Raw genomic sequence first — 48,969 nt, 5'->3', positions numbered from 1 at the left:
CCATGACTGCTCCTCAAAAAGGCAGTCTTGAATCAGAACCAACCGGGTTTGGGAATCCCTTTTGTCAACACGGCCTAACCAGACTGACCTCCGACACACGCTTGGCGCGATTTAGGAGTCTAACGGCAAGTGTGTGGGTAGCCGTAGAAAAAATCAGAAACGCAGAATCTGAGCCAACAAAATTCGGTATTGGACTCATTTTCATATTTTTGCAGAGGTTTATGATCGAATCGTCGGTAAAATTTACTCGAATGTCGTGTGCAAATCTGTTTCTAATTTTTCGAACAATTGTGCATTCGGCTGCTTCTAAGTCGGATATCAATCCAAGGGCTTGCGAGAGGAGAATTTTGGAATAAAAATCTCCGATGGGCGCGTTGCTTTCCTCTAAAAGCTTTTTTTTAGATTTTCCTCCAATCAGAAATGCGTCGATGGCCTCATGGAGTAGCTTTTCTATGAAAGTGCCAGCGATCAATACTGCCCCTCTTGCTGATTCTGCATTCAGAGCATCAAGGTAATGAAGAAATTCTGCAAGATCTGGTCGCGCCTCCAATAATTCCGGCCGGGCATTAGTGCTCCGTGGGTTTTTCGAGATCGCCATTGCTATCACTCCCCATCATACCCAATCACCTGCGCCGCAGCCCCGCTCATCACAAAGCCGATGGGCCGTGTCGCCTCTTCGGTCAGGTGGCCGATCAGGCCCGCCGTGCGGCACAGCAGGCCGATGCCTTTCAGTGCCGCCACCGGCCAACCCAAATCCAGCATGATCGCCGGGATCGGCCCGTTGACGTTGACCGGCAGGCTCCGCCCGATCGTCTCCGGCAGCGCGGCTTGCAGCGCGCGCATCATCGCCACATGTTCGCCGCTCACCCCGCGTTCGTCGGCCAGTTTGAGCAGCAGATTGGCGCGCGGGTCGCCTGCCGAGTGTTGCGGGTGGCCGAAGCCGGGGATGGCCTTGGTGGTCTGCCGCAGCTCGGTGATCTGGCGCACCGCCACGGTGTTGAGGTCATCGCCCGAAGCCCGCTGGTCCGCCACGCATTTGGCGTAGAAGCGTCCTGCCACCTCCGCGCTGCCCAGCACCACGCTGCCGCAGCCCAGCAGCCCCGCCGCCACCGCGCCCTGCACCGCTTCGGGCGCAGCGGCCAGCGTCATGCGCGCAGCCACCACCGAAGGCACAAGGCCGTGTTCGGCCAGCGCGCACAGCACGGCGTTGAGGAAAAAGCTCTGGTTCTCGTCCGGCTGCTGGCCCGTCACCAGAAACCAGAAGTAGGAGGAGAAATCGAACTTGCCGATAATGTCCTCGCACAGATCCAGCCCGCGCACGGTGATGCTGTCGGCATCCGATGTGCAGATGGCGGAAAACGGCTGGTCCTGCTTGCCGATGCGCATTGCTCTCTCCCCTTTACGGCTTTAGCGATGCTTCGTTGAGGGAGAGACAAATGGCAAGACCGCTCGCAGGGCTTCGCGTGCTCGACATGGGAACATTCATCACCGGCCCTGCCTGCGGGATGCTGTTGGCGGACCTTGGGGCGGAGGTGATCAAGGTGGAAATGCCCGAAACGGGCGACCCCTTCCGTGCCTTCAAGGGCGACCTCTATTCCCCGCATTTCCAGACCTATAACCGGGGCAAGAAGTCGATCACGCTCAACACCAAGCTGCCAGAAGATCTGGCCGCGTTTGACGAGCTGGTGAAGGGTGCCGATGTCTTCATCCAGAATTTCCGCCCCGGCGTGGCGGATCGCCTCGGCGTGGGGGCGGAGCGGTTGCAGGGTATCAATCGGCGGCTGATCTATGTGGACATTTCCGGCTTTGGCAATGACGGGCCGTGGAAGGACCGGCCCGCTTTCGACACCGTGTCGCAGGCGGCCACCGGCTTTCTGCGGCTGCTGGTCAACCCCGCCAATCCGCGCGTGGTCGGCCCCGCCATCGGCGATGCGGTAACGGGCTTTTACGCCGCCTATGGCGTGCTCGCCGCGCTGTATGAGCGGGAGAGGACGGGCAAGGGCCGGCGCGTGGAGACCTCGATGTTCGAGGCGATGAGCCACTTCAACCTCGACGATTTCACCCATTACCTTTCGGTCGATGAAGTGATGGGGCCGTGGAGCCGCCCGCATGTCAGCCAGTCCTATGTCTTCCAGTGCGCCGATGGCGGCTGGATTGCGCTGCATATGTCCTCTCCCCCGAAGTTCTGGGAGAATCTGGCCGAGGCGGTGGGTGAACCCGATATGCTGAAGCTCCCCGAATTCGAAAGCCGCCCCGCGCGCATCGCCAATTACGAGAAGGTGGTCGATTTCCTCGCGCCGATATTCGCTACGCAGCCAAGGGCCCATTGGGAGGCGCGGCTGACCCGCCTCGAAGTGCCGCACAGCGCGGTCTATACCAGCAAGGAAGTGGTCGAGGGCGAACTGGCCGCGCATCACAAGCTGGTGGTGGAAGGCGAAGGGCCGCGCGGCCGCTTCCGCACCATCCGCAGCCCCATCCGCTTTGACGGCGAGGCGCAGGACAGCGTCACCCCGCCGCCTGAACTGGGCGCGGACAATGCCGCGATTCTGGGCCGGAAATAGCGCGCAATTGCCAAGGCCCACGGATTTGATAGGCTGCCCCGATAAAAAGGCCGCACGGAATCGGCCGCATACGGGAAATGGGGGAGAGGATACGATGAAGCTGCCAAGCCGCCTGCACCACACCGCCTATGTCACCAAGGACATGGAAGCGACGCGCCATTTCTACGAGGATATCCTCGGCCTGCCGCTGGTCGCCACCTGGTGCGAAAGCGATATGCTGTTCGGCAAGGAGCGCACCTATTGCCACTGCTTCTTCGGCATTGCCGATGGCGGCGCGCTGGCCTTCTTCCAGTTTGCCGACAAGGAGGACGAGGAGCTGTTCGTCCCCGATATGCCGCAAACCCCGTTCGTGCATCTGGCGCTGGCGGTGGACGAGGAGTTTCAGCAGCAGGTCGAACAGCGCATCAAGGATGCCGGGCTGGAGGCGACCTATGTGCTCGAACATGGCTATTGCCGCTCGGTCTATGTCGTCGATCCCAATGGCATGACGGTGGAGTTCACCTGCGACGATCCGCGTGCGGCGGCAGGCGATGCCGCGCGGCGCGCCAATGCCCATGCGGAACTCAAGCGCTGGCTGGCGGGCGACTGGACGAGCAACAACACCTTCCGCAGCGAAGAAGCCGCGTAAGTGGCCCTGCTCGGATGACCATGCCCCTGCTGCCGACCGCGCTGGTCGGCTCCTACGCCCAGCCCGAATGGCTGATCGACCGTGCCAAGCTGGCCGGACGCTTTCCCCCGCGCACCCGCCAGAAGGAATTGTGGCGCATCCCCGAGGCGTTTCTGGAGGAGGCCTGGGACGATGCCACGATCTACGCCATTCACGAGCAGGAGCGCGCCGGGCTCGACATCATCACCGATGGCGAAATGCGGCGCGAAAGCTATTCCAACCGTTTCGCCACCGCGCTGAACGGAGTGGACATGGACAATCACGGCACCGCGCTCGACCGGTCGGGCGAGCCGGTTCCGGTGCCGCGCGTGGTGGGCGAAATCAGCCGCCGCCATGCGGTGCAGGTGCGCGATGTTGAATTCCTGCGCACCCATGCCTCGCCCGGCAAGGCGATCAAGATCACCGTGCCCGGCCCCTTCACCATGAGCCAACAGGCACAGGACGACTATTACGGCGATCCCGAAGCGCTGGCGCTCGCCTATGCCGGCGCCGTGAACGCCGAAATCCGCGATCTGTTTGCCGCCGGCGCGGATGTGGTGCAACTGGACGAACCCTATATGCAGGCCCGGCCCGACAAGGCGCGCGCCTATGGCCTCAAGGCGCTCGAACGCGCGCTGAAGGGGATCGAGGGAACGACAGCGCTGCACATCTGCTTTGGCTATGCCCATTTGATCCATGAACGGCCCGAAGGCTATTCCTTCCTGCCCGAACTGGCGGCCAGCGATGTGCAGCAGATCAGCATCGAAACCGCGCAGAGCAATCTGGACACCAGCGTACTGGAAAAGCTGCCGGGCAAGACGATCATCCTCGGCGTGCTCGACCTGTCGACGCATGAAGTGGAAACGCCTGATCTGGTTGCCGCGCGGATCCGCCGCGCCTTGCCGCACGTGCCGGCAGAGAAAGTGATCGTGGCGCCCGATTGCGGCCTCAAATACCTTCCGCGCGAAGTGGCCTTCGGCAAGATGCAGGCGATGGCGCAAGGTGCGGCGATCGTGCGGGCGGAGCTGGCATGAGCTTCAAGACCACGCATACCGGCAGCCTGCCGCGGCCCGATTATCTGCTCGACCTGATGCTGGCCCGTGAAGGCGGCGAAGCGGTGGACGAGGGCGCGCTGGATGAGGCGATCGACCGGGCGACCGCTTACGTCATGGCGCGGCAACGGCAGGCGGGCATTACCGTGCTGGGCGATGGCGAGATGTCCAAGCCCAGCTATGCCACCTATATCAAGCACCGCCTGTCGGGCTTTGGCGGGGAGGCGGGGCAATATGAATTTGCCGATCTGGAAGATTTCCCCGGTGCCAAGGCGCAGGTCTTCGGCAACAGGGGCCGGGCAAAACGCAGCGCGCCCGCCTGCACCGCGCCCATCGAAGTGATCGATATGGAGGCGCCGCGCGAAGATGCCGCGCGGCTCACCCGGCTGGCGGAAGGCTGCGAAACCTTCATGTCCGCCGCCAGCCCGGGCGTGACCGCGCTGTTCTTCCCCAACCAGTATTACGCGAGCGACGAGGAATATGTCTTTGCCCTGGCCGAAGGGCTGCGCCACGAATACGAAACCATCGCGGCGGCGGGCATCACCTTGCAGGTCGATTGCCCCGATCTGGCGATGGGCCGCCATGTCCAGTTCACGCATTTGTCGCTGGAGGATTTCCGCAAGCGCATCGGGATGAATGTTGCCGCGCTCAACCACGCGCTGCGCAATATCCCGGCGGAGCAGTGCCGGATGCATCTGTGCTGGGGCAATTATCCCGGCCCGCACACGCATGATGTGCCACTGGCCGATATTGCCGACATCGTCTGGTCGGCCCGCCCACAGGCAGTGCTGCTGGAAGGGGCGAATCCGCGCCACGCGCACGAATTCGCCTTCTTCGAGGAGCATCCCCTGCCCGAAGGCAAGGTGCTGTGCCCCGGCATGATCGAACCGCAAAGCCCCTATGTCGAACACCCCGACCTCATCGCGCAGCGCATTGGCCGCTATGCCGATCTGCTGGGGCGCGAGAGGGTGATGGCCGGGGTGGATTGCGGCTTTTCGGTGCACGCCGGCAGCAACAATCTGGATGCCGAAGTCATCTGGGCCAAGCTGGCCGCGCTGGCGCAAGGGGCGGAGATTGCGTCGCGGCGCTACTGGTAAGCACTGCGCGGAAAAGTTGGTGCGGGCGGCGGGACTCGAACCCGCACGAGCAAGGCTCAGGGGATTTTAAGTCCCCGGCGTCTACCATTCCGCCACGCCCGCCACTTGCGCGCTCTTTCGCCTGTATCGCCGCTTATCGCAAGCGAAGGGGTTCAGACGACCCACTTCTCCACCATGCTGCGCACATCCACCCGCGCTTTCAGCCGGGCGGCAAGCAGCGCGGTGCCGCTGATCTTGCGCTGCACGAACAGCAGATCGGCGGGCGGCACGTGCCAGGTGGCGCGGTCGGCGGCGATGGCCATGCCTTCTTCGCGCAAGGTGGCGACAAAGCGCCGGTCACCGAAATCGAAAGCGCCCGGGCGGTTCATTTCGGCCAGGATCACGTCGATCATCCGGTTCACCTTCGCCGGATGGCGATCTACCGCGCCCTGCCCCATGAAGCCCGCTGCCACCGCCGCATCGCGCACCGCATCGCGTTCCCCCGCCAGACCGGCGGCCAGAAGGCGGCGATAGCCTTGCGCGGTTGAGGGAGCCACGGCGCGCGCTGCGCCGAAATCGAGCAGCACGACCCGCCCCGTAGCGGGCTGATAGCGGAAATTGGCGAAATTGGGATCGGTCTGCATCATGCCGAATTCGAACAATTCGCGCAGCACCAGCGCGATCATCCGCGCCATCACTGCATCGCGCGTGTCCTGCGGGGCGCTTTCCAGCGCTTCGATCGGATGGCCGGAGACAAAGCTCATCGCCAGCACATTTGGCGTGGTGAAATCCTCGGCCAGTTCGGGCACCACCACCTGCGGATCATCCGCCAGCAATGCGGCGAAACGCTGCATCTGCGCCGCTTCGCGCAGGTAATCGGCCTCTTCCGCCAATTGCCGCTTCGCCTCGACCAGCAAGGGCGCGATGTCCACGCTGGCGGGCAGCAGGTTCGAGATGCGCAGCAGCGTTGCGACATTGTCGACATCGGCATCGATGCTTTCCCGCACGCCGGGATACTGCACCTTGATCGCCAGTTCGCGCCCGTCGCGCGTGATGGCGCGGTGCACTTGCCCGATGGAGGCCGCCGCAACCGGGCGCGCGTCGAACAGGGTGAAGCGGGTGCGCCAGTCCTTGCCCCATTGCGCGCTCAGCACCTTTTGCAGCTGCGCTGGGGGCATATGGTGCGCGCTGTCGCGCAGCCGCGCCATGATCTGCGCGAGGTCTGCGGGCAGCACATCGCCTGCATCCATCGACACCATCTGCCCCAGCTTCATCGCCGCGCCGCGTAGATGCGCCAGCCGTTCCACCACGGTGCTGACATTGCCGGGGGTGAGCAGCAGGTCGCGAAAGTGCGGGCGGTTCCCCTCGGCCAGCCGCCGCGCGCCTTCCATCAGCACGCCGCCCGCCACGCCGCCCGCAAGCCGCCCGAACTGGCTGAGGCGCGAGAGGCGGCCGTGCGGCACACGGTATCCGCCAGAGCGGGGACGGTCGGTCATGGCGGGCAGATAGGCGCGGCGCCCAGACTGCGCCAGATGCCCCGAAGGCCGCATGGCCTGGCCGGTGCTCGTTAGCGGTTCAGCAACCAATCGGGGATTAGGGTTCACCCTGCAATGGTTGCGGCGTCCTGTTGGGGCAGGCGGCGCGTGAAGGATCGGATATGCCATGCACGATGCCTTGCCTGTGAGCCCCGCCCCGGCGCACGCCATGCCCATGGTTGCGTCTGCCGCCGAACAGCGCGCCGCGCCGCGTTTCACCATATTGATACGGGCGGCCAAGCTGCGCTGCGGCGAGGCCGAGTTTCTCTGCATCGTGCGCGATGCGTCGGAAACGGGCATCAGCCTGCGCCTGTTCCATCCGCTGCCCGAAGGGCAGGAGCTGGAGCTGGAATTGCAGAACGGCGATGGCTACCCACTGGAGCTTGTCTGGCAGAGCGAAGACCGGGCGGGTCTGAAATTTCGCCAGCCGGTGGATATCGCGCGCATCATCGAATGTCCCAGCCGCTTTGCCAAGCGGCCCGTGCGCGCGGCCTTCTGCGCGCCGGTGCGCCTTGTTTCCGGCGCGGTGGAAGCCGAGGCGACGCTGTATGACATATCGCAGCAGGGTGCCAAGATCGTATCGCCCACCCGCTTTGCCATCGACCAGCGCGTGCGGCTGTGCGCGCCGCATCTGGGCGAAGTCCACGCCAAGGTGCGCTGGCGCGACGGCGTGACCTATGGCCTTGTATTCGAAGACACATTTCAGTTCGGCGACATGGCGCGCATCGTGGCCGCGATGCAGGGTTATCCCGCATCGCGTGTCGTGGCCTGATGGCCGCCTGATATCACGCGTCGGGCGGCAAAACCTTGCCGGCCGTTAACCACCCCCTAACCATTTTCCTTCACCTCCGGCCAAGACACACACACCGGGGGTTCTCATGGACATGAAGGCGGGCGTTGCGGCAGGAGAGATCACGGCCGATGTGGCAATCATCGGCGCCGGGCCTGCGGGCCTGACGGCGGGCTATCTGCTGGCCAAGGCGGGCAAGAAGGTTGTCATCATCGAAAAGGACGCGCACTATGTCGGCGGCATCAGCCGCACGGTGGAGCACGAAGGTTATCGCTTCGACATTGGCGGCCACCGCTTCTTTTCCAAAAGCCAGGCCGTGGTCGACCTCTGGAACGAGATCCTGCCCGATGATTTCATCCAGCGTCCGCGGATGAGCCGCATCTATTACGAGGGCAAGTTCTACTCCTACCCGCTGCGCGCGTTCGAGGCGCTGCGCAATCTGGGCCTGTGGCGCTCCTCGCTGTGTATGCTGAGCTACCTCCAGTACAAGCTGTTCCCGATCCGCGAGGTGAAGAGCTTCGAGGACTGGACGACGAACCAGTTCGGCAAGAAGCTCTATTCGATCTTCTTCAAGACCTATACCGAGAAGGTGTGGGGGATGCCCTGCAACGAGATGAGCGCCGACTGGGCCGCGCAGCGGATCAAGGGCCTGTCGCTGTGGGGCGCGGTGGTGGACGGGGTCAAGCGCAGCCTTGGCCTGAACAAGCGCCCGAATGACGGGCAGGCAGTCAAGACGCTGCTCGAAACCTTCCGCTACCCGCGGCTTGGCCCCGGAATGATGTGGGACGCCGCGCGCGACCGGATCGTGGAGATGGGCGGGCAGGTCATCATGGGCCATGGTCTCAAGCAATTGGCGGATGACGGGCAAGGCGGCTGGCGCATGACCGCGACCGGCCCCGATGGCGATATTGTGATCCGCGCGGATCACGCCATCAGCAGCGCGCCGATGCGCGAACTGGCCGCGCGGCTGCATCCGCTGCCTGCCACCACGCTGGAAGCCAGCCAATTGAAATACCGCGATTTCCTGACCGTGGCGCTGATGATCTGCAGCGAGGATCTGTTCCCCGACAACTGGATCTATATCCACGATTCCCAGGTGCAGGTGGGCCGGGTGCAGAACTTCCGTTCGTGGTCGCCCGAAATGGTGCCCGACCAGAGCATTGCCTGCGTTGGCCTCGAATACTTCTGTTTCGAAGGTGACGGTTTGTGGTCGTCCACCGATGAAGCGCTCATCGAGCAGGCAAAGCGCGAAATGGCGATCCTGGGCCTGTGCGACCCTGCCGATGTGGTGGGCGGCGCGGTGGTGCGGCAGGAAAAGGCCTACCCCGTCTATGACGAGGATTACGCCGCCAATGTCGCCGCCATGCGCGCCGAGCTGGAGGAGCGTTTCCCCAGCCTGCATCTGGTGGGCCGCAACGGGATGCACCGCTACAACAACCAGGATCACGCAATGATGACCGCGATGCTGACGGTGGAGAACATCCTTGCGGGCCAGCGCGTCTACGACACCTGGTGCGTGAACGAAGACGCCGAATATCACGAGGCGGGCGACGAAGGCGAGCAGGCCAAGCTTCCCGCGCGCGAAGCGGCGATCACCCCCGATCAGGCGGCGGCGCTGGCCTCTGTCCGCGATGTGCCGACGCGCGTGTCAGATGGCGAAAAAGGCGCGCCACGCAAAGCGGCCTGAACGGCACCTAACGGCGCAAAGGGCAACAGGGGGCAACAGGGGGGCACCGTGATCGACCTGATCCAGCATCTGCGGCGGGTGAAGCTGATCCGCTATTTCGGGGCCAGCGTGATTGCGCTTGCCGCCGATATGGGCAGCTTCCTGGCCTTGCTGGCAATGGGCGCGATGGCCGCCCCTGCCTCTGCTGCCAGCTACAGTCTCGGCATTCTGGTTCACTGGCTGATTTCGAGCCGCAAGGTCTTTGCCGACAGCGTGGCGACAAGCGGCCTGGCGCGCACGCGGCAAAAGGCGCTGTTCGTCATTTCCGCGCTGCTGGGCCTTGCCCTGACTTTCGCCATTGTCTGGGCGGGTGACACGCTGGGTCTTGACCCGCGCCTTGCCAAACTGGTGGCGGTGGGCGTCAGCTTCAGCGTCACCTGGCTGATGCGCACACATTTCGTATTCCGTCTGCACGCATGAGCAGCCCCGCATCTGCGCGTTTTCCGCTGGTGCTGTGCCTTGGCCTGTGGGCCGCGGCGTGGGCGCTGCAACTGTGGATGAACCGCGACATCATCGCGGGGTGGCAATTGTCCGATCCCGATGACTTCCTGCGTCTGGTGCAGGTGCGCGATCTGCTGGCCGGGCAAAGCTGGTTCGATCTGACCCAGCACCGCATCAACCCGCCAGCCGGCACGCTGATGCATTGGTCGCGGCTGGTCGATCTGCCGCTGGCAGGGGTGATCGTGCTGCTCACCCCGCTGATCGGTGCACAGTCGGCGGAGCAGGCCGCCATGGTGATCGTGCCCGCGCTGACCTTGCTTGCGCTGGTGATGATCGCAGGCCGGCTTACCGCGCTGCTGGCCGGGCGCACCGCCGCGATTCTGGCCTGCGTGGGAATCGTGTTCCAGCCCATGCTGGGGGTGCAATTGCGTCCGCTGCGGATCGATCATCACGGTTGGCAGATCGTGTGCGTGATGCTGGCACTTTACCTGTTGCTGCGCCATCGCGGCGCGAAGGGTGCCGCTCTGGCGGGGGCCGCCCTGGCAGTGGGCCTGGCGGTATCGCTGGAAGTGCTGGCGCTGGCGGCCGGGTTTGGGCTGGTGTGCCTGTGGCGCTGGATGATGGAGGAGGACCGCCGTTCGCTTCCCGCCTTTCTCGCAAGCCTTGCCGCCACGAGCGCGGCTATCCTGCTGGCGACGCGTGGGCCGGGCGATCTGGCGGCGCATTGCGACCAGATTTCGCCGCCTTACCTGCTCGCCATGGGATCCGCCGCGCTGGCCGCCTTTGCCGTATCCCGCACGACGCGGGCAACCCCGCTGCTGCATTTTGTTCTGCTGGCCGCAGCGGGCCTGGCGGGGCTGGCAGCTTTCCTGATCAGCGCGCCGTATTGCACTGCCGGGCCGTTTGCCATGCTCGATCCGCTGGTGCGCGATTATTGGTATGTGAATGTCGTGGAAGGCCAGCCAATCTGGCGCGGCTCGTTCGGGCTGGTCGCGCCGGCGCTGCTGGCGGCGCTGGTCGGGTTGGGCGTCATGATCTGGCAGATGCGCACGGGCAAGAACACGGCGCAGCGGGCGGTGTGGCGCGAATATCTGACCGTCTTCGCGGTCACTGTGGCTACGGGCCTGCTGGTGCTGCGCACCAACGCCATGGTGGGCGCGATGGCGCTGCCGCCAACAGGCCTGCTGGCCGCGGGCCTGCTGGCGCGCGCGGTGGAAAGTGCACGCCCCCTGGCCAAGTTTGGCCATGCCGTGCTTATCGCTGCGTTGCTCGCCCCGGTCATTCCGGCCGCGATGGTCTTGGCGGCGTTGCCGCAACTGGACGGATCACCCAAAAAGGCGCCCGCCGTGTCGCAATCGCAATGCGCGCTGGCGCAGAGCGCGGCGAAACTCGACCATTTGCCGGCGGGGCTGGTTTTCGCACCGCTCGACGTGGGGCCGCAGATCCTGTCTGGCAGCCGCCACGCCGTGGTCGCCACCGCGCATCACCGCGCTGCCGATGCCATGCATGATGTGATCGCCGCCTTCATCGCCGCGCCGCCCGAAGCCGAAGCCATCGTGCGCGGCCACGGTGCCGATTATCTGCTGATCTGCCACGAACTGGCCGAGCCAAGACTCTATGCCCGCCGTGCGCCCGATGGCCTTGCCGCAAGGCTGGCGGCGGGCGAAGTGCCCGCGTGGCTGGAACCGCTGGATATCGGTCTGCCGCCGGGCCTCTCGCTCTACCGCGTCACGCCTCTGCCGGACGGAACACCAGCGCCACGCCGTTGATGCAATGCCGCTTGCCAGTGGGGGGTGGGCCGTCGTCGAACACATGGCCCAGATGCCCGCCGCAGGTGCCGCAATGCACTTCGCGGCGCGGATAGCCGAGGTGGTAATCGGTGGAATAACCGACCGATCGCGGCACTTCGCGGTAAAAGCTGGGCCAGCCGGTGCGGCTGTTGTATTTGGTGCGCGAGGAATAGACGGCCGTATCGCAGCCCGCGCAGTGATAGGTGCCGTTGCGCCGTTCGTCATTCAGCGGCGAGCTATAGGGCCGCTCGGTCCCCGCCTGCCGAAGCACGCGGAACTGTTCGGGTGTCAGGCGGCGGCGCCATTCCTCCTCCGAATAGCGGATGCGAAAGTTCTGCTGCGCGCTGGCGGGCGATCCGCAGGCGGCCAGCACGGGCAGGGCGATGCCGGCGCACAGCCAACCGAGTGCAGCGCGGCGATTAAGGCGATCAACGGGCATGAAGACTCTCCTGTCAGCCCTTCCCCGAACCTTGGCTGAATAACCCGGCAAGCAGCACTTTCATAGAGCGCGGCTTGCCGCTTCCGCCAGCACCCGATTTCATCACCTTGCGCCGGAACAGGCTGGCACCGGCGCGCACGAAGATTGCCACCCACATCGCCTGCCACGCCAGCGCCAGCAGATGCGGCCAGATCGCCTCGTCCACCGCGGCGCGGGCCAGCATGGCGAAGGGGGAGGAGAGCGGAAAGGCAATCGCGGCATATTCCAGCGCCGTGCCGGTCTGCGTCACAGCAAGGCTGGCGATGAAGAAGATCAGCACCTGCGCCATGGTGACCGGCATCGACAGCGTCTGCACTTCGCGTACCGTTGCCGCCATGGATCCCACCGCCAGGAACACCGATCCCAGCAGCAGGTAGCCCATCGCGAAATAGGCCGCGCCCAGCGCAAAGAACAGCGGCCAGCCCACGCCCGGATTGGCGAATTCGGACAGCGAAAGGCCCGCCAGCGTCAACCCGGCTGCACCCACAGTGCCCCACACGGTAATGCCGACGACCGATATGCCCAGCATCGCAAACAGCTTGCCCAGGAACAGCGCGTCCATCGGGATGGCGGCGGCCAGGATTTCGATGATCTTGTTGCCTTTTTCCTCGACCAGATTGGACAGCACCATCGATGCCAGCAGCATGATGAGCAGGAACAGCAGCAATTGCCCGGCCTGCGCGGTCTGGATGCGGCCGCGCGTCTCGCTCGCACCGCTGGTCGCAACCGGCGTGGCGGCGACTTGCGGCAGGGCCGGCGGTGGCCCGGCGGCGGCATTCGCGGCGATCAGCGCAACCGTGCCCTGCCAGCGTTCCAGATTGCCCGGCGGAGCGACGAGGCGCGGGCTGGCGAGGGAGCCGGTGACAATCGCCGCCAAGCGATCTTCGCGGTTTTCCAGCATGGCGGCCGGGTCAATCTCGGGCGAGGGCGCGATGGCGACAAAGGGAGGGATGGTGGCGCCCACCTGGCTTGCCAGCGCATCGCGCGCGGCGATCATGGCGGCGGCGTCCTGCTCGTCCATGACGATGCCGACGCGGGCGACCATGGCCTCGCTCTGCACCTGTGCGCCCACGCCGCCCGCCAGCGCGCCCACCACGATGGGAAACAGCGGGCCGAGCAGGAAGAAGATGAAAGCCCGGCTCATCAGGATGGCGAGGAAGTCGCGCCGCGCCACGACATAGGCCGCGCGCCACAGCGGCAGGCGAGACGATTGGGGGGCGGAGGCCATCAACCCTCCTCCCCCGCATCGGAGGTGACAAGGCGCGCAGCGGCAGCCTCCCCCGCAATCGCCACGAACGCATCGTGCAGCCCGGCGCGCTCGATGCTCAGCGATTGTATGCCGGCCTCCCCGTCGATCAGCGCGCGCAGCAGCGGCTCCACGCCGGTTTCGGGCAGGGGGAAGAACCAGAACTGCCCCACCTGCCGCGCGGTGTCGGGCAAGGCCGCGCGCCACGGGCCATCATGCGCGCTGGTTTCCAGCCGCACCTGCGCGGGGATGCGGTCGCGCGCCTCGTCCACGCGGCCGGCAAAGGGCACGCGCCCCCCGGCGATGATGGCGATGCTTTCGCACAGGCGCTCGGCATGGGCGATGACGTGGGTGGAGAAGATCACCGTCACCCCCCTGTCGGCCAGCCCGCGGATCAGCACTTCCAGCTTGCCCTGGTTGATCGCGTCGAGGCCCGAAAACGGTTCGTCAAGGATGACCAGTTGCGGATCGTGCACCAGCGTGCCGAGCAGCTGGACAATCTGCGCCATGCCTTTGGACAGATGGCGGATCTGCCGGTCGGCTGCTTCGCCAAGGCCGTGGTCCTCCAGCAGCGCACGCCCGCGTTTGCGGCCTTCGGCCAGCGGCAGGCCGCGCAAAGCGCCCATGAAGGCAATCGCCTCCACCGCCTTCATCGCCGGATAAAGGCCGCGTTCTTCGGGCAGATAGCCGATCAGCCGGGCGACATCGCGCGGGTTTTCATGCCCCAGCACGCGGCGGGTGCCTTCGTCGGGGTCGATGATGCCCAGCAGCATCCGCAAGGTCGTGGTCTTGCCCGCGCCATTGGGGCCAAGGATCCCGGTGATCGACCCGCGCCGCACGGTGAGGTCCACCCCGTCCACCGCCAATGTCGCGTCAAACCGTTTGACAAGGCCGCGCGCCTCGATCGCCAGTTCGCTGGGGGGAGTGTCCTGCTGCGGTGTCGCAATTGCCATGGCGCCGGGTTACAGGCCAAGAATGAACAGGGGCAAGTGCGATAATGGTTAACGCAGGCCAGACGGGGGCCGCTCTTGCGCGCGTGCAGGCTGCACTTCGCGCCAAGGCGGCGGAGCTGGGCTTTGCCGCCATCGGCTTTGCGCCCGCGGCGGATGATCCGGTGCGCGCCGCGCGTCTGCACGAGTGGCTGGCGCTGGGCTATCACGGCACGATGGGCTGGATGGCCGACCGCGCCGATGTGCGGCAGGGGCCGCAAAGTATGTGGCCCGATGCCGCCAGCGTGATTGCGCTCGCCATGTCCTATGCGCCGGATGCCGATCCGCTCGCGCTGGAGGGCAATCCGGAAAAGGCGCGCATCTCGGTCTATGCGCAGGGGCGCGATTACCACGATGTGCTGAAGAAGGCGGCCAAGGCGCTCGCCCGCTGGCTGGTGGCCGAGGCGGAAGGCATGGGCCTTGCCATGGCGTTGAAGGTGTTTGTCGATACAGCCCCGGTGATGGAAAAGCCGCTGGGCGAGGCGGCAGGGCTGGGCTGGCAGGGCAAGCATACGAACATGGTCAGCCGCCAGCATGGCAGCTGGCTGTTCCTGGGCGCGATCTATTGCACGCTGCCTTTCGCACCAGATCCGCCGGGGCGTGATCGCTGCGGGTCGTGCACCGCCTGCCAGACCGCCTGCCCTACCGATGCCTTCCCCGCGCCATACCGGCTGGATGCGCGGCGCTGTATTTCCTACCTCACCATCGAGCACAAGGGGCCGATCCCGGAAGAGTTTCGGCCTGCGATGGGCAACCGCATCTATGGTTGCGACGATTGTTTGGCAGTGTGCCCGTGGAACAAGTTTGCCGATACCGCCGCGCGCCACGCGGCCTTCATCCCGCGCGAGGAATTGACCGCGCCCGATCTGGCGGAATTGCTCCGTCTGGACGATGCGGCGTTCCGGGCCAAGTTTTCCGGCAGCCCGATCAAGCGCATCGGGCGCGACCGGTTTGTGCGCAACTGCCTGATCGCGGCGGGGAACAGCCGGAATCCGGCGCTGGCGGAGCAGGTCGCGGGCTTGCGCGGCGATGCAGACCCGGTGGTGGCCGAAGCCGCCGACTGGGCTTTTGCAAAGCTTACAGCAGATCCCTGAGCGCGACGTTCTCATCCGCCAGCGCGGCCGCATCGACCACCGCGCGGGCCTTCACCAGCTTCTGCCCCTGCACATAATCCTTGGTGCGGTTGACGGCATCCACCGCAATCACGCGCCCGTCCTTGAGGTAGATGACCGAGAAGCTCCGCGTGGCGGGATCGCCGCGCAACACCGCCGCGTCATGTCCCAGCGAGAGGCCCGCGGTCTGCAGGCGCAGATCATACTGGTTCGACCAGAACCAGGGCAGCGCATCGTAGGGAACCGGCTGGCGGCAGATTGCGCGCGCCACCACGTCCGCCATGTCGTGCGCGTTCTGCACGCTTTCCAGGCGAATAACTGCGCCGTCGGCATAGGGATTGGCATGGGCGGCGCAGTCCCCGATCGCGTGGATATGCGGCAGGCTGGTGTGGCAATACTCGTCCACATCCACGCCATTCGCGCCCGCTGCCCCTGCGGCGATGAGCGGGGCGACCGCGGGCACGATGCCGATCCCCACCACCACCATGTCGCAGGCGATGTCCTCGCCACCGGCCAGCCGGACCCCGGTAACGCGCCCGTCGCCCAGCACCGCTTCCAGCGTGGCTTCCAGCCGCACATCAACCCCATGCGCGCGGTGCTCGGCGGCGAAGAAGGCGGAGAGGTCTTCCCCTGCCACGCGCGCCAACAGGCGCGGCAATGCTTCGAGCAGAGTGACCTGGCAGTCCAGCTTGGTGAGCACGGCGGCCGCTTCCAGCCCGATATAGCCGCCGCCCACCACCACCACGCGGCGCCTGCCCGCCGCCAGATCGGCAACCAGTGCATCCACATCGCGCTTGTCGCGCACCGCGTGGACGCCCGCCAGATCGCCGCCGGGGCAGGACAGCCGCCGCGCATCGCCCCCTGCGGCCCAGATCAGTTCACCATAAGTGGCGGCCCCCCCGCCCGCGAGGGAGAGCTTCTGCGCATCAGGATCGACGCGGGTGACCGATGTCCCCAGCTTCAGCACGATGTTCTTTTCCGCCCAAAAGGCTTCGGGCCGGATCAGCAGCCGGTCGAACGGCTTTTCTCCCGCCAGATATTCCTTGGACAAAGGCGGGCGTTCATACGGGGGCACCTTGTCGCGCCCGATCATCAGGATCGACCCGGCATAGCCGTTCTGGCGCAGCGAAATGGCCGCCTGCGCGCCGCCATGGCCGGTGCCCACGATCACGACATCGGCGGACAGATTATCGGAAGGCGGCATGGTGGTGTCTGTCATGCGGCCCAGCGTTTGCCAGCTTTGGGGCGCCGGTCAAGCAATCCGCGTCAAGCACGCAGCAGTGCCAGCGCCGCATCACGCCGCCAGCAATCCCCGCGCCTGCCCCGCGATCTGCGCCAGCATGGCCGGCGTGGGCGCACCGCTTTCGCGAGCGCGGGCAATGGCGGCAGAGAGGCGCGCAATCGCCGCGCTGTTGTGTGCAGACCACTGCGCCACACGCTCATCCAGCGAAGTCTGCGCATCCGCCGCCAGCTGCCGAAGGAAATCGAACCGCATCTGCTGGAAATCGCGGGCAAGGCCGGCGACCAGCAGCCGCTCCCACGGATCGGCCGGGCTCATCAGCGCGGCGGAACCTTGCGCCCAGTCGATGCCCAGCGCGCTGCCTAGCGAGATGAAGGCGGCGGCAAGCTCCACCGGCGGCCTGCCGCTGTCCTGCGCCAGCGAGGCAAGGCCGATCGCGCCGTCCAGCGCGTAGAGCCGCGCCACGCTGTGCGCCAGCCGGGGCGGAGCGCCGAGGCCGGCAAGCTGTGCGCGGATGGAATCGGCTTGCGCGCGAGCCTCGGTGCCCAGCAGGCGGCTGGCCGTGGCGGCAAGGTCACTCACCAGCGGGGCCAAGGCGTTGACCGATCCCGCGCAAGCCCGCGCGCGCAGCAAATCGGCCATGTGCCCGCGCAGCGCCTGTGCGGCACGGGTGAACAGCGCCACGCGGGCGGCTTCGGGCATGGCCGCGGTTTCCGTTTCGCGCCACAGCGTATCCATGTCCAGCAGGGCGCAGGCGGCCACAAAGGCACAGCCCACATCGGCCAAAGATGCGCCTTCCTCCTCGGCCAGTTCAAAGGGGTGCACGATGCCCAGGCGGTTGATGGCGCGGTTGGCGATGGCGGTTGCCAGTATCTCCTTGCGCAGGCGGTGGTTGAGCAGTTGCGCGCGGAACCGTTCCTGCATCTGCGGCGGGAAATCGGCCAGAATCAGCGCATCGCCTGCCTCGTCCAGCGCCGGGGGCTCGCGCTCCAGCGCATCCTGCATCGCCAGCTTTGCGCTGGACAGGAGCACGGCCAGTTCGGGGCGGGTCAGGCCGCGACCTTCGGCGGCGCGGCGCGCCAGTGCATCGTCCGGGGCGAGCCCTTCGGTCTTGCGGTCGAGATGTCCGCTGGCCTCCAGCGCGGCAATCACGCGCGAATAAGGCGGCACTGCCGCCGGGCCGCCTGCCTCGGCAATTGACAGCGCCAGCGCCTGCAACCGGTTGTCCTCCAGCACCAGCGCGGCGACATCGCCGGTCATCTCGGCCAGCAGCGCATTGCGCGCCTCGCCATCCAGATCGGGCGCGGCCGCCAGCGCGATCTTGATGTTCACTTCGTTGTCGGAACAATCAACGCCCGCCGAATTGTCGATGAAGTCGGTGTTGATGCGCCCGCCCGCACCGCCTGCGCCGCGCAGTGCAAATTCGATGCGTCCCGCCTGCGTCACCCCCAGATTGGCTCCTTCGCCAATTACCTTTGCGCGCACTTCGCTGCCGTTTACACGCAGAGCGGCATTGGCGGGATCGCCCACCTCGGCATGGCTTTCGGCTTCGCCTTTCACATAAGTGCCGATCCCGCCGAACCAGAGGAGGTCGACAGGGCTTTTGAGGATCGCGGAAATCAGGCTTTCAGGGTCGAGCGCGGTATCGGCAACGCCCAAGGCCGCGCGCACCTCCTTTGACAGTGGGATTTGCTTCAGGCTGCGCGGGAACACGCCGCCCCCCTCGGAAATCAGCGCGGGCCTGTAATCCGCCCAGCTTGACCGGGGCAGGGCGAACAGGCGTTTTCGCTCCTTCCAGCTTGCCGCGGGATCGGGATCGGGATCAAGGAAGATGTGCCGGTGATCAAAGGCAGCGACCAGCTTTATCGCCTTGCTCAGCAACATCCCGTTGCCGAAAACATCTCCCGACATATCGCCGCATCCGGCGACGCGCACGGTGTGCTTCTGCACATCCACGCCCATTTCGGCAAAGTGGCGCTGCACGCTAATCCATGCGCCGCGCGCGGTGATGCCCATGGCCTTGTGGTCATATCCATTGGAACCGCCGCTGGCGAACGCATCGCCCAGCCAGAAACCCTGCTCGGCCGCAATGGCGTTGGCGGTGTCGGAAAAGGTGGCGGTGCCCTTGTCCGCCGCGACCACGAAATAGGGGTCCGGCCCGTCATGCACCACCACGCCTTGCGGGTGCACCACGCGGCCATCGATGATATTGTCGGTAATCGACAGCAGCGTGCGGATGAACACTTGGTAGCTGGCCTTGCCTTCCGCCGCCCAGCCTTCGCGGTCGGTCGCGGGATCGGGCAATTGCTTGGGGTAGAAACCGCCCTTCGCGCCGGTGGGGACGATCACCGCGTTCTTCACGCGCTGCGCCTTCATCAGGCCGAGAACTTCGGTGCGGAAATCGTCGCGCCGATCCGACCAGCGCAGCCCCCCGCGCGCCACCGGGCCGGCGCGCAGGTGAATCCCTTCGATACGCGGCGAATAAACGAATATCTCGCGCCATGGCACCGGGCGCGGCAAGCCGGGCACGCGCGTGGAATCGAACTTGAATGCCAGCGCCGCCTGTCCGGCCCCCTCTGGTTTTGGGGCAAAGGCATTGGTGCGCAGCACCGCGGCCATGCTGTTCCAATAGAGGCGCAGGATACGGTCGTCGTTGATCGCCGCCACCTGCGCGAGGCCGGCGCGGATTGCCTCTTCCGCCTTGGCAATGGCAAGTGCGCGATCGCCGGCAAAGTGCGGGTCATGCGCGGCGCAGAAGCGGCGGATCAGCGCGGCAGTGACCGCGGGGGCATGGGCCAGTGCATCGACCACCGAATAGATCGTGAAGGCAATCCCCGTCTGCCTCAGATAGCGGTAGAAGGCGCGCAGCCAGTCGGCCGCAACCGCATCCAGCGCGTTGGTGATGACCAGCCGGTTGAACACATCGTCCTGCGCGCAGGCGTTGAGGACGGATGTGATCGCCGTTTCGATGATGTCCGTGCGCGGCAGCAAGTCGTCAGGGGTGCGGGCGGATGGCAGGCCCAGCACGAAATCATGGATCGCGGCACTGCCTTCTCCGGCAAGCTGGGTCGGGTATTCGGACAGCACCCGGAAACCGAAATTCTCAAGCGCGGGCACCGCGTCGGACAGCGCCAGCGGCCCGCCCGCCTGATAGATCTTCAGCCGCAAACGGTCATCCGGATCGCTCGGCAAACGGTAAAGCCGTGCATCGCGGCCCAGCGGCTGCGCGTGCCGGTCGGCACCAAGGTGACGCAGCCGGATGATGTCGCGTGCGGCCTCCTGCGCCCCGTAAGCCGTGCGGTAACCCGGCGGAAAGGCGTCCGCATGGCGCAGGGCCAGGGCGGCGGCGCGTCCCTTTTCGCCCGCTGTTCCTTCGGGCAGTTTGGCCAGCGCCGCTTCCACCGCGTCGCGCCAGCCGCGCAGCATATCCTGCAGCCGGGCGTCGAGCGCTGCGACATCGGGTTTGCGGACCGACCCACGCGCGTCGAGAACATAGCGCAGCATGGCGAGATTCTCGCCTTCCACCGCCAAGGCCCAATCGAGCGTGGAGGTGCCGGTGCCGTCCTCCAGCAGAGCCTGGATCTGCAGGCGCGTGGCGGTGGAAAGCGTGTCGCGCGGCAGCCAGACAAAGGCGAACAGATGCCTCTCCAGCGGGGCAACGACCACGGCAAGGCGCGGGCGCGGGCGGTCGAGCAGCGCCATCATGGACGTGGCAATGCGCATCGTGTCGGCTTGCGCAAACCCGATCACCAGATCGTGCGGGAGAACCGAAAGGGCGTGGACCAGCGCCTTGTGATCGTGGCTGCCGGGGACAAAGCCCAGATCGCGCGAAATGGCGGCAAGTTGCTGGCGCAGCACCGGCACATCCTGTGGCGGCGTGCCGAGTGCCGCGCTGGTCCAGATCCCGGCATGGACGGATAGTCCCGCCAGTTCGCCTTGCTCGATAAGGGGCACGATGATGAGATCGAGCGGTACCCGGCGGTGCACCAGGCTGATGCGGTTCGCTTTCACGATCAATGCGTGGCGTCGTCGCGCCTTGGGCTTGAACCAGGCCAGGGCGCGCTCCCAGCTCGCCTCTGCCAGAACCGCCCCGTCCGCCGCGCTGCTGCGGCAGATGCCCAGCGCCGATGTGGCCCGCCCGTCAGCCCGGCGCACCATATGGCCCAGCTGCGTCAGCATTCCGCCTGCCAGCCAGCGCAGCAGGGCACCCGATTCGCCATCGGCCAGCAGCGCCGCATCGCTTTCCATCGCTGCGCGCATGGCCGGCCAATCGGCAACGGCGGCGCGTACATCGGCCAGCGCCTCGGCAATCGCGCCTTCGAGCGCGCGGCGCTGCCGTGCATCCACGCGGTCGGTTTCGATGTAGATGAAGCTTTCGCGGATGCTGCCGGGCGCGATTACCTCGGGCAAGTCCACGAGCTGCCGCGCCGCGTCCCGCAGCACCGGCACGATCGGGTGCAGCAGAAGATCCACTGACAACCCGGCATCGGCCAGCGTGCGGCTGACCGAATCGACAAGGAAGGGCACGTCGCGGTTGATCACCGCGATGCGCGTGGCCCGGCGCGATCCGCCCAGGCCTTCGGCCGCGCTGCGGATCAGGATCGCCGGCTTGCCTTCTGCACGATGCCGCGCTGCTTCCAGCAGAAACGAAGCGGCATCCTCCAGCGCTTGCGGCGGGGGTGTTTCTTCCCCCGGCAAGATCGAGGCAGCCATGCTGCGCGCAAGTATCGCTGCCCAGGGGCGCGCGGTGACGGTCATGCTTTCAGGCCCTCTGCCGGTTATTCGGCGCAGCCATCCTAATGCGCGGATATCTACAAACCAGCCGAAAAAGTTAGGTTTGAAACCGGATGCAGCAGGTCGCCATGCAAATCAGACGCTTAGCCGGGGCCGGTGTTATCGCTTCGGGCGCTGCGCGCGCGGATCATCGCCGATGTCTCGCGGCTGCCGTCATGGCTCCAGCCCGGTTCGCGCCAGAGATAGGCCAGCTTGTGCCGCCAGGGTGCAGCCCGAAGATCGGCGGCGATGGCCTTCTATTCGTGAAAGGCGGCGGTCACGAGGTTGAAACTGCCCAATTGCTGCACCAGGCCATAGCGGATCGGCTGGCCCTCCAGCTCAGGCTGGAAAGTGCCGAACAGCTTGTCCCACACGATCAGGGTTCCGGCGTAATTGCGGTCGAGATAGAGGCCGTTCACCGCATGGTGCACCCGGTGATGCGAAGGCGTGTTGAACACCGCCTCGAACCATTGCGGCATCCGCCCGATCGCCTCGGTATGGATCCAGAACTGGTAGATGAGGTTCAGCCCGGCGCAGGTCAGGATCATCCCCGGCTCGAACCCGGCGGCGGCGAGCGGCAGGCGAAAGGCGAAGGAGAGCGCGAGAAAGCCAGTCCATGTCTGCCGCAAAGCGGTGCTGAGGTTGTAATGCTGGCTGGAATGGTGGTTGACGTGGGATGCCCAGAACCACCGCACCCGGTGTCCGGCGCGGTGCAGCCAGTAATAGGCCAGATCGTCCAGCACGAAGCACAGCGGCCACGCCCACCACGCCCACCCTAGGGAAAGGGGGGATATCGTGTGCGCCCAGACCAGCATCGCCGCCACCGCTCCCGCGCTCAGAGCTCCGGCGATCACGCTGCCCAGCCCCAGTCCCAGCGAGACTGCCGTGTCGCGCACTTCATAGGCCCGCAGGCGCCGATTTCGCCTCGCCCACGCCATTTCGAGCGCTATCAGCAGCACGAAAACCGGAATGGCATAAGGCAGGGGATCGAAAGCGGTCATGCGCGGCCTTGCGCATTGTGGGGCCGCATCTCTGCGGGCCGTGATCGCTCAAGGAGGTTCAGCCACGCATCGGCCGCTTCGCCCCCGTCAATATGGAAAGTCCGGCCGCCCAGATGCAGCACCAATTGGTTTCCCCGCGCCTCGGCCGCCGCGCCGTCGCAGAGGCGCGCGGTGAAATGCGCGCCGTGTGGCAGGATAAGGGCAATGCGGCCCTGCGCGTCCGTGATCAGCGCGTGGCGCCTGTCGGCGGACAGCCGCACATCCCTGCCCGCAAATCCGCCGGGCAGACTGGCAGCCAGCTCCAGCGCCTCAGCTTCGTCCGAAAGTTGCGCGTCGCCGCGAAATCCCGCGGCCCATGCAAGTGCGATAAGCCCGCCAACGGCCAGTGCGGCGAGCAGCAGGGGCACCGGCCCGCCCATTGTTCACCCCTTTGCCCCGGCGGCGAATTGCTGGAGCGTGCCCGAAAGCGGAGAGATATCATACCCTGCCTGCGCGGCGGCATGGGCGATGGCGGCGGGATCATGCCCGGTCTTTGCCTGTGCCAGCGCCCACAGAAAGGTCGATCGTGTTCCCGAGCGGCAATAGGCGAGAGCCGGCCCTTTTGCGGCGGCAAGCGCCTTGCCCAGTTCCTCCACCTGTTCCAGCGAGAACCCGGCGTGTGTCACGGGAATCGCGCAATAGGCCATGCCGTGCGCGCGGGCGGCCTCGGCAATTGCCTCGCCCGGAACCTGATCGGGGCTTTCGCCCTCTGGCCGGTTGTTGATGATCAGCGCGAAGCCCAGCCGGGCGGCTTCGGCCACATCGTCGAGCCCGATTTGCGGGCTGACCCAGACCGAATCGGACAATTGCCTGAAATCACTCATCTTCCCGCCCTCTCCATGCCAGCGCTCTGCAGCGCGCGGTGAGCGCGTCTCCCGCTCCGTCTCGGCCGAGGTCTGGCGCACCTTACCGCGCCTATTTGCGCTGTCTCAGGCAGCTTGTGCAAGAGAGCGGCGCAATATTGTTCGCCACCTGCAAATTTCTGCGATATAGCTATGGGCGTGAAGTGGTGGACAGAACCTTCGCTTCCACTCGGCCGGAGATCGTCCGGGCCGCCGGGTGCACGACAAGGGCGGGATTGAAGGTTGTTGGAGTACATGGGTTACGACAGAGGTCGTCGCGGCCGGGGGCGCGACAAGCGGGATGGTTTCGGGGAAGAAGGTTTCGATCCTTTCGGTGGTCCCTCGCCATCTTTTGGCGAGAATGACTGGCGCGGCGGCGGCGACCGTTTCGGCGGCGGGGGTGGTGACCGTTTCGGCGGTGGCGATGATCGCGGCGGTGCGCGCGGCGGCTTCGGCGCACGCGGCCCGGGCGCCGGCGGCGGCGCGCCGCGCGGCGGCGGTATGCCGGCGCAGGTTGTGGGCACCGGCCAGGGCAAGGTAAAATTCTTCAACGCGCAGAAGGGTTTCGGCTTCATCCAGCGTGATGAGGGCGGGGAAGATGTGTTCGTGCACATCAGCCAGGTGGAACGTGCCGGGCTGACTTCGCTGGCTGAAGGGCAGGAACTGCAGTTCAATCTGGTGGATCGCGGCGGCAAGGTTTCTGCGGCCGATCTGCAGGTTGTCGGCGAGGTGATCGCGGCAGCGCCGCGCGCCCCGCAGCGCGAGCTGACGGGCGAGAAGGCCGTGGGCACTGTCAAGTTCTTCAACGCGATGAAGGGCTTCGGTTTCATTACGCGCGACGATGGCAAGGAAGATGCTTTCGTGCATATCAGCGCGGTTGAACGGTCCGGCCTGCCGGGCATTCAGGAAGGCGACCGGTTCGAATTCGATCTGGAAGTTGACCGACGAGGCAAGCACTCGGCTGTCAACCTGGCGCCGGTTCGCGACTGATTCGCGAATCGCTGCTGGTCTGGCGGCCGGGTTTGACCGGCCGCCGCACCAGTCCTAGATCATGGAACATGGTGCAGGCGGCCGATCGGTCGCCATTTTGCGTTCAACACACATTGTTCCAAAGGATTTCCAGATGTCCATCACTCCGCTGATGCCGGTCTATCCCCGGTGCTCGGTCCGGCCTGTTGCGGGCGAGCATTGCCACCTGATCACCGAAGATGGGACGCGCTATCTCGATTTCGCATCGGGTATCGCGGTCAACCTGCTGGGCCATTCGCATGAAGGCCTGATCGGCGCGATCCAGCGTCAGGCGGCAACGCTGATGCACGTATCAAACCTCTATGGCAGCCCGCAGGGCGAGGCACTGGCCCAGCGGCTGGTGGATATTACCTTTGCCGATACGGTTTTCTTCACCAATTCGGGTGCCGAAGCGGTCGAGGCGGCGATCAAGACCGCGCGCGCCTATCACCAGGCCGGCGGAGATACCACACGGTACGAGTTGATCACCTTCAACAACGCCTTTCACGGACGCACGATGGCCACCATCAGCGCGTCCAGCCAGGAAAAGATGCACAAGGGCTTTGCCCCGCTGCTGTCGGGCTTTCGCTATGTCGAATTCAACGATCTGGAAGGGGCAAAGGCGGCGATCGGGCCGCAGACCGCCGGTTTCCTGGTCGAACCGATTCAGGGCGAAGGCGGCATTCGCGTGGGCACGCCCGAATTCATCCGCGGTCTGCGGGAACTGGCGGACGAGCATGATCTGATGCTCGCCTTTGACGAGGTGCAGTGCGGCGTTGCCCGCACCGGCACCTTCTATGCCTATGAACAATACGGTGTGGAGCCGGATATTCTCGCCACGGCGAAGGGCATTGGCGGCGGTTTTCCGCTTGGCGCGTGTCTCGCCACGGAAAAGGCGGCACGCGGCATGACGTTCGGCACGCACGGTTCAACCTATGGCGGCAATCCGCTGGCCATGGCGGCGGGCATGGCGGTGATGGATGCGGTGGCCAACCCGCAATTCCTTGCCGAAGTGCGCGAAAAGGGCGAGCGGCTGCGCACCCGGCTTGAGCAGTTCATCGGCAATTATCCCGAACTGTTCGAAGGCGTGCGGGGGATGGGCCTGATGCTCGGGCTGAAACTGCGGAGCGAGCCGCGCCCCTTCATGGTGCATCTGCGCGACAATCACCAACTGCTGACTGTTGCGGCTGCTGACGACACGCTGCGCATCCTGCCCCCGCTGGTGATCGGCGATGCCGAGATCGACGAGTTCATGGAAAAGCTTTCGGCCGCTGCGGCGAGCTATGCCGTGCCGCAGGCCGCGTAATGGCGATGCGGCACTTCCTCGACCTTTCCGATGCGGGCGGTGATGCCATCGCGGCGATGCTGAGCGATGCGATCGACCGCAAGTCGGCGCGCAAGGGGTGGCCCAAGGCCACGCCTGATGCCGATGCTCCGCTGGCGGGCAGGGTGCTGGCGATGGTGTTCGAGAAGAACTCGACCCGCACGCGTGTCAGCTTTGATATTGCAATCCGCCAACTGGGCGGTGTGCCGCTGATCCTGGATGCCGGGACCAGCCAGCTGGGCAGGGGCGAAAGCATTGCCGATACGGCACGGGTGCTGAGCCGGATGGCGGATGCGATCATGGTGCGCACCGATGATCACGCCAAGGTGGAGGAAATGGCCCGTCATGCAGGGGTGCCGGTCATCAACGGCCTGACCGACCGTTCGCATCCCTGCCAGATCGTCGCCGACCTGCTCACCATTGTCGAACAGGGCAAGGCCCTGCCCGGTTTGCAGATAGGGTGGCTGGGCGATTGCAACAATGTGATGAATTCGCTGGTGGAAGCGGCCGGCCTGATGAAATTCGCCATTCGTATCGGCACGCCAGCGGGCTATGTGCCCGATGCTGCCTATGTCGAAACGGCAAGGGCACGTGGCGGCACGGTGACGGTTACGCATGATGCAGCCCAAGCTGCGGCGGATGCCGATATCATCGTGACTGACACCTGGATCTCGATGGGGCAGGCGCACGCGCAGGATAAGATGGTAGAGCTTGCACCATATCAGGTGAATGCCGCGTTGATGGCGAAGGCCAGGCGTAATGCCCGTTTCCTGCATTGCCTGCCGGCGCATATCGGAGAAGAGGTAACCGCGGACGTTTTCGAAGGCCCGCAATCGGTTGTCTTTGACGAGGCGGAAAACCGCATTCACGCGCAGAAGTCCATTCTGTTGTGGTGTTTCGGCCTGTTGGGGTGATGCCGGGTTAACTTCCGCCCTGCGTCACCTATATGGCCGGAATGACCGATACGCCCACGCCGATGCCCGAAACGGGATCCGACCAGCTGCTTGGTTTCACCATTGCTTCGCGCAATTGCCGCGGGCGCATGGTGCGGCTTGGTAATGTGCTGGACGAGATTCTTTCGGCACATGATTATCCCCCCGCCATCAAGCTGGTGCTGGCCGAAGCGCTGGTGCTGGCAACGCTCATGGGCGGATTGCTAAAAGAGCAGGGTGACCAGCTGACCCTTCAGGCGCAGGCAAAGGGCGGAGTGATTTCATTGCTGGTGTGCGATTACCGCAATGGCGAATTGCGCGGCTATGTCGAGCATGACCCGGCCGAGTTCGACAGATTGGGCGCCAATCCCGGGCTGGCCGAGATGTTCGGGGAAGGCTATCTCGCAATCACGTTCGATATGGCAGGCCCTGCGCAGCGGTATCAGGGCATCGTCCCACTCGAGGGGGCCAGCCTGACCGGCGCCGTTGAAGCCTATTTCGCGCAAAGCGAGCAGGTGCCCACGCTGATCCGCACAGCCGTGCGGTCGGGCGCCGCCGGCAATGTGGCAGCGGGTATGCTGGTGCAGCATCTGCCCGATGGGGAGGAAGGGCGCGAGCGGCTGCACGTGCGCTTTGATGAGCCGGAATGGGAACATGTCAGCGTGATGGCTGCCTCGGTCAGTCCGGCCGAGCTTCTTGAACAGGATTTGTCATTGGAAGCGATCCTGTGGCGGCTGTACCATGAAGAGGAAGCAATCTTGGTGTCTCCCGGCTCTCGCCTGGTTCGCGGTTGCCGCTGCACCTTGGTGCATTTTGAGGAGGTGCTCGCCCGCTTTGCCAAGGAGGATCGGCGCGAAATGGCGAATGAAGACGGCGTGATCCTGGTTGATTGCGCGTTTTGTTCACGCCAATTCCGTGTGCAGGATTGACCGATGTGAACGAGGCGAATGTGCGGTCGCCGCAATATCTCGTTCATGCGTGATCCTGCAGAAGCCTGTCCGGACGGGTGAGCCTTACCGCGTTCAGGAGTGTGCGATGGTTCAAGCAAGGAAAGTGCGAAAGGAACTGGCGGCAGCCGCGATCCTGTGCGCTGCTGCTTTTCCTGTTGCTGCCCAAGCGCCCGGACTTGCGATGCTTGATGCGTTGGCAAAAGGCAGTTGGGAATTCCGGTTACGCCACGGCGAGGCGCCAGCAGCGGTCTGTGTGCGCAGCGGAAGGGAACTCATCCAGATCAGGCATCGCCAGCCAGGCTGTTCGCAATATGTGGTGGACGATCAGCCCAATTCCGTGACCGTGCAATATACCTGCCGCGGCGATGGCTATGGCCGAACGACAATCCGGCGGGAGGACAGCCGGCTTGTCCAGATCCGAAGTCAGGGAATGCAGGGAGGAATGCCTTTCACCCTCGAGGGCGAGGCCCGACAGACAGGCAGCTGCTGAACGCCGAGGATTTTGCCGCTTGCCCAAGGCGGGCGATGTGGCTTAGCCCGGGATCATGCAAACATCCCTGCAAAGCGCCGTGATCCTCTTGTCGGGCGGTCTCGATTCGATGGTCGCGGCCGGCATTGCGCGCGAACAGGGATTTGCAATCAACGCGCTGACGATCGATTACAACCAGCGCCATCGGCGCGAGATCGAGAGTGCGAGGCATATTGCCGAAGTGTTGGGTGCGCAGCGGCATGTCGTGCTTCCGCTCGACTTGCGGCAATTTGGCGGTTCCGCACTGACGGATGATATTGCTGTTCCCAAAGGCGGGCTGGAGGAAGGCATACCGGTAACTTACGTGCCCGCTCGCAATCTCGTGTTCCTGTCTCTGACGCTGGCCTGGGCAGAAGCAATCGGGGCGCACGATATCTTTATTGGCGTGAACGCGCTCGATTATTCAGGCTATCCCGATTGCCGCCCCGATTTCATCGCAAGTTTTCAGGAGACGGCGCGCCTTGCCACGCGCGACGGCATGACGGGCAAGCCGTTCACCATTCACGCGCCACTGCAATTCTGGGGCAAGGCGCGCATTGCGAGCGAAGCGGTGCGGCTGGGGCTTGATCCGGCGCTGAGCTGGTCGTGCTATGATCCTGATCCGGGCGGTTTGGCGTGCGGCCTGTGCGACAGCTGCCGCTTGCGCCGCAAGGGATTTGCGGATGCAGGACTTCCCGATTCCACGGCCTACGCAGCAAATCCGGAACCGGAGGAATGACGCCGGCCAAGGGAGTGAAGGAGGATGCCCCGGAAGCCGTCCCACCTTACAGTTGGTATGCTCTCGGCGTTCTCTTCCTCGTCTACCTGGTCAATTTCGTTGACCGGCAGATCCTGTCGATCCTCGCCAATGATATAAAGGCCGACCTTGGGATCGGTGATGCGCAGCTCGGCTTTCTCTATGGCACGGCCTTTGCCATCTTCTATGGCTTGTTCGGGATACCCTTGGGCCGCCTGGCCGACGGGTGGCATCGCTTGCGCTTGCTGAGCATGGGGCTTGCGCTGTGGTCTGCCATGACCATGCTGTCAGGTTTTGCACGCAATTTCGCTATGCTGACCGCTGCGCGCATCGGCGTGGGCGTGGGCGAGGCAAGTGCGAATCCCTGCGCCTATTCCCTGATCGCCGACTGGTTTCCCAAGCGACTGCGCGCAACGGCCTTGTCCATTTACGCATCGGGCCTGTTCGTGGGCAGCGGGTTGTCGCTTGTTCTCGGTGGGGCGATTGTGGAGCGCTGGAACAACATCTGGCCCGGCGGCGGCCCATTGGGTCTTGCGGGATGGCAGGCTGCCTTTGTAATCGTTGGATTTCCCGGCCTTGTCCTTGCCCTGTGGGTGCTGACCTTGAAGGAGCCGGTGCGGGGCGTCTTTGAAGGCGAGGCAAACGCGAATCAGATAAATGCCTGGAGCACCTTTTTCTCGGAGGTTGTGTTGATACTTCCTCCGTTCACCCTGATAGGGGCTGCCCGGAGGGGTGCGCGTGCCTTTGCAGTGAATGTGGCCGCTGCCTGCCTTTTCACCATTCTGGCAGTTGCCGCTATCCGCATCATGGGGAATCCTGCGCAGTTCATTCTCATCGGGATCGGCTTTTACGCGACCTTCACCTGGGCAACCGCGCTGCGTGCGCGCGACCCGGAAACCTTCCAGCTTACCTGGGGGTCGGCCGCATTCATGGGAGTGGTGCTGGTCTATGCCTGCGTCAGCTATGTGGGCTACACAGTCACATACTGGGCCGCCCCCTATGCCGAGCGGACATTTGCCCTCAGCAAGACTGACCTTGGCTGGGTGATCGGCGCACCCAATGCCTTGGGCGGCTTTCTGGGCGTTCTGCTTGGAGGCTGGTTGGCAGACCGTCTGGCCCGCCGGTTTGCAGCCGGGCGGATATTTGTCGCCTTGATCGCGCTGGGCGGAGCGGTGCCCCTGGTGCTGGTCGGCTACGGATCACCATCCAGCACGACGTTTCTGCTGTGCAATTTCCTTGTGCAGGCAGGCACAGCGTCAGCCTTGGGCGCTTGCGGTGCAGCCAGCCTGGCGCTGGTCAGGCCGCAGATGAGGGGAACGGCAACGGCAATCTTCCTGCTGGGCGCAACGCTGATTGGACTGGGATTTGGCCCGTTTGTCGCAGGATTTGTTTCGGAACAGACAGGCGCGCTGGCAAACGGGGTAAAGGCCTCGCTGGTGGCGGTTGTCCCCGGCCTTGTGGCGCTCGCTGTTGTCGTGCGCCATTACGCCCGTTCGCTTGCCCGATTGGGTTAGGCATTCGGAAGCAATCCGGCAGCCAGCAGCGCTGCGATAAGGGCATTTAATGTCGCGCGCGCTTCGACGTCGATCACGGTTCCGCCCTGAGGGGCGGGCACGGCAGCGGCCATGTGCCAGCCGTTGGCGAAGCGCATTGTCTGTCCAGCGGATTCATTGAACACGGTCATGCCTGAACGAGGTGCCACGAACAGCCAATTGCCCGCCTCGTATCCGGCAATGTGGCCATTCCTTCCCGTCCACCCCGATGTGGGAGCGTTGCCCACCAGCCAGCAATCGCCGGGCTGCGGAGACGCGGGCGGCGAGTTGGTTATGCCCTTGATCGCCGGATGCAGGAGCAAGTCGGTGCGCGCGGCAACTTCATTCAGGAAGATCTCCTTCTGTGCCTGTCCGGCAAAGAGGAAGGGCAGCGCATAGCGCGCAGTAGTGGAATTGAAGGTGACGGGTTCGCTCATCAGAAGAGCCTTTCGCTTGTCAGGACAGGATGTGGAGCAGGAGCGGGTCGGATTGGGCCTGGCTTCCCACCTGCCTCACCCAGATCGGCTGGCCGGGAAACTGGCCCTGCAACATGGTGTATTGCGCCGCTGGCAGCAGGTGCTCAGGTGCAGTCACCTCCCATACCAGCAAAGGTGCGGCCGGATCGCCCACCCCCACGCGGTACCGCTCCGCCTCTTCGACCAATGGGACTTCCACCGCCTCGGGCCAGGCCCAAGTGCCACGCGCGCGCCGCGTCCAGCCAAGCCAGAGGTCTCCGGAGCTATGCAGAACCATCCGCGGATGCACCGGGACCAGCGGCCTTTGCCCGACACCCGCCAGTGCGACCTGGGCATAGACTGGTTCGGAATCAGCAAGGCCGCTGGCCGCTATATGCGTCGCCGCGCCGGTCATGGTGGGATCGATCCGCACCACGGCATCGTCCAGCAGGGCAAAATGCGTGCCGGGCGGATGGATCTTCCCGGCAAAGCGCTCGGTGCCGCCCACGCCGCGTAGCAATCCGCTCAATACCCAGCGCCGTCCTTCGACATGGTGGGCCTGCGCGAACTGAATCAGCTCTTCGCCCAGCAAGGCCCGGTTGGCGCCGTTTGCCAGAGCAGCGAGGCTGGCCGAAAACAGAACAAGATCCGGGGCAAGGAGCTCGACTTCCAGACGGGCTTGCCGGTCGACCAGCGCCGGATCGCCGGCCGGTAGCGGCGCGGTCAGACTTCCCATGACGCAGCGTTGCCGGCCGGTGCTTCCCGCAGGTTTCAAGACCGGCCCGTCCTGCACGAACAGAGCCGCGCCCTTCCAGCCTGCCGATTCTGAAGATGCGGCCGCATGGATGGCGCGGTCGGAGGCTGCTCCGTTGCCATCCCAGGGGAGCTCAAAGGCAAGCAAGTGGGTTGGGGTCGCCTGCAGGTCGCGCGGTGGGCGTGCTTCGCCTGCGTCGGCCGCCTGCGCGCGCCCTGGCCCGTGCGGAAGGCGTAGCAGATCGAGTTCTACCCCCGTCTCGCGCCATTCCCATGCCTCGATGCGCCAGATGCCACGCCGCCCGGGAACGCGCACCAGTGTTCCCGGTTCGAGGCCGGGGTCGAGTTCCGCCATTCGCCAGGACAGGCGTTCATGCCCCCAGGCGGCGCGCTCTGCTGCCTGATTGGCAAGACGGCGGGCATCCTGCGCGGCGAGCGCGCCAGGAAATTCGATGATGCGGTTGCGACCCGGCATGGTGCGGCCATCGGCGCGTTGCAGTCCCGGCTGGAAATCCCGCGCAAGATCGTAATAGCGCAAGCCTTCGGGCACATCGCGCAGATCAGCCTGACGGCTGCGGCTGTGGCCAGAAGATGCACCGAAACTGTCGCCTGAAGGATCGACTGCGGGCGGAGGAAGGAGCGAAACGCTGCCCGCTTCGTCATCGATGGAACTGATCGAGAGCGTCTGGCCGCTTGCATTGCAGGAAAAGGGATAGAGTTCGCTGATCGCTTCAAGACTGCGGACCAGGGGTCCGCCTTCTTCGGTAAATCCGGCAAGCGAGGGCAAGTCATGCGCCACGTTCACAGCCTGATCCTGCGCCGCGATCATCGCGCCCAGCGATACGTCCCCGTCATCAGCTATGATCTCGAAGGTCAGCGCCGGAATGCGGTTGCCGAACTCGGCAAGTTCCAGCCCCTCGAATACGCAATAGGCCATCCCCCGGAAGGCCGGGCATTGCGGGCCGCACGCCGATGCCAGCAGCGGGTCGGGCCGTTGATCGCCAAAGCCCCTGTAGAGCCGGAACTGCCCGCCCACCTTCAGGTCACCCGCTGCCCCGCGCAGCAAATTGCCATCCGCCCAGATGCGGCCAACGTCCATTATCCGGCGGCTGGACAACGCCACGGCGAAGGAAACCGAATAGGAATAGCTGGTGACCGAAGGCTTGCCCTTCCCGCCACCGCTCTTCTCGCGGTTTTCGATCAGATCGGTGGCCCAGATGATGTTTCCGGGCGCCCGCACCTTGCCGAAATGCCGCGGTACGGGCGACCCGTAGCTGGATGTGGTGAGGCGCAGTTCCTGCAAACGCGGGCCTTCGCGCCGCCCGGATCCGCCAATGGCCTTGTCGATCCGGCTGCCGACAAGGGCACCGATCGCACTGCCAATCGGGCCGCCCACGGCCATGCCCACGCTGGAGAGCACAAGAGTTGCCATTGCTTTGGCCTTTCAAATCAGAGGTCTTGCAGACGCCAGCGCTGCCATTCGTCCCACGCAAGCGGAGCGGGCGTTTCCACCACTTTGCCAAGCCCTGCATGGGCGTGAACGAAACTGTGCTGCGGCATGGCGACAAGAAGGTGGCCCTGCGCAGGGCCGGGTCGCACCATGATCAGATCGCCTGCGCAAGGTGGGTCGGCGCAAGGCAGAAATCCGGCCTCCGGGAAGTGATGCAGGAAGGGGCCGAAATCCCGGTTGCGCAGGCCATAATCCGCAGGGACGTGCGTCGGTCGGCCAATCAGGCGCAAAGCTTCAAGGACAAGGCCAACGCAATCAAGCCCGGTGGTGCGGCTGCGCCCGTGAAGCAGGAAGCGTGTCCCGACCAGGCTGCGCGCGGCGGCCGCAAAGGCATACGCGGCGGTGCTCATTGCGATCCGTTACCGTAACGGCCCAGCAGATCGTTTCCCGGAACGAAGGGTTCGCCGCGAAAATTGGCCGCGTTTCCGAACCGCGAATGGCACGTCGAAAGCCGGTGATCGCATCCTTCGCGCAGCAGCGCCCGGGTGCCTGTTGCCAAGCCGTAATCAAGCGGCTGGTCGAGAACCTGACCCGCTGGCCCGGATTGCAGGATCTGCATGGTGATGCCCGCGTGCGGGCCATCAATCCAGCGCACCCAGCCATCCGCCAGCAGCTCTGCGGCCGGCGCATCCGCAAACTGCACCAGCCCGGCATCGTGGCCGGCAAAGGCCACACGGCATTCGTGCGAATAACGGCTGGCAGAAAGATGGCATCCCGGCCCGCAGAATGCGGCGCGGCAGGTAGGGCTGGTCCGCGGCACCAGATCCAATGACAGCGCTGCTTTGGCCGATTGCAGTTCGGCGCTGAAGCCGCCGCTATCTTCGGCAATTGCACCGGCCTGGCCGTGGAAGAGCACAGCATGCTCCAGCGTTTCCCAGTCGACGACCCCGATCGCAAACCGCGCGCCATCGAACCGGCCCGCAGCAAGATCGGCCGCGCGGATCGCATCATGCGCCAGAGCGCCTTCGACTTCTGCGCTGTCATTCGACAGACCCGCGCTGCGGCGAATGGCGGACGGCACCATGCCGGGGGCCGCGCGGTGCAGCACCCCGTCAAACCACAGATCGCGGTCATGGCTGGTGAAGCCCAGCGTTACCCCGTCGCGCCGTTCGATCCGCCAGAATGTGGCGACCGCTTCCAGCTCGCTGGCAAAGAAGACCTTGCTCATATCTCCTCCCGCACTTCCACCAGCGGCACCGATGGCGCTTCTCCGGCAGCAAAGGCTGCGCCGGTGATGTCCAGCCGGTCTTCGGCAAAGCGCACCGGCACATCGAACAGGAAGCCTGCCCGGATGATGGCGCCTTGCGGAGGCGCGATCTGGAACAGGATCTTGCCCCCGGGTTGCAACGACCATGCAGTGGTTGCCGTACCGTTGACGCTGACCAGCACCGTGCCGGCGCGCGGCCGGGTGATGGGCCTTATCTGCGGCTCCGCCCCGTCGCCGTATCTCTTGATGAGCTGGAAGCTGGCTTTCAGCCCGTCGCCAACGCCGATCTGTTGATCCAGCATGGTTGGCGTCCCCGTCATGTCGCGCGAACTGAAGTCAAACGGATCGCTCAGGCGGAAACCGCGCGCAGCGCCATGCCGGGCGCGAAAAAACCGGATCAGCGTTCCCAGCTCGCTCTCGGAGCGGATGCCGGGCCCTACATCGAAACGCAGGCGGGCATTGCTCCACTGGCTGGACCGGCGTTCATGCCCCGAGGCGGTGAGAACGACCGAGGTCGAAAACTCCGGACTGACACCTGCATCGCGGCCCAATGCCAGCGGATAAAGCACATCGTCAAAAGCTTGCATGGTGTCATAATCCTCGGGCGGGGTGTCGGGCAGGCGGGTGTAACCGTCGCGGCAGACCTGCGGCAGCGCCCAGACGAACAGGCGCGGAATGCCGCATGCCTTCGCCTCGTCGAGCCCTGCGTCGATCAGCGGCCAGAACGCTTCGGCATCCTCCGCCCTCAGCACAAAGCCGGCCATGTAGTCCTGGTTGGCCAGCGGATATTCGAGCAGCTGGTTCATCGTGGCATATCCCGCCCGGCGCAGCGCTTCGGCGCCACCGGTCAGCCAGTCGTAATCCTCAAGCTGCAGGCGGTTGAAGTTCGGATGCTTCCAGCTGTTGCCAATGTTGAGCAGGGGCAGATCGGGCGCGGCGGGATCGAGGATTTGAGGGGTGAAAGCGAGCAGATAAACCTGTGCATTGGGGCCATGCGCCGTGCGGATGGCGTCCCTGATCCCGCGCGTCGACGTGCCAAGCCGCGCCCCCCCTGCGGCGAGCACCGCGCGTTGCGCCTCTGTCAACGGCTGGCGCAGATCCACGATATCGGGCGCGGCGCCAGAGAACTTTGCGCGCGCATCCGCATCGTAAATGCAGGGCGCATAGTCCTTGGTGACCCACCACCAGGGCTCGCCCAGCTGAATGGCCACGGGCAATTGGGCAGCAACCTGCATTTCGGCCAGTTTCAGCGCGATATTGCGCAGATAGGTCTGCACAGGTCCACTGGTAAAGGCGAGCAGGGTTGACGGAGGATCCCAGCCGGTAAGCGCGGGCGCGCCGTCGTGGGCGCGCTGCATCCATCCATTTGGGCAGTGCTGCGCCAGCAATTCGTAGGACATCGATGCGATGACCGAATAGCCCTGAGAGCGGGCGAGACTGAAAAAGGCGTCATGCCAGGCGCGGGCAGGGGCGCAGAACTCGGCAGGCGTTTCCACCTGGACACTGCCGCCCGTGCCGGGTTTGAGCCGGTAATAATGGCTCATGCCGATATAATGCAGGATCTCCTCGCGGTATCCCAGGCCACGAATATTGCGCAGCAGGCGAGCGGGCGTCTGGTTGTAGCTGTCGTCATAGGCTGTCGCCATGCGCACCCCGTGGGGTGGCACCATGACATCGCCGATGGCGAGCTGCGGCCGGTCCCCGTCACAGGCAATCTGGGTCAATTCCACCCAGCCATTGGCCCGCGCAGGCAGGAGGCCGGCATTGGCCGGGTCGTAAAGCGGCGGAACCAGCGAGATGAACATCCGGTCGATCGCCGCCGCATGAACCTGGTCGGGCGAGCTTGCGATATCCCAGCCGCCCGCCAGCGCCGAGAACGGCAATTCGATCTGCGCATCGGTGGGTGTGCCCACGGCGTAATTCCACAGCCGGACAAACCAGCTGCGGGGCTGACCTGCTGTAACACGCCCCTCGATCGTCAGCGTGGGGCCATGTACGGCATCAAGCGGAAGGATCCCCGCCGAGCGCCAGCGAAAGCGCAAGGTCGTGCGCGAATAATCGCGGTCGGTCGCATAGGCGAGCAGTGGGTGATCGAGCGTGTCCGCGCTATCCCAGATCAGCCCGGCGAGCGCGTTGCGGTGGTGGAATTCCAGCTCTACCCGCAAGGCATCTGGCGCGATCGACCAGACCGCGGCCATCATCGGGCGTGGAAAGTCCACTGTCCAGAAGCGCGGATCGAAGCGCTGGATGTAATCAGTTTGTTGTCCGTTGCGTTGCCGCGCGAGCCAGAAGGCCATGATCGTATCCCTTCCGCGTTGGCGTCAGTATTGGTCGAGAGCGCGGCGAACCTGTGCGGCGACCTGGCGTGATGAACGGCGCAGCGTCCCCGGCACATCCGACCCGCGCGGCGCGGCAAGGCTGATCGAAACGCGCACATCGCGGGCAGGCCCGCTTGCCGAACCGCCCGCCTCAACCCGGCCTGCGCTGGTGGGCACGAACATTTCGGGCCCGCGCTCGCCGACGAGGTAAGCGCGGCCGGGGGAAACAGGCCCGCCGGTGGCCCGGCCCGGCAGCCCCATGGCCGAGCCGACCAGTTGCGCCACGATCGAACCGAGCCCGAAGCCCGATCCTCCTCCGCCAGCCGGGCGACCCAGCAGGCTGGCAATGCCCGAACTGACGGCCTGGGAGGCGATTTCATTGAGCGCGCTGAGCGCCACACGCTTCAGATCGTCAAAGCCCGTGCGGCCGTTGCGTATGGCAGACAGCAGGCCGCGTTCGAGCACTTGCCCTGCACGCTCAAAGCCATCGACCAGCCCGCGATCCATGGTGGTGCGCATGGCGTCCACATCGGCGCGAAAGCCCTGCGTGTTGGCGCGGACGTCAACCATGAGTGTTTCAATCGGGTCTTCCATGCGCGTCGCGCTCCATCATCTGTGCAAGTTCGTGGCGCCCCACTGGGGCCGGTTGCTGCGGATCTTCGAATGCCAGACTGGCAGCCAGTTCGGCGGGCGTGGCGTTCCAGAATGTCTCGGGCGTCCAGCCCAGACCGCGCGCGGCAAGGCCGGCAAGCTGCTGCGCCGCCGCGGCAAAGCGATGCTCGGCCCCGGCCATTGTCAGCGCCCTTGCAGGATCTGGCCCAGCAACTGGCGCAAGGGCGTGGAGGCGGCGGCAAGGCCCATTTCCAGCACGGCTTCGCCCAGTTCCTCGCGGGTGACGGCGCCCTGTGGAACAGCGCAATGCCAGAACAGCGTAGCCGTCTCCGCCAGTCCAAGCCGCCCATCGGCCGCGCGTTCGACCAGTGCGAACAGCGGGCCAAGTTCGCCTTCAGCCGCGACAAGCGCGGCAAAGCTGGGACGTAGCAGGATCGCGGTGCCCGCCACCGCCAATGACGCCTCGCCGCGCACCGGATTTGCCGGGCGCTGTCCGGGCGCAGGATCGGGAAACGCGCTCATGCCGGTACAACCGGGCCGCTGCTTTCCAGCTGCATGGTGTAATTGCGTTCGCCGTTGAAATCCCCGGCATAATCGAGCCGCTGGACAAGGAACTTGCCGCGCATCCGGGCGCCGTCCTCGAAGGACAGTTCGTAATCGGCGATCGCACCTGCCAGCGCATTGGCGCGGATCGCGTTCTCGGCTGCACTGCCCAGGAAAATTCCCGCCGCGCTCACCGAGACCGAACGGCTGCCAGCGCCGGAAAGCAGATCACGCCAGCCGCCCGATTGCTTGTGCGTCACGACAACAGCATCGCCATTGATCGACATCTGTGTGGTGCGCAGCCCGGCAACGGTCTGGTAGGCAGGCGGGGTGGCCCCGTCGCTGATCTTGAGAAGGAAGGCGGAGCCTTTCTGGGCAGTCATGTGCAATTCTCCGTGTGGTTGGGTCAGGCTTCGAGCAGGCGGAAGCGGTATTCGATCAGGATGGCGCGCTGGTTGGCGGTTCGCTGTTCGGCGCGGGCGCGCAGGAATTGGGCGCTGATCACTTCGAACCCGACCTGCGCGCGAGGCAGGCCGGCAATGCGCGATTCCACCGCGGCGGTCAGTGCCGCACCGGCCAGCGGATCGTCGCCGCGCAGATGCAGTTCCAGCGCCACGCGCACTTCGCGGCCCGCGCGCTCTTTCACGCTCCAGTCCGCGCTGGCGCTGGCAACGAGACCAAGCCAAGGCACGGCGGTGCGTGACGGCGCTTCCTCCACCACCGCATTGAGCGAAGTGGCCAGAATCGGATCGGCGCGCAGCCATTCGATCAGGGCTGCGCGCAGGCGTGTTTCCAGCATGGATCAGTCCCTTTCCGGGCGAGATGAGAACAACGGCCACAGCAGCCGCGCCTGGCGCCAGCGGCGCGGATCGCCATTGCGTGCGTAAAGTGCGCTTTCGGTTGCTGCTGCGGCGATCTGTGCGGCCCGCAAAGCCAGCCTCGCGGCAAAACCGCTTGTTTCGCTTCGGCGCGCGGCGATCATATCAGGCGCATCCGGCGCCACGGGCTCCACAGTGCAGCGACCGCTGCGGGTGGGGCCGGGTTGGCATCGGCATTGTCGCGTTGCCGGTAATGATGCGCGGCCAGCCGGATAACCCCGTGGCGCAGGCCATCGGGCAGGGTGTCCCAATCGGCAGCAAGCCCGGCGGTGATGCGCACCGCCAGCCTGCCCGTAACCGCAGGGGACAGGAGCCGCAGACGCGCCGCGCCACCGGCTTCCAGTTCAAGGGCATAGGCGCCGGCGGCCAGGACCGTTCGGGACCCATCGGGGCGCAGTTCTTCAACCTGCGTGATCGCCTGCACCGGATTGGAGGAAAGCCCTTGCCACGCGCGGGAGGGAGGCAGGATCTCCTCCGCCTCCACCATCAGCGGAAATGTCCGGGTAAAGGCTTCGCACGTATCCAGCGCGCTTCCCAGAAGGGCCAGCAGCGTCAAGTCGTCCTGCGCGGTGGAAATGGCGAGCCAGTTCTTGAGTTCGGCAAGAGCGCCCGGCGCAAGCACGGGCGGCACGAGGATTGCCCGCTTCATGGCGGTCTCCTGAAAATGTGTGGCAGAAAGGGGGTGCCCTTGCGCCGCGCGGTTGCGGCGGGGAGGGAGATGCGCCTTCGCACGGCGCAAGGGCTGTTTGCTAATCCCCCGACAGTGCAGCGGCAGGCATAGGCCTGTGCGCAACCTGCCGGGGGGCGCAAACGAACTAGGCTTCGATCTTCAGCAGCTTGATCGCCGCGCTATCCAGCACCTGCCCGCCCACGCGCTTGGTGGCGTAGAAGTGGACGAAAGGCTTGTTGGTATAGGGATCGCGCAGGATCTGCGTGGCGTGGCGTTCTGCGATCAGGTAGCCGGCGCGGAAATTGCCGAAGGCGATGGGGAACGTGCCCGCCGCCACATCGGGCATATCTTCCGCTTCGACCACCGGATAGCCGAGCAGGCGATCAGGCTGGCCTTCCACCAGGCCCGGCTGCCACAGGAAGGCGCCGTCAGCAGTCTTCAGCTTGCGCACCAGTGCCAGAGTGGACGAATTCATCACCCACGATGCGCCCTGGCGGTGGCCCGACTTCATCGTATGGACGAGGTCGATCAGGCGGCTTTCCGGATTGGCGTCAAAGCCTGCCGCATCGCCCGATCCGATATATTGCAGCGTGCCGAAGGGGCGCACCGCATCGCCGGCGAGCGAGGTGGGTGAGGCAAGGAAGCCGAGCGGCTGGTTGACACCGGTGCCTTTCACGAAGGCCGCGCCTTCGGCCTGGGCGAATTCCATGGCGATTTCCTGCGCCAGCCAGCCTTCGAGGTCGAATGCCGCATCGTCCAGCATTGCCTGGCTGGCGGCCGGATTGGCATAAAGCTCGCCGCTGGGCGGCGCGATCTCGGCAAAGTCGGGGGCTCCGGTTTCGGGGCGCGCGGCGGTTTCGCCGACCCAGCCCGACGCGGTGCCGCCCGTGGTCACCAACTTGCGATAGCCCGCGCTGCCCACCTGCACCACCTGCGCCAGCGCGCGGATGGGGGAGATATCCTTCAGCGTGGCGCCGATCATCGCGTCAATTTCGCGCGGGACAGCAAAGCCGCCTTCGCTGGGCGTTGCGCCGCTGATCGACTTGTATTCCGCATCCGCGCCGCGGCGCAGGTAATGGTTCACAAAGCCCTTCACTTCGACGCTGGCGGCATCGTTCGCGCCGCCGATGGCGGGGCGGGCGGCGGCACGGCTGACCTTGTCGAGCCGGGCCTTTACTTCGTCCACATCCGAACGCAGCAGTTTCACATCCTGTTCGGTCTGGTCCTGGCGGGCAACCAGATCAAAGCTGGTTTCCAGGGCAGCGGTGGTGGTGTCATTTTCCATGGGGGCATTCACCTTTGTTGGGGAGGGAGGTTGGGGGCACAAAAATGGCCGCCCCGATGGCGGCCGGACGAAACGGAGTTGGCGGCAGGTGCGGCGGTCAGCGGACCAGATGGACGCGCGCGCCTGCCTGCAGCGGATGGGTGACGAGGCTGACTTCGATTAGGTCGATATCTTCCAGCACCCGGCCTTTGGGCAGGGGACGAAAGCCACGTGCGCGGTAGCCGAAGGAAAGACCGTTCACCGCGCCTGCCAGCAGGGCTGCCATGGCCCGGCTTTGCGGGTTGTCGATAGAGGCGATGATGCGCAGCCCGCGGTCATCCTCCACGGCTTGTTCGACCACGCCAATGCGCTGTTCGGGCCGGTGCTGCCAGTAAAGCGGGATCGCCGCGTGCCGCGTTGCCGTGCGTCGCCCGGCCAGCGTGCGGGCAAAGGCGCCTTTCACGATGATGTCGCCTGCGCCATCGGGCACATCGAACAGCGCGGCATAGCCTGCCAGGCGCAAGGTGCGCGCGTTCACCGCAGCAGATCCGCGACGCCCAGGCGCACGGCAATGCCGATCAGCAGCGCCGCCATCAGGCCGCGCACCGCCCATTCAATCACCGCCTTGGATGCGCTGGCCTTGGCCGCACGCCAGGCGGAGAGCAGCTCGCGCAATTCGTCGAGATCTTCCGAGGCGTTGGCGTCATCGAGGCCAAGGCGGCTAAGCACGCGCTTGGCGCCGATCTCGCTCGATTCCTCCACAATCGCACGCAGGGTGATGAGGTCGGAACCCTGTGTGGAGGCCTGCGCCATCAGTTTGGCGAGCATATCTTCATTGGTCATGTCAGTCCTTTCCGGCAGGCTGGGACGCGATGCCCAGCAGCGCCCGCTTTTCGTGGGGTTCGAGGAAATCGGCCGCGCTCACCTGCGCCCACAATTTCTCGCGGTCCTCCGCCAGTGCAGGAACCCGGTCGAGATCGATGGAGAGGGAGAGGCCGGGGAACCATGGGGCCAGCCCTTCAGCCAGGCCCGACAGCATTTTCTCCGCCAGCGGCAGCAGGGTCAGCCGCCACAAGGCGCGGTTCGCCTCGCGGTAATTGGAATAGGTGTTGTCGCCTGGCAGGCCGAGCAGCATGGGCGGCACGCCAAAGGCGAGCGCAATGTCGCGCGCGGCAGCCGCTTTCAGTTCGGCAAAGTCCATGTCGGCGGGGCTGAGCGACAGGCTCTGCCATTTCAGCCCGCCTTCGAGCAGCATGGGCCGCCCGGCATTGCCGCCCCCGGCATAAGCCTGCGCCAGCTCGGCGCGCAGCCGGTCGAACTGGTCATCGGTCAGGCCGCCGCTGTCGGCAGGGCCATCATAAACCAGCGCGCCGGAAGGCCGCGCGGCGTTCTCCAGCAGCGCACAGTTCCAGCGTGCGGCGGCATTGTGGATCGCCACCGATTGCGCGGCGGCAGCAAGGCAGCCTGCACCGTAATGATCGTCCAGCGGGTGAAACGCCTTCAGATGAATGATGCAGGGCCAGCCGTCCTCGTCCTCCACCGGGATCGTCACGGTGCGGTCGCCCACACGGTAGCGCCAGGCGGCGGGCCAGCCATCGGGGCCCGCCTGCACGCTCACCCGGTCGGGGCGCAGCGCAAACAGCTCCACCGGGCGGCCCGCGCCGTCGCGGATAATTTGAGCGAAGGCGTTGCCGTGGAGCAGCAGATGCGCGGCGAGCGTTTCCAGCAGCGACTGGCCCGCGCTGGTATCGCGCACCAGCGCTTCCACTTCGGGCGCCATGGGATTGAGCGGGGCGCTGCCCAGCCCTTCGGACACGATCCGCACGGCGCGCTGCGCCACCGGATTGTGCAGGAAAGCGCTGGCGGCATCGCGGCCATATTCAAACGCGCGCGGCGCGCCGCCCTGCTCGTCCGCGAAGAACCAGGGCGAGGCAAAGCTGCGCGCCAAGGGCACATGGCTGCGCGCCCCGCCCTTGAAGGCGGAACGCAGGGTGTCGATGAAGGACATGGGAGGGTTCCTTGTGTGGTAACTTCTAAAGGCGCTTGATGCTGGGGTCGCCGCGCTGGCCCAGCATCAGTTCGCTCAGCGCCCAGACGAGGGCGTCGGCGCGGTCGGGGCTGCGGCCCGGCCCTTGATATCCGCCGCCCACGATCAGGCCGCAGAGCTGATCCTCCAGCCGGGGGAACTGGCCGATGTGATGCACGCGGCCCGTTTCGTAGAGCGCGGCGATCGGTTCGGCGCGGGCCACCTTTCCGCGGCTGGCATGGACGAGGCGCACCGGCATCTGGCAATCGGCGGCGCGCAGCACGCTTGCCACCATGTCGCCGCCCTGATTGGCTTCGGCCACCACGCGATCGGCCTGCCAGCGCGTCATCGCGGAAGCCACGGCGCGCGCCCAGCCTTCGGGGCTGGCGCCCGCCAGCGAGTGATCGGCCAGCACCTTGCCCGCGCCGGTGGCGGTAATGCCTGCCACCACGATGCCGCATTCATCACCCGCAGCGCTGGCCGGAGGGTCAACGCCGATCACCACACGCACCAAGGGTTCTTCGGTGAGCGTTTCGCGGCATCGTTCGATCAGCGCGCGGGTCCACAGCGCGCCCTCGATATCGGTCAGCATCTCGCCTTCCAGCTCCTGCCGGCCCAGCGCGCTGGTGCCGAACTGGCGGCGCATGGCGGCCAGGAAGCGGGCGGGCAGATTGGCGCTGTTGTCCCAGGTGCGCCCCCGTGTCACCACCATGTCGCTTTCCGTTTCCGCCTCGGCCAACAGGCGGGTGAGCAGCGGCACGGCGCGCGGTGTTGTGGTTGCAAGCACACGCGGGGAATGGCCCAATCTCAAGCCCATCAGCAGATTATCCCAAGCCTGCACTGCGCGGGCAGAAGAATTATCCCATTTGGCGATTTCGTCGCACCACGCATGGCTGTGCTGCGGGCCGCGAAAGCTGTCCGGCTCGGCTGCGGAATAGAGCGTGGCCTGCGCGCCATTGGGCCAGGTCAAGCGGCGCAGCGACGCTTCGAAGCGGGGGCGTTTGGCGCGCGGGCCGCAGGCAAGCAGCCCGCTTTCGCCTTCCACCATCACGCTGCGCGCCTCGCCAATCGACGATCCAACCAGCGCAATGCGTGCTGCGGGATCGGCGCGGGCCACCATGCCCACCCACTCGGCGCCTGCACGCGTCTTGCCAAATCCGCGCCCCGCGCAGATCAGCCATATGCGCCAATCACCCGGCGGGGGAAGCTGTTCGGGCCGCGCCCAAAAGGGCCACCAGGTCATCAACCTGCGGCGGTGCCGTTCTTCCAGCTTGTGATCAAGCAGATGCGCGGAAAGGTCGCTGTCCTGTTCCAGCAGCCAGCGACGGAACCTATGCGGCATCGGAACCGGCATCTTCATGGGCGAACAATTCCGCCAGTTCCCCTTCGCGGGCGCGCATCGCCTCGAGCCGGGCGTTGAGCTCTGCCAGGACGCTTTCCTCGTCATCTTCACCGGTCAGTGCGCGCTCGCGCGCCACAGTCTCGCGGTGCAGCGTCAGCAGGCGCAGCGCGTTGGCGATGTCGAACTTGCGGTCATCCTTGCCGGCATCCACCCCCATGCGCAGGCGGTGCAGCGTTTCCATTTCGAGGTGGTCATAGCCTTCCACAAGTGCCGCGTTCCATTTCTGGCGAAAGACGGCTTCTTCCCGGCGGACCTTATAGGCGCGGCTGGGATTGATCCCGGCGCGGCGGGCCGCTTCGCTGACATTGGATGTTTCGGCCAGCGTATCGAGAAACAGCGTGCGCCAGTGGCGGTCGAGATTGTCCTTTTCCCCCACGCGCAGCGCGGGGTTTATCTTGGTGCGTTGGGGCATGGGGCCAGATTTCCTGCAAGCAGCGGGCGGAAATGCAAAAGGGCGACCCCGCAGGACCGCCCCAATTCGCTGAGTTCGCATCGCCTGGATTGCTGTGCCAGGGGCGACTCGGTTTTTCGCGATGTTCTGCTTCACTAACCAAAGAGCGTGACAATGTCAATTGAAAAGTGCCATTACGGTTAAAAATCTTGCGGCTTGCGTGCAAGGATCGGCTCGCCTAGGCGCGCTGAGGCGGTTGCGCCGGGCGAACGGAGTGGAATGGTGGCATGAAGTGGCTGCGTGCACTGTATGACTGGACGTTGGCCAAGGCCGCGCACCCGCTGGCCGAGCGGTGGCTGGCCTTCTTTGCTTTCGTCGAATCGAGCTTTTTCCCCATTCCTCCGCACCCGTTGCTGGGCCTGATGTGCCTGGCAGAGCCGCACAAGGCGCTGCGTTTTGCCTTCATCTGCACCGCCTTTTCGGTGTTGGGCGGGTTGTTCGGCTATGCCATCGGCTATTTTCTGTACGAGGCGATTGGCGAATGGCTGATCGGCGTGCTGGGCCTTACCGAAGCCTTCCCCGTGGCCGCCTGCCATCTGCGCGCCTACGACTGGGAAGTGATCGTGATCGCAGGCACCACGCCAGTTCCCTTCAAGCTGCTGACGATTACCGCCGGTTTCATCGAGATGAACCTGCTGACATTCACGCTGGCGAGCATTGCCGGGCGCGGGTTCATCTTCATGACCGTGGGCGTGCTGTTCCGCCTGTTCGGTGCCCCGATCAAGGTGTTCATCGACAGGTATCTGGGACGCCTGACAGCGCTGTTCGTGGTGCTGGTGATCGGCGGTTTCATTGCCATCACACAGATCGACCGCGGCGGGAACGATGCGACCGATCCCTGCGCCGCGGCGACCCTGGAGACGCTGTGATTGCCCGATGACGCAGGGGAGCAATCCCCCCGCCGTCAGATAATCCCGACCGCCTTGCCGGCGCGTTCGAACATACCGAGGATCGTGGCGACCTCCTCGACGCTGTGTTCCGCACACAGCGAGCAGCGAAGCAGCGTCATTCCCGCAGGAGTGGCGGGCGGGCGGGCAAGGTTGACGTAAAGCCCTTCCTTCAGCAGCGCTTCCCACATCATCGCGCCCCGCTCCAGATCAGGCATGATGACCGCCACAATCGCGCTTTGCGGAGTGTCGGTGCCGAGCTGAAAGCCCAGCGCCTTCAGCCCGCCGTGCAGCGAGCGGGAGTTTTCCCACAAATGCGCGCGCTTGGCCGCACCGTGCATCAGTTTGCGGATCGAGGTGGCCGCCGTGGCGACAACCGATGGCGGGAGGCTGGCGGTGAAAACGTAAGGGCGGCACACCAGCCGCATGATTTCGAACTTGGGATGGTTCGATACGCAAAATCCGCCCACCGTGCCCACGCTCTTGGAGAAGGTGCCGATGATGAAATCGACATCATCGATCACACCCTGCTCCTCCGCCACGCCGCGCCCGTGCTCGCCGATGAAGCCCATCGAATGCGCCTCGTCCACCAGCACCATGGCGCCATACTTCTTCGCAATGGCGACCATTTCCCTGAGCGGGGCGACATCGCCAAGCATCGAATAAACGCCTTCGAGCACCACTAGCTTGCCCGCGCCTTCGGGAATGCGCTTCAGGCGCTTCTCCATCGCGTCGATATCGTTGTGCTTGAACGGCACCACTTCGGCATCGCCCATCTTGCAGCCATCCCAGATGGAGGCATGGCTGTCGATGTCGAGGATGATGTAATCGCCCTTTCCCGCAATGGTGGAGATAATCCCCAAATTGGCCTGATAACCGGTCGAGAACACCATGGCGTGATCCATGGCATAGAATTCGCGCAGTGCCTGCTCGACCTCGCGGTGGCCCTGATACGTGCCGTTGAGAACGCGGCTGCCGGTGGTGCCCGCACCGAACTGGTCCAGCGCGTCCTTGCCCGCCTGGATCACGTCCGGATCGAACGTCATCCCCATGTAATTGTAGGTGCCAAGCAGGATCGTATCGCGCCCGTTGCAGATCGCCCGCGTGGGCGAGAGAACTTTCTCCATGACAAGGCTGAAGGGATCTTCAACTCCCTGCGCCAGCAGGTTTTCGCGCACTGCGATAATCTCGTCGAACTTGGAGAACAGGTCGCGGGTTTCGGTGAGGGTGTCGCTCATGGTTATTCCCCCTGAAGCTTTGCGACAGCATCTACAAGCTGACCGTAGGTCTCGATCTCGGCCTGCTGGTTCATCGAAATGATGATGTCGAACGCGTCCTCGATCTCGGCCACGAAATCCATCACGGTCAGGCTGTCGAATTCCAGATCGCCGGCAAAGGTCGTATCCTCTGCCACGGCAATGCCCTTCTTGTTGAACGGCTCGATGATCGAGCGGATGGTGCTGTCGATTTCGGCGCGATCCATGGCGGATTTCCATTCTTGGTTCTGGCACCCGGCAGGTAACGCCGGATCATGGGCTCGAAAAGCGGCTCTTTCGCCCGCTTGTCAAGCACTCGCCGCAGTCGCTATCCAGCGGCAGGGGCGGAAAGAGCAAGCGGGGTGGATAATGGAACAGCCGACTGAGGGCCCGGCCAAGGCAGCGATGGCGGCGGCCTATTCCGTCCAAGCGGTGCAGATGCTGCGCACGGTGCAGGTCAATTCGCTGACTCTCTCGCAGATGGCGGATCAAAAGGCCTCGATCCTGATGGGGGCGACCTTTCTGGTCTTTTCGATTACCGTCAGCCGCGCCCTCAGCGGCGAGGTGCCCTGGTCCCTGGTGATCCTTGCGGTGTCCGCCTTCCTCAGTTCGCTGCTGGCCGTAGCGGCGGTGATCCCCTCGGTGGCGAAGCCGCCCGCGGGCGTGAAGCCAAACCTGATGTTCTTCGGGCATTTCGCCGATCTGGACGAGGAGCAATGGACGCGCGACATCCTTGCCCAACTCCACAGCGACGAGGATGTGTTCCGCGTAATGCTGCACGACATCTATCAAAATGGACAGGTGCTGCAGCGGCGGAAATACCGCTATCTGGCGCTGGCCTATCGCACCTTTATCGTCGGGTTGGTGCTGACTCTCACCGGTTTTGCCGTAGAAATGGCGTCAAGCTGACCGGTCAGGCCAACGTCCGGTTCAGGCGAGTGGCCGATCGATCAGCCCCCGCACGGCGGCCATGAATGGACCGATCGAGACAGGCTTGGACAAATAGCCCTCTGCCCCGATTTCGCGGATCCGCTCCTCGTCACCTTTCCCGGCATAGGCGGTGACAGCCAGAACCGGAACTTCGCACAGCGCGGAATCGCTTTTCATGCTGGCGATGAGGTCAAGGCCCGAAACATCCTGCAACTGGATATCCATCACCACCAGATTGGGTTGAAACCCGCGCGCCCTTTCCAACGCTTCGTTGCCATCTGCAACAGGCTCCACCGCGAAGCCACCCGCGCGCAGCACATCGCAGAAAAGCTTCCGGTTGAGATCGTTGTCCTCGACAACGAGGATTCGTTTGGTCATTGCGTCCCCGAACACACGGTGTTGCCGATTGTTGATTTGCCCCTCGGCGCATCGTGTCCCATACCCTCTAACTGCATATCGGAATGCTGACAATTCGTAACCCGTCACTCCCCGATCCCGATGAAGCCGCGGCGCTGGCGCTTGGTGCGCTGGGCTTCATCCTGTCCGATGACCGGCGCGCGCAGCGTTTCCTCGACCTGACGGGGCTTGATGCCGATGGGTTGCGGGCAGCATTGGGCGAGGAGGCGACGCACCGGGCTATCATCGAATTCCTCTGCGCGCACGAGCCTGATCTTGTTGGCGCCGCCGAATCGCTGGGCATTTCCCCCGAAACCCTGCGCAACGCAGGCCAACCGGATTTCCTCGCATGAGCCGCCCGCTTGTGGTCACCGATTGTGACGAGGTGCTGCTGCACATGGTGCGCCATTTCCGTAGCTGGCTGGATGCTGAGCACGAGGTGGATTTCACGCTGGAAGGACACAGCTTCCGCGATTCGATGCGGAGGCGGGGTTCACCCGATCCGCTGAGCGAGGAGGAGATGTGGGATTATCTCAACCTCTTTTTCGACACGCAGATGCCCAGCCAGACGCCGATCGCGGGCGCGGTGGCGGCCATTGCCGAATTGCAGCGCGAAGCGGATGTGGTGATCCTGACCAATTTGCAGGACAAGCGGCAGGAAGCGCGCACGCGGCAATTGCGCGATCTGGGCATTCACGCGCAGGTCTTCACCAATCAGGGCCCCAAGGGCGGGGCGCTGGCGCGGATTGTCGATCATTTCGCCCCCACGCGCGCGGTCTTTATCGACGATATCGCGGTGCACCACGAATCGGCCGCAGGGGTTGTGCCGCAGGTCAGGCGGCTGCATTTCTGCGGCGAGGCGGCGATTGCGCCGCACGTGCCCTGCGCTTTCGCAGCGGGCCATGCGGACGCGCGGATCGATCACTGGGATGCGGCCTTGCCCTGGCTGCTGGAAACCCTGCATGGCAAGGATGGGCATGGAGAAGATGGATGAACGTCGCCGACCGTCTGGCTGAACTGGGCCTTTCCCTTCCCGCCGCTGCTGCGCCGGTGGCGGCCTATG

The 48,969-nt window shown here is 65.0% G+C and carries 52 protein-coding genes, 1 tRNA gene and 1 pseudogene (1 of these 54 only partly in view); 21 read left to right on the top strand and 33 right to left on the bottom strand.

The genetic code is table 11. The features are described 5' to 3' along the window. Window positions 1–64: 64 nt before the first annotated feature. Both WFP44_RS11515 and WFP44_RS11510 read right to left on the bottom strand, forming a co-directional pair. Window positions 65–598 carry a hypothetical protein gene (locus WFP44_RS11515; RefSeq protein ID WP_336926705.1) on the bottom strand — a complete coding sequence of 178 codons (534 nt, stop codon included), beginning with the start codon at window positions 596–598 and terminating at the stop codon, window positions 65–67. A gap of 5 nt (window positions 599–603) precedes the next feature. Then, window positions 604–1,386: a citryl-CoA lyase gene (locus WFP44_RS11510; protein ID WP_336926704.1), complete on the bottom strand. Its 783-nt coding sequence runs from the start codon at window positions 1,384–1,386 to the stop codon at window positions 604–606. A 50-nt stretch (window positions 1,387–1,436) separates the two neighbouring features. Here WFP44_RS11510 and WFP44_RS11505 point away from each other — a divergent pair, with 50 nt between their 5' ends. The 4 genes from WFP44_RS11505 to WFP44_RS11490 all read left to right on the top strand — a co-directional run bounded on the left by WFP44_RS11505 (window position 1,437) and on the right by WFP44_RS11490 (window position 5,356). Further along, a complete protein-coding gene (locus WFP44_RS11505) occupies window positions 1,437–2,561 on the top strand; it encodes a CaiB/BaiF CoA transferase family protein (protein ID WP_336926703.1) in 1,125 nt (374 codons plus the stop codon). Between the two features lie 94 nt (window positions 2,562–2,655). Next, window positions 2,656–3,189: a VOC family protein gene (locus WFP44_RS11500; RefSeq protein WP_336926702.1), complete on the top strand. Its 534-nt coding sequence runs from the start codon at window positions 2,656–2,658 to the stop codon at window positions 3,187–3,189. Between the two features lie 14 nt (window positions 3,190–3,203). Then, window positions 3,204–4,241, top strand: a complete 1,038-nt coding sequence (locus tag WFP44_RS11495; protein ID WP_336926701.1) for a 5-methyltetrahydropteroyltriglutamate--homocysteine methyltransferase — start codon at window positions 3,204–3,206, stop codon at window positions 4,239–4,241. Continuing rightward, the gene (locus WFP44_RS11490; RefSeq protein ID WP_336926700.1) at window positions 4,238–5,356 is read left to right on the top strand and encodes a cobalamin-independent methionine synthase II family protein; all 1,119 of its coding nucleotides are present in this window, start codon (window positions 4,238–4,240) and stop codon (window positions 5,354–5,356) included. The genes WFP44_RS11495 and WFP44_RS11490 overlap by 4 nt, the downstream gene beginning before the upstream one ends. Before the next feature lie 17 nt (window positions 5,357–5,373). Here the strand turns inward: WFP44_RS11490 and WFP44_RS11485 are convergent. Together WFP44_RS11485 and WFP44_RS11480 are read right to left on the bottom strand one after the other, a co-directional pair. Further along, a tRNA-Leu gene (locus WFP44_RS11485) sits at window positions 5,374–5,458 on the bottom strand. Window positions 5,459–5,508: 50 nt separating this feature from the next. Further along, window positions 5,509–6,831: an ABC1 kinase family protein gene (locus WFP44_RS11480; RefSeq protein ID WP_336926699.1), complete on the bottom strand. Its 1,323-nt coding sequence runs from the start codon at window positions 6,829–6,831 to the stop codon at window positions 5,509–5,511. 214 nt (window positions 6,832–7,045) lie between these two features. On the opposite strand from WFP44_RS11480, the gene WFP44_RS11475 reads away from it, so the two are divergent. From WFP44_RS11475 to WFP44_RS11460, 4 genes are all read left to right on the top strand, one after another. Continuing rightward, window positions 7,046–7,642, top strand: coding sequence for a PilZ domain-containing protein (locus tag WFP44_RS11475; RefSeq protein ID WP_336926698.1), 597 nt, complete (start codon window positions 7,046–7,048; stop codon window positions 7,640–7,642). 112 nt (window positions 7,643–7,754) lie between these two features. After that, entirely contained in the window at window positions 7,755–9,347 is a 1,593-nt protein-coding gene (locus WFP44_RS11470; RefSeq protein ID WP_336926697.1) for an NAD(P)/FAD-dependent oxidoreductase, read from the top strand. Between the two features lie 48 nt (window positions 9,348–9,395). Continuing rightward, window positions 9,396–9,806 (top strand): GtrA family protein, encoded by a 411-nt coding sequence (locus tag WFP44_RS11465; RefSeq protein ID WP_336926696.1) that lies wholly within the window; start codon window positions 9,396–9,398, stop codon window positions 9,804–9,806. Further along, a complete protein-coding gene (locus WFP44_RS11460) occupies window positions 9,803–11,596 on the top strand; it encodes a hypothetical protein (RefSeq protein ID WP_336926695.1) in 1,794 nt (597 codons plus the stop codon). The genes WFP44_RS11465 and WFP44_RS11460 overlap by 4 nt, the downstream gene beginning before the upstream one ends. Here the strand turns inward: WFP44_RS11460 and msrB are convergent. Genes msrB through WFP44_RS11445 form a run of 3 tightly spaced genes read right to left on the bottom strand, consistent with a single transcriptional unit; the run spans window position 11,556 to window position 14,294 of the window. Next, window positions 11,556–12,056, bottom strand: a complete 501-nt coding sequence (gene msrB, locus WFP44_RS11455) for a peptide-methionine (R)-S-oxide reductase MsrB (RefSeq protein ID WP_336926694.1) — start codon at window positions 12,054–12,056, stop codon at window positions 11,556–11,558. The two genes, WFP44_RS11460 and msrB, sit on opposite strands and share 41 nt — an antisense overlap. Before the next feature lie 13 nt (window positions 12,057–12,069). Beyond that, window positions 12,070–13,323 carry an ABC transporter permease gene (locus WFP44_RS11450; protein ID WP_336926693.1) on the bottom strand — a complete coding sequence of 418 codons (1,254 nt, stop codon included), beginning with the start codon at window positions 13,321–13,323 and terminating at the stop codon, window positions 12,070–12,072. Continuing rightward, the gene (locus WFP44_RS11445; protein ID WP_336926692.1) at window positions 13,323–14,294 is read right to left on the bottom strand and encodes an ABC transporter ATP-binding protein; all 972 of its coding nucleotides are present in this window, start codon (window positions 14,292–14,294) and stop codon (window positions 13,323–13,325) included. Before WFP44_RS11445 ends, WFP44_RS11450 begins: the two co-directional genes overlap by 1 nt. Before the next feature lie 44 nt (window positions 14,295–14,338). On the opposite strand from WFP44_RS11445, the gene queG reads away from it, so the two are divergent. Then, window positions 14,339–15,424: a tRNA epoxyqueuosine(34) reductase QueG gene (gene queG / locus WFP44_RS11440; RefSeq protein WP_336926691.1), complete on the top strand. Its 1,086-nt coding sequence runs from the start codon at window positions 14,339–14,341 to the stop codon at window positions 15,422–15,424. Here queG and WFP44_RS11435 read toward each other — a convergent pair. The 5 genes and pseudogenes from WFP44_RS11435 to WFP44_RS11415 all read right to left on the bottom strand — a co-directional run bounded on the left by WFP44_RS11435 (window position 15,408) and on the right by WFP44_RS11415 (window position 23,319). After that, complete coding sequence (locus WFP44_RS11435) at window positions 15,408–16,661, bottom strand: NAD(P)/FAD-dependent oxidoreductase (RefSeq protein ID WP_336926690.1); 1,254 nt, start codon at window positions 16,659–16,661, stop codon at window positions 15,408–15,410. The genes queG and WFP44_RS11435 overlap by 17 nt on opposite strands. A gap of 75 nt (window positions 16,662–16,736) precedes the next feature. After that, window positions 16,737–21,440 (bottom strand): NAD-glutamate dehydrogenase, encoded by a 4,704-nt coding sequence (locus tag WFP44_RS11430; RefSeq protein WP_336926689.1) that lies wholly within the window; start codon window positions 21,438–21,440, stop codon window positions 16,737–16,739. A 119-nt stretch (window positions 21,441–21,559) separates the two neighbouring features. Then, window positions 21,560–22,456: pseudogene (locus WFP44_RS11425) on the bottom strand (sterol desaturase family protein). Then, a complete protein-coding gene (locus WFP44_RS11420) occupies window positions 22,453–22,875 on the bottom strand; it encodes a hypothetical protein (RefSeq protein ID WP_336926688.1) in 423 nt (140 codons plus the stop codon). The pseudogene WFP44_RS11425 and the gene WFP44_RS11420 overlap by 4 nt, the downstream one beginning before the upstream one ends. Window positions 22,876–22,878: 3 nt before the next feature. Then, on the bottom strand, window positions 22,879–23,319 hold the full coding sequence (locus WFP44_RS11415) for a protein tyrosine phosphatase family protein (RefSeq protein WP_336926687.1): 441 nt from the start codon (window positions 23,317–23,319) through the stop codon (window positions 22,879–22,881). Window positions 23,320–23,592: 273 nt separating this feature from the next. On the opposite strand from WFP44_RS11415, the gene WFP44_RS11410 reads away from it, so the two are divergent. From WFP44_RS11410 to WFP44_RS11380, 7 genes are all read left to right on the top strand, one after another. Further along, window positions 23,593–24,327, top strand: coding sequence for a cold-shock protein (locus tag WFP44_RS11410; RefSeq protein ID WP_336926686.1), 735 nt, complete (start codon window positions 23,593–23,595; stop codon window positions 24,325–24,327). A 133-nt stretch (window positions 24,328–24,460) separates the two neighbouring features. Then, window positions 24,461–25,651 (top strand): aspartate aminotransferase family protein, encoded by a 1,191-nt coding sequence (locus WFP44_RS11405; RefSeq protein WP_336926685.1) that lies wholly within the window; start codon window positions 24,461–24,463, stop codon window positions 25,649–25,651. Next, entirely contained in the window at window positions 25,651–26,583 is a 933-nt protein-coding gene (gene argF / locus WFP44_RS11400; protein WP_336926684.1) for an ornithine carbamoyltransferase, read from the top strand. Before WFP44_RS11405 ends, argF begins: the two co-directional genes overlap by 1 nt. A 41-nt stretch (window positions 26,584–26,624) precedes the next feature. After that, complete coding sequence (hslO, locus tag WFP44_RS11395; protein ID WP_336926683.1) at window positions 26,625–27,530, top strand: Hsp33 family molecular chaperone HslO; 906 nt, start codon at window positions 26,625–26,627, stop codon at window positions 27,528–27,530. Window positions 27,531–27,579: 49 nt separating this feature from the next. Then, window positions 27,580–28,041, top strand: a complete 462-nt coding sequence (locus WFP44_RS11390) for a DUF3617 domain-containing protein (RefSeq protein ID WP_336926682.1) — start codon at window positions 27,580–27,582, stop codon at window positions 28,039–28,041. Window positions 28,042–28,096: 55 nt separating this feature from the next. After that, the gene (queC, locus tag WFP44_RS11385) at window positions 28,097–28,798 is read left to right on the top strand and encodes a 7-cyano-7-deazaguanine synthase QueC (RefSeq protein WP_336926681.1); all 702 of its coding nucleotides are present in this window, start codon (window positions 28,097–28,099) and stop codon (window positions 28,796–28,798) included. Further along, the gene (locus tag WFP44_RS11380) at window positions 28,795–30,330 is read left to right on the top strand and encodes a spinster family MFS transporter (protein WP_336926680.1); all 1,536 of its coding nucleotides are present in this window, start codon (window positions 28,795–28,797) and stop codon (window positions 30,328–30,330) included. The genes queC and WFP44_RS11380 overlap by 4 nt, the downstream gene beginning before the upstream one ends. On the opposite strand, the gene WFP44_RS11375 is transcribed toward WFP44_RS11380, so the two are convergent. From WFP44_RS11375 to WFP44_RS11290, 18 genes are all read right to left on the bottom strand, one after another. Next, on the bottom strand, window positions 30,327–30,785 hold the full coding sequence (locus WFP44_RS11375) for a DUF2793 domain-containing protein (protein ID WP_336926679.1): 459 nt from the start codon (window positions 30,783–30,785) through the stop codon (window positions 30,327–30,329). The genes WFP44_RS11380 and WFP44_RS11375 overlap by 4 nt on opposite strands. 19 nt (window positions 30,786–30,804) lie before the next feature. Then, complete coding sequence (locus WFP44_RS11370; RefSeq protein ID WP_336926678.1) at window positions 30,805–32,988, bottom strand: phage tail protein; 2,184 nt, start codon at window positions 32,986–32,988, stop codon at window positions 30,805–30,807. A 17-nt stretch (window positions 32,989–33,005) separates the two neighbouring features. Further along, entirely contained in the window at window positions 33,006–33,416 is a 411-nt protein-coding gene (locus WFP44_RS11365; protein WP_336926677.1) for a hypothetical protein, read from the bottom strand. Further along, the gene (locus tag WFP44_RS11360) at window positions 33,413–34,234 is read right to left on the bottom strand and encodes a DUF2163 domain-containing protein (RefSeq protein WP_336926676.1); all 822 of its coding nucleotides are present in this window, start codon (window positions 34,232–34,234) and stop codon (window positions 33,413–33,415) included. The genes WFP44_RS11365 and WFP44_RS11360 overlap by 4 nt, the downstream gene beginning before the upstream one ends. Continuing rightward, a complete protein-coding gene (locus WFP44_RS11355; protein ID WP_336926675.1) occupies window positions 34,231–36,570 on the bottom strand; it encodes a DUF2460 domain-containing protein in 2,340 nt (779 codons plus the stop codon). Before WFP44_RS11355 ends, WFP44_RS11360 begins: the two co-directional genes overlap by 4 nt. Window positions 36,571–36,594: 24 nt before the next feature. Continuing rightward, complete coding sequence (locus WFP44_RS11350; RefSeq protein ID WP_336926674.1) at window positions 36,595–37,161, bottom strand: tail tape measure protein; 567 nt, start codon at window positions 37,159–37,161, stop codon at window positions 36,595–36,597. A gap of 7 nt (window positions 37,162–37,168) precedes the next feature. Next, window positions 37,169–37,384 carry a phage tail assembly chaperone gene (locus tag WFP44_RS11345; protein WP_336926673.1) on the bottom strand — a complete coding sequence of 72 codons (216 nt, stop codon included), beginning with the start codon at window positions 37,382–37,384 and terminating at the stop codon, window positions 37,169–37,171. A 2-nt stretch (window positions 37,385–37,386) separates the two neighbouring features. Then, window positions 37,387–37,725 carry a gene transfer agent family protein gene (locus WFP44_RS11340; RefSeq protein ID WP_336926672.1) on the bottom strand — a complete coding sequence of 113 codons (339 nt, stop codon included), beginning with the start codon at window positions 37,723–37,725 and terminating at the stop codon, window positions 37,387–37,389. Further along, the gene (locus WFP44_RS11335) at window positions 37,722–38,129 is read right to left on the bottom strand and encodes a phage major tail protein, TP901-1 family (protein ID WP_336926671.1); all 408 of its coding nucleotides are present in this window, start codon (window positions 38,127–38,129) and stop codon (window positions 37,722–37,724) included. Before WFP44_RS11335 ends, WFP44_RS11340 begins: the two co-directional genes overlap by 4 nt. 23 nt (window positions 38,130–38,152) lie before the next feature. Next, window positions 38,153–38,545, bottom strand: coding sequence for a DUF3168 domain-containing protein (locus tag WFP44_RS11330; protein ID WP_336926670.1), 393 nt, complete (start codon window positions 38,543–38,545; stop codon window positions 38,153–38,155). A 3-nt stretch (window positions 38,546–38,548) separates the two neighbouring features. Beyond that, window positions 38,549–38,728 carry a hypothetical protein gene (locus WFP44_RS11325; RefSeq protein ID WP_336926669.1) on the bottom strand — a complete coding sequence of 60 codons (180 nt, stop codon included), beginning with the start codon at window positions 38,726–38,728 and terminating at the stop codon, window positions 38,549–38,551. Next, on the bottom strand, window positions 38,725–39,273 hold the full coding sequence (locus tag WFP44_RS11320; protein ID WP_336926668.1) for a head-tail connector protein: 549 nt from the start codon (window positions 39,271–39,273) through the stop codon (window positions 38,725–38,727). Before WFP44_RS11320 ends, WFP44_RS11325 begins: the two co-directional genes overlap by 4 nt. Before the next feature lie 166 nt (window positions 39,274–39,439). After that, window positions 39,440–40,579 carry a phage major capsid protein gene (locus WFP44_RS11315; protein ID WP_336926667.1) on the bottom strand — a complete coding sequence of 380 codons (1,140 nt, stop codon included), beginning with the start codon at window positions 40,577–40,579 and terminating at the stop codon, window positions 39,440–39,442. Between the two features lie 97 nt (window positions 40,580–40,676). Continuing rightward, on the bottom strand, window positions 40,677–41,096 hold the full coding sequence (locus tag WFP44_RS11310; protein WP_336926666.1) for an HK97 family phage prohead protease: 420 nt from the start codon (window positions 41,094–41,096) through the stop codon (window positions 40,677–40,679). After that, window positions 41,093–41,401 (bottom strand): DUF6127 family protein, encoded by a 309-nt coding sequence (locus WFP44_RS11305; RefSeq protein ID WP_336926665.1) that lies wholly within the window; start codon window positions 41,399–41,401, stop codon window positions 41,093–41,095. Before WFP44_RS11305 ends, WFP44_RS11310 begins: the two co-directional genes overlap by 4 nt. 1 nt (window position 41,402) lies before the next feature. Continuing rightward, the gene (locus WFP44_RS11300; protein ID WP_336926664.1) at window positions 41,403–42,566 is read right to left on the bottom strand and encodes a phage portal protein; all 1,164 of its coding nucleotides are present in this window, start codon (window positions 42,564–42,566) and stop codon (window positions 41,403–41,405) included. 25 nt (window positions 42,567–42,591) lie between these two features. Continuing rightward, on the bottom strand, window positions 42,592–43,926 hold the full coding sequence (locus WFP44_RS11295; protein WP_336926663.1) for a DNA-packaging protein: 1,335 nt from the start codon (window positions 43,924–43,926) through the stop codon (window positions 42,592–42,594). Further along, complete coding sequence (locus WFP44_RS11290) at window positions 43,916–44,398, bottom strand: hypothetical protein (protein WP_336926662.1); 483 nt, start codon at window positions 44,396–44,398, stop codon at window positions 43,916–43,918. Before WFP44_RS11290 ends, WFP44_RS11295 begins: the two co-directional genes overlap by 11 nt. 266 nt (window positions 44,399–44,664) lie before the next feature. Between WFP44_RS11290 and WFP44_RS11285 the strand changes: the two genes are divergently transcribed. Continuing rightward, window positions 44,665–45,306 carry a YqaA family protein gene (locus WFP44_RS11285; protein WP_336926661.1) on the top strand — a complete coding sequence of 214 codons (642 nt, stop codon included), beginning with the start codon at window positions 44,665–44,667 and terminating at the stop codon, window positions 45,304–45,306. A 35-nt stretch (window positions 45,307–45,341) separates the two neighbouring features. On the opposite strand, the gene spt is transcribed toward WFP44_RS11285, so the two are convergent. Continuing rightward, on the bottom strand, window positions 45,342–46,562 hold the full coding sequence (gene spt / locus WFP44_RS11280) for a serine palmitoyltransferase (RefSeq protein ID WP_336926660.1): 1,221 nt from the start codon (window positions 46,560–46,562) through the stop codon (window positions 45,342–45,344). Between the two features lie 2 nt (window positions 46,563–46,564). Beyond that, complete coding sequence (locus tag WFP44_RS11275) at window positions 46,565–46,807, bottom strand: acyl carrier protein (RefSeq protein WP_336919188.1); 243 nt, start codon at window positions 46,805–46,807, stop codon at window positions 46,565–46,567. Between the two features lie 142 nt (window positions 46,808–46,949). Between WFP44_RS11275 and WFP44_RS11270 the strand changes: the two genes are divergently transcribed. Beyond that, on the top strand, window positions 46,950–47,489 hold the full coding sequence (locus tag WFP44_RS11270) for a Pycsar system effector family protein (protein ID WP_336926659.1): 540 nt from the start codon (window positions 46,950–46,952) through the stop codon (window positions 47,487–47,489). Window positions 47,490–47,510: 21 nt separating this feature from the next. Here the strand turns inward: WFP44_RS11270 and WFP44_RS11265 are convergent, their stop codons facing one another. Then, a complete protein-coding gene (locus tag WFP44_RS11265) occupies window positions 47,511–47,888 on the bottom strand; it encodes a response regulator (RefSeq protein ID WP_336926658.1) in 378 nt (125 codons plus the stop codon). 83 nt (window positions 47,889–47,971) lie between these two features. Between WFP44_RS11265 and WFP44_RS11260 the strand changes: the two genes are divergently transcribed. The 3 genes in view from WFP44_RS11260 to WFP44_RS11250 are tightly spaced (each overlapping or abutting the next) and all read left to right on the top strand, a layout consistent with a single transcriptional unit that may run on beyond the window. Continuing rightward, on the top strand, window positions 47,972–48,259 hold the full coding sequence (locus WFP44_RS11260; RefSeq protein WP_336926657.1) for a DUF3572 family protein: 288 nt from the start codon (window positions 47,972–47,974) through the stop codon (window positions 48,257–48,259). Next, a complete protein-coding gene (locus WFP44_RS11255) occupies window positions 48,256–48,900 on the top strand; it encodes an HAD family hydrolase (protein ID WP_336926656.1) in 645 nt (214 codons plus the stop codon). Before WFP44_RS11260 ends, WFP44_RS11255 begins: the two co-directional genes overlap by 4 nt. Further along, a protein-coding gene (locus tag WFP44_RS11250) for a RidA family protein (protein ID WP_336926655.1) crosses the window boundary here: on the top strand, window positions 48,897–48,969 show its beginning. Its footprint extends 386 nt past the window's final position; 73 of the gene's 459 nt are visible here — the first part of the coding sequence; the start codon lies at window positions 48,897–48,899; its stop codon lies beyond the right edge, outside the window. Before WFP44_RS11255 ends, WFP44_RS11250 begins: the two co-directional genes overlap by 4 nt.

The organism is Alteraurantiacibacter palmitatis (assembly GCF_037154115.1).
Taxonomy (GTDB): domain Bacteria; phylum Pseudomonadota; class Alphaproteobacteria; order Sphingomonadales; family Sphingomonadaceae; genus Alteraurantiacibacter; species Alteraurantiacibacter palmitatis.
The sequence above is the reverse complement of the archived record's forward strand: the minus strand, read 5'-3'. Positions and strand labels throughout refer to the sequence as shown.

Excerpts from the sequence above, each read along its gene's own strand:
- WFP44_RS11495 (WP_336926701.1), top strand. The coding sequence starts at position 3,204 with ATGACCATGCCCCTGCTGCCGACCGCGCTGGTCGGCTCCTACGCCCAG.
- argF (WP_336926684.1), top strand. The coding sequence starts at position 25,651 with ATGGCGATGCGGCACTTCCTCGACCTTTCCGATGCGGGCGGTGATGCC.
- WFP44_RS11410 (WP_336926686.1), top strand. The coding sequence starts at position 23,593 with ATGGGTTACGACAGAGGTCGTCGCGGCCGGGGGCGCGACAAGCGGGAT.
- WFP44_RS11515 (WP_336926705.1), bottom strand. The coding sequence starts at position 598 with ATGGCGATCTCGAAAAACCCACGGAGCACTAATGCCCGGCCGGAATTA.
- WFP44_RS11430 (WP_336926689.1), bottom strand. The coding sequence starts at position 21,440 with ATGACCGTCACCGCGCGCCCCTGGGCAGCGATACTTGCGCGCAGCATG.
- WFP44_RS11365 (WP_336926677.1), bottom strand. The coding sequence starts at position 33,416 with ATGAGCACCGCCGCGTATGCCTTTGCGGCCGCCGCGCGCAGCCTGGTC.
- queG (WP_336926691.1), top strand. The coding sequence starts at position 14,339 with ATGGTTAACGCAGGCCAGACGGGGGCCGCTCTTGCGCGCGTGCAGGCT.
- hslO (WP_336926683.1), top strand. The coding sequence starts at position 26,625 with ATGACCGATACGCCCACGCCGATGCCCGAAACGGGATCCGACCAGCTG.
- WFP44_RS11475 (WP_336926698.1), top strand. The coding sequence starts at position 7,046 with ATGGTTGCGTCTGCCGCCGAACAGCGCGCCGCGCCGCGTTTCACCATA.
- WFP44_RS11330 (WP_336926670.1), bottom strand. The coding sequence starts at position 38,545 with ATGCTGGAAACACGCCTGCGCGCAGCCCTGATCGAATGGCTGCGCGCC.
- WFP44_RS11300 (WP_336926664.1), bottom strand. The coding sequence starts at position 42,566 with ATGTCCTTCATCGACACCCTGCGTTCCGCCTTCAAGGGCGGGGCGCGC.
- WFP44_RS11470 (WP_336926697.1), top strand. The coding sequence starts at position 7,755 with ATGAAGGCGGGCGTTGCGGCAGGAGAGATCACGGCCGATGTGGCAATC.
- WFP44_RS11480 (WP_336926699.1), bottom strand. The coding sequence starts at position 6,831 with ATGACCGACCGTCCCCGCTCTGGCGGATACCGTGTGCCGCACGGCCGC.
- WFP44_RS11340 (WP_336926672.1), bottom strand. The coding sequence starts at position 37,725 with ATGAGCGCGTTTCCCGATCCTGCGCCCGGACAGCGCCCGGCAAATCCG.
- WFP44_RS11500 (WP_336926702.1), top strand. The coding sequence starts at position 2,656 with ATGAAGCTGCCAAGCCGCCTGCACCACACCGCCTATGTCACCAAGGAC.
- WFP44_RS11335 (WP_336926671.1), bottom strand. The coding sequence starts at position 38,129 with ATGACTGCCCAGAAAGGCTCCGCCTTCCTTCTCAAGATCAGCGACGGG.
- WFP44_RS11510 (WP_336926704.1), bottom strand. The coding sequence starts at position 1,386 with ATGCGCATCGGCAAGCAGGACCAGCCGTTTTCCGCCATCTGCACATCG.
- WFP44_RS11415 (WP_336926687.1), bottom strand. The coding sequence starts at position 23,319 with ATGAGTGATTTCAGGCAATTGTCCGATTCGGTCTGGGTCAGCCCGCAA.
- WFP44_RS11350 (WP_336926674.1), bottom strand. The coding sequence starts at position 37,161 with ATGGTTGACGTCCGCGCCAACACGCAGGGCTTTCGCGCCGATGTGGAC.
- WFP44_RS11420 (WP_336926688.1), bottom strand. The coding sequence starts at position 22,875 with ATGGGCGGGCCGGTGCCCCTGCTGCTCGCCGCACTGGCCGTTGGCGGG.
- WFP44_RS11285 (WP_336926661.1), top strand. The coding sequence starts at position 44,665 with ATGAAGTGGCTGCGTGCACTGTATGACTGGACGTTGGCCAAGGCCGCG.
- WFP44_RS11275 (WP_336919188.1), bottom strand. The coding sequence starts at position 46,807 with ATGGATCGCGCCGAAATCGACAGCACCATCCGCTCGATCATCGAGCCG.
- spt (WP_336926660.1), bottom strand. The coding sequence starts at position 46,562 with ATGAGCGACACCCTCACCGAAACCCGCGACCTGTTCTCCAAGTTCGAC.
- WFP44_RS11260 (WP_336926657.1), top strand. The coding sequence starts at position 47,972 with ATGCTGACAATTCGTAACCCGTCACTCCCCGATCCCGATGAAGCCGCG.
- WFP44_RS11450 (WP_336926693.1), bottom strand. The coding sequence starts at position 13,323 with ATGGCCTCCGCCCCCCAATCGTCTCGCCTGCCGCTGTGGCGCGCGGCC.
- WFP44_RS11360 (WP_336926676.1), bottom strand. The coding sequence starts at position 34,234 with ATGAGCAAGGTCTTCTTTGCCAGCGAGCTGGAAGCGGTCGCCACATTC.
- WFP44_RS11305 (WP_336926665.1), bottom strand. The coding sequence starts at position 41,401 with ATGACCAATGAAGATATGCTCGCCAAACTGATGGCGCAGGCCTCCACA.
- WFP44_RS11265 (WP_336926658.1), bottom strand. The coding sequence starts at position 47,888 with ATGACCAAACGAATCCTCGTTGTCGAGGACAACGATCTCAACCGGAAG.
- WFP44_RS11290 (WP_336926662.1), bottom strand. The coding sequence starts at position 44,398 with ATGCCCCAACGCACCAAGATAAACCCCGCGCTGCGCGTGGGGGAAAAG.
- WFP44_RS11505 (WP_336926703.1), top strand. The coding sequence starts at position 1,437 with ATGGCAAGACCGCTCGCAGGGCTTCGCGTGCTCGACATGGGAACATTC.
- msrB (WP_336926694.1), bottom strand. The coding sequence starts at position 12,056 with ATGCCCGTTGATCGCCTTAATCGCCGCGCTGCACTCGGTTGGCTGTGC.
- WFP44_RS11355 (WP_336926675.1), bottom strand. The coding sequence starts at position 36,570 with ATGGCCTTCTGGCTCGCGCGGCAACGCAACGGACAACAAACTGATTAC.
- WFP44_RS11255 (WP_336926656.1), top strand. The coding sequence starts at position 48,256 with ATGAGCCGCCCGCTTGTGGTCACCGATTGTGACGAGGTGCTGCTGCAC.
- WFP44_RS11370 (WP_336926678.1), bottom strand. The coding sequence starts at position 32,988 with ATGGCAACTCTTGTGCTCTCCAGCGTGGGCATGGCCGTGGGCGGCCCG.
- WFP44_RS11405 (WP_336926685.1), top strand. The coding sequence starts at position 24,461 with ATGTCCATCACTCCGCTGATGCCGGTCTATCCCCGGTGCTCGGTCCGG.
- WFP44_RS11270 (WP_336926659.1), top strand. The coding sequence starts at position 46,950 with ATGGAACAGCCGACTGAGGGCCCGGCCAAGGCAGCGATGGCGGCGGCC.
- WFP44_RS11375 (WP_336926679.1), bottom strand. The coding sequence starts at position 30,785 with ATGAGCGAACCCGTCACCTTCAATTCCACTACTGCGCGCTATGCGCTG.
- WFP44_RS11295 (WP_336926663.1), bottom strand. The coding sequence starts at position 43,926 with ATGCCGCATAGGTTCCGTCGCTGGCTGCTGGAACAGGACAGCGACCTT.
- WFP44_RS11315 (WP_336926667.1), bottom strand. The coding sequence starts at position 40,579 with ATGGAAAATGACACCACCACCGCTGCCCTGGAAACCAGCTTTGATCTG.
- WFP44_RS11445 (WP_336926692.1), bottom strand. The coding sequence starts at position 14,294 with ATGGCAATTGCGACACCGCAGCAGGACACTCCCCCCAGCGAACTGGCG.
- WFP44_RS11460 (WP_336926695.1), top strand. The coding sequence starts at position 9,803 with ATGAGCAGCCCCGCATCTGCGCGTTTTCCGCTGGTGCTGTGCCTTGGC.
- WFP44_RS11380 (WP_336926680.1), top strand. The coding sequence starts at position 28,795 with ATGACGCCGGCCAAGGGAGTGAAGGAGGATGCCCCGGAAGCCGTCCCA.
- WFP44_RS11490 (WP_336926700.1), top strand. The coding sequence starts at position 4,238 with ATGAGCTTCAAGACCACGCATACCGGCAGCCTGCCGCGGCCCGATTAT.
- WFP44_RS11320 (WP_336926668.1), bottom strand. The coding sequence starts at position 39,273 with ATGAAGCGGGCAATCCTCGTGCCGCCCGTGCTTGCGCCGGGCGCTCTT.
- queC (WP_336926681.1), top strand. The coding sequence starts at position 28,097 with ATGCAAACATCCCTGCAAAGCGCCGTGATCCTCTTGTCGGGCGGTCTC.
- WFP44_RS11345 (WP_336926673.1), bottom strand. The coding sequence starts at position 37,384 with ATGGCCGGGGCCGAGCATCGCTTTGCCGCGGCGGCGCAGCAGCTTGCC.
- WFP44_RS11325 (WP_336926669.1), bottom strand. The coding sequence starts at position 38,728 with ATGATCGCCGCGCGCCGAAGCGAAACAAGCGGTTTTGCCGCGAGGCTG.
- WFP44_RS11435 (WP_336926690.1), bottom strand. The coding sequence starts at position 16,661 with ATGACAGACACCACCATGCCGCCTTCCGATAATCTGTCCGCCGATGTC.